General features: G+C 71.9%; 53 protein-coding genes and 1 riboswitch (1 of these 54 only partly in view). Of the genes, 33 read left to right on the forward strand and 20 right to left on the reverse strand.

Going from position 1 to position 57,009, the window contains the following annotated elements; genetic code table 11:
- Positions 1-82: 82 nt before the first annotated feature.
- Positions 83-1,270 (reverse strand): quinolinate synthase NadA, encoded by a 1,188-nt coding sequence (gene nadA / locus ACZ53K_RS02130; RefSeq protein WP_468830850.1) that lies wholly within the window; start codon positions 1,268-1,270, stop codon positions 83-85.
- A 294-nt stretch (positions 1,271-1,564) separates the two neighbouring features.
- Here nadA and ACZ53K_RS02135 point away from each other — a divergent pair, with 294 nt between their 5' ends.
- The gene (locus ACZ53K_RS02135; protein WP_030593232.1) at positions 1,565-1,918 is read left to right on the forward strand and encodes a HesB/IscA family protein; all 354 of its coding nucleotides are present in this window, start codon (positions 1,565-1,567) and stop codon (positions 1,916-1,918) included.
- Positions 1,919-2,058: 140 nt separating this feature from the next.
- Here ACZ53K_RS02135 and ACZ53K_RS02140 read toward each other — a convergent pair whose 3' ends face one another.
- Together ACZ53K_RS02140 and ACZ53K_RS02145 are read right to left on the reverse strand one after the other, a co-directional pair.
- The gene (locus ACZ53K_RS02140) at positions 2,059-3,597 is read right to left on the reverse strand and encodes a hypothetical protein (RefSeq protein WP_468830854.1); all 1,539 of its coding nucleotides are present in this window, start codon (positions 3,595-3,597) and stop codon (positions 2,059-2,061) included.
- A gap of 121 nt (positions 3,598-3,718) precedes the next feature.
- Positions 3,719-3,967 (reverse strand): hypothetical protein, encoded by a 249-nt coding sequence (locus ACZ53K_RS02145; RefSeq protein ID WP_468830857.1) that lies wholly within the window; start codon positions 3,965-3,967, stop codon positions 3,719-3,721.
- A gap of 141 nt (positions 3,968-4,108) precedes the next feature.
- On the opposite strand from ACZ53K_RS02145, the gene ACZ53K_RS02150 reads away from it, so the two are divergent.
- Positions 4,109-5,083 carry a carbohydrate kinase family protein gene (locus ACZ53K_RS02150; protein WP_468830860.1) on the forward strand — a complete coding sequence of 325 codons (975 nt, stop codon included), beginning with the start codon at positions 4,109-4,111 and terminating at the stop codon, positions 5,081-5,083.
- Positions 5,084-5,175: 92 nt separating this feature from the next.
- Here the strand turns inward: ACZ53K_RS02150 and ACZ53K_RS02155 are convergent, their stop codons facing one another.
- On the reverse strand, positions 5,176-6,564 hold the full coding sequence (locus ACZ53K_RS02155) for an aminotransferase class V-fold PLP-dependent enzyme (protein ID WP_468830863.1): 1,389 nt from the start codon (positions 6,562-6,564) through the stop codon (positions 5,176-5,178).
- Positions 6,565-6,843: 279 nt separating this feature from the next.
- On the opposite strand from ACZ53K_RS02155, the gene ctaC reads away from it, so the two are divergent.
- From ctaC to ACZ53K_RS02175, 4 genes are all read left to right on the forward strand, one after another.
- The gene (gene ctaC / locus ACZ53K_RS02160; protein WP_468830866.1) at positions 6,844-7,806 is read left to right on the forward strand and encodes an aa3-type cytochrome oxidase subunit II; all 963 of its coding nucleotides are present in this window, start codon (positions 6,844-6,846) and stop codon (positions 7,804-7,806) included.
- Complete coding sequence (gene ctaD, locus ACZ53K_RS02165; RefSeq protein WP_468830869.1) at positions 7,803-9,533, forward strand: aa3-type cytochrome oxidase subunit I; 1,731 nt, start codon at positions 7,803-7,805, stop codon at positions 9,531-9,533. Before ctaC ends, ctaD begins: the two co-directional genes overlap by 4 nt.
- Positions 9,530-9,928, forward strand: coding sequence for a cytochrome c oxidase subunit 4 (locus ACZ53K_RS02170; protein ID WP_030593216.1), 399 nt, complete (start codon positions 9,530-9,532; stop codon positions 9,926-9,928). The genes ctaD and ACZ53K_RS02170 overlap by 4 nt, the downstream gene beginning before the upstream one ends.
- A 108-nt stretch (positions 9,929-10,036) precedes the next feature.
- The gene (locus ACZ53K_RS02175) at positions 10,037-11,311 is read left to right on the forward strand and encodes a L,D-transpeptidase (protein ID WP_468830872.1); all 1,275 of its coding nucleotides are present in this window, start codon (positions 10,037-10,039) and stop codon (positions 11,309-11,311) included.
- 31 nt (positions 11,312-11,342) lie between these two features.
- Here ACZ53K_RS02175 and ACZ53K_RS02180 read toward each other — a convergent pair whose 3' ends face one another.
- Positions 11,343-11,744: a hypothetical protein gene (locus ACZ53K_RS02180; RefSeq protein ID WP_468830875.1), complete on the reverse strand. Its 402-nt coding sequence runs from the start codon at positions 11,742-11,744 to the stop codon at positions 11,343-11,345.
- Between the two features lie 298 nt (positions 11,745-12,042).
- On the opposite strand from ACZ53K_RS02180, the gene ctaE reads away from it, so the two are divergent.
- From ctaE to ACZ53K_RS02210, 6 genes are all read left to right on the forward strand, one after another.
- Positions 12,043-12,663 carry an aa3-type cytochrome oxidase subunit III gene (ctaE, locus tag ACZ53K_RS02185; RefSeq protein ID WP_030020850.1) on the forward strand — a complete coding sequence of 207 codons (621 nt, stop codon included), beginning with the start codon at positions 12,043-12,045 and terminating at the stop codon, positions 12,661-12,663.
- Positions 12,664-12,742: 79 nt separating this feature from the next.
- Positions 12,743-13,552 (forward strand): cytochrome bc1 complex diheme cytochrome c subunit, encoded by an 810-nt coding sequence (gene qcrC / locus ACZ53K_RS02190; protein WP_468830878.1) that lies wholly within the window; start codon positions 12,743-12,745, stop codon positions 13,550-13,552.
- Entirely contained in the window at positions 13,549-14,613 is a 1,065-nt protein-coding gene (gene qcrA, locus ACZ53K_RS02195; protein ID WP_468830881.1) for a cytochrome bc1 complex Rieske iron-sulfur subunit, read from the forward strand. Before qcrC ends, qcrA begins: the two co-directional genes overlap by 4 nt.
- Complete coding sequence (gene qcrB / locus ACZ53K_RS02200) at positions 14,610-16,247, forward strand: cytochrome bc1 complex cytochrome b subunit (protein ID WP_468830884.1); 1,638 nt, start codon at positions 14,610-14,612, stop codon at positions 16,245-16,247. Before qcrA ends, qcrB begins: the two co-directional genes overlap by 4 nt.
- A gap of 146 nt (positions 16,248-16,393) precedes the next feature.
- A complete protein-coding gene (gene trpD / locus ACZ53K_RS02205) occupies positions 16,394-17,458 on the forward strand; it encodes an anthranilate phosphoribosyltransferase (RefSeq protein ID WP_468830887.1) in 1,065 nt (354 codons plus the stop codon).
- An 84-nt stretch (positions 17,459-17,542) separates the two neighbouring features.
- Positions 17,543-17,660: riboswitch (SAM riboswitch) on the forward strand.
- A gap of 172 nt (positions 17,661-17,832) precedes the next feature.
- The gene (locus ACZ53K_RS02210) at positions 17,833-19,212 is read left to right on the forward strand and encodes an aminotransferase class V-fold PLP-dependent enzyme (RefSeq protein WP_468830890.1); all 1,380 of its coding nucleotides are present in this window, start codon (positions 17,833-17,835) and stop codon (positions 19,210-19,212) included.
- A 79-nt stretch (positions 19,213-19,291) separates the two neighbouring features.
- Here ACZ53K_RS02210 and ACZ53K_RS02215 read toward each other — a convergent pair whose 3' ends face one another.
- Both ACZ53K_RS02215 and ACZ53K_RS02220 read right to left on the reverse strand, forming a co-directional pair.
- Positions 19,292-19,573 (reverse strand): Lrp/AsnC family transcriptional regulator, encoded by a 282-nt coding sequence (locus ACZ53K_RS02215; protein WP_468830893.1) that lies wholly within the window; start codon positions 19,571-19,573, stop codon positions 19,292-19,294.
- Positions 19,570-20,289: a rhomboid family intramembrane serine protease gene (locus ACZ53K_RS02220; RefSeq protein ID WP_468831873.1), complete on the reverse strand. Its 720-nt coding sequence runs from the start codon at positions 20,287-20,289 to the stop codon at positions 19,570-19,572. Before ACZ53K_RS02220 ends, ACZ53K_RS02215 begins: the two co-directional genes overlap by 4 nt.
- Positions 20,290-20,561: 272 nt before the next feature.
- On the opposite strand from ACZ53K_RS02220, the gene ACZ53K_RS02225 reads away from it, so the two are divergent.
- From ACZ53K_RS02225 to ACZ53K_RS02245, 5 genes are all read left to right on the forward strand, one after another.
- On the forward strand, positions 20,562-20,801 hold the full coding sequence (locus tag ACZ53K_RS02225) for a hypothetical protein (RefSeq protein WP_468830896.1): 240 nt from the start codon (positions 20,562-20,564) through the stop codon (positions 20,799-20,801).
- 34 nt (positions 20,802-20,835) lie between these two features.
- A complete protein-coding gene (locus tag ACZ53K_RS02230; protein WP_468830899.1) occupies positions 20,836-22,209 on the forward strand; it encodes an NYN domain-containing protein in 1,374 nt (457 codons plus the stop codon).
- Between the two features lie 419 nt (positions 22,210-22,628).
- On the forward strand, positions 22,629-23,663 hold the full coding sequence (locus ACZ53K_RS02235; protein WP_468830901.1) for a C40 family peptidase: 1,035 nt from the start codon (positions 22,629-22,631) through the stop codon (positions 23,661-23,663).
- 264 nt (positions 23,664-23,927) lie between these two features.
- Positions 23,928-24,956, forward strand: a complete 1,029-nt coding sequence (locus tag ACZ53K_RS02240; RefSeq protein ID WP_468830904.1) for a C40 family peptidase — start codon at positions 23,928-23,930, stop codon at positions 24,954-24,956.
- Positions 24,957-24,996: 40 nt separating this feature from the next.
- Positions 24,997-26,292, forward strand: coding sequence for a hypothetical protein (locus ACZ53K_RS02245; RefSeq protein WP_468830907.1), 1,296 nt, complete (start codon positions 24,997-24,999; stop codon positions 26,290-26,292).
- On the opposite strand, the gene ACZ53K_RS02250 is transcribed toward ACZ53K_RS02245, so the two are convergent.
- Positions 26,231-27,490 (reverse strand): glycosyltransferase 87 family protein, encoded by a 1,260-nt coding sequence (locus ACZ53K_RS02250; protein WP_468830910.1) that lies wholly within the window; start codon positions 27,488-27,490, stop codon positions 26,231-26,233. The genes ACZ53K_RS02245 and ACZ53K_RS02250 overlap by 62 nt on opposite strands.
- Before the next feature lie 138 nt (positions 27,491-27,628).
- Between ACZ53K_RS02250 and ACZ53K_RS02255 the strand changes: the two genes are divergently transcribed.
- Complete coding sequence (locus ACZ53K_RS02255; protein WP_468830913.1) at positions 27,629-28,771, forward strand: glycosyltransferase family 4 protein; 1,143 nt, start codon at positions 27,629-27,631, stop codon at positions 28,769-28,771.
- Between the two features lie 80 nt (positions 28,772-28,851).
- On the opposite strand, the gene ACZ53K_RS02260 is transcribed toward ACZ53K_RS02255, so the two are convergent.
- On the reverse strand, positions 28,852-30,648 hold the full coding sequence (locus ACZ53K_RS02260) for an AMP-dependent synthetase/ligase (protein WP_468830916.1): 1,797 nt from the start codon (positions 30,646-30,648) through the stop codon (positions 28,852-28,854).
- Positions 30,649-30,968: 320 nt separating this feature from the next.
- Between ACZ53K_RS02260 and ACZ53K_RS02265 the strand changes: the two genes are divergently transcribed.
- The 6 genes from ACZ53K_RS02265 (at position 30,969) to ACZ53K_RS02290 (ending at position 36,059) form a co-directional block, all read left to right on the forward strand.
- Positions 30,969-31,733: a metallophosphoesterase family protein gene (locus tag ACZ53K_RS02265; protein ID WP_468831877.1), complete on the forward strand. Its 765-nt coding sequence runs from the start codon at positions 30,969-30,971 to the stop codon at positions 31,731-31,733.
- Positions 31,734-31,883: 150 nt separating this feature from the next.
- Positions 31,884-32,357 (forward strand): SRPBCC family protein, encoded by a 474-nt coding sequence (locus ACZ53K_RS02270; RefSeq protein WP_468830919.1) that lies wholly within the window; start codon positions 31,884-31,886, stop codon positions 32,355-32,357.
- 2 nt (positions 32,358-32,359) lie between these two features.
- Positions 32,360-33,565 carry an ArsA family ATPase gene (locus ACZ53K_RS02275; RefSeq protein ID WP_468830922.1) on the forward strand — a complete coding sequence of 402 codons (1,206 nt, stop codon included), beginning with the start codon at positions 32,360-32,362 and terminating at the stop codon, positions 33,563-33,565.
- A 107-nt stretch (positions 33,566-33,672) separates the two neighbouring features.
- The gene (locus ACZ53K_RS02280; RefSeq protein WP_468830925.1) at positions 33,673-34,221 is read left to right on the forward strand and encodes a DUF5304 domain-containing protein; all 549 of its coding nucleotides are present in this window, start codon (positions 33,673-33,675) and stop codon (positions 34,219-34,221) included.
- Between the two features lie 89 nt (positions 34,222-34,310).
- The gene (locus ACZ53K_RS02285; protein ID WP_468830927.1) at positions 34,311-35,252 is read left to right on the forward strand and encodes an ROK family glucokinase; all 942 of its coding nucleotides are present in this window, start codon (positions 34,311-34,313) and stop codon (positions 35,250-35,252) included.
- 6 nt (positions 35,253-35,258) lie between these two features.
- A complete protein-coding gene (locus ACZ53K_RS02290) occupies positions 35,259-36,059 on the forward strand; it encodes an endonuclease/exonuclease/phosphatase family protein (protein ID WP_468830930.1) in 801 nt (266 codons plus the stop codon).
- Positions 36,060-36,119: 60 nt separating this feature from the next.
- On the opposite strand, the gene ACZ53K_RS02295 is transcribed toward ACZ53K_RS02290, so the two are convergent.
- The 3 genes from ACZ53K_RS02295 to ACZ53K_RS02305 form a co-directional block, all read right to left on the reverse strand.
- The gene (locus ACZ53K_RS02295) at positions 36,120-37,349 is read right to left on the reverse strand and encodes an SGNH/GDSL hydrolase family protein (RefSeq protein ID WP_468830933.1); all 1,230 of its coding nucleotides are present in this window, start codon (positions 37,347-37,349) and stop codon (positions 36,120-36,122) included.
- Between the two features lie 197 nt (positions 37,350-37,546).
- On the reverse strand, positions 37,547-38,326 hold the full coding sequence (locus ACZ53K_RS02300; protein WP_468830935.1) for a hypothetical protein: 780 nt from the start codon (positions 38,324-38,326) through the stop codon (positions 37,547-37,549).
- Positions 38,313-39,110 carry an alpha/beta hydrolase gene (locus ACZ53K_RS02305; protein ID WP_468830938.1) on the reverse strand — a complete coding sequence of 266 codons (798 nt, stop codon included), beginning with the start codon at positions 39,108-39,110 and terminating at the stop codon, positions 38,313-38,315. Before ACZ53K_RS02305 ends, ACZ53K_RS02300 begins: the two co-directional genes overlap by 14 nt.
- Before the next feature lie 187 nt (positions 39,111-39,297).
- Here ACZ53K_RS02305 and ACZ53K_RS02310 point away from each other — a divergent pair, with 187 nt between their 5' ends.
- From ACZ53K_RS02310 to ACZ53K_RS02330, 5 genes are all read left to right on the forward strand, one after another.
- Positions 39,298-40,065, forward strand: a complete 768-nt coding sequence (locus ACZ53K_RS02310; protein ID WP_468830941.1) for a lysophospholipid acyltransferase family protein — start codon at positions 39,298-39,300, stop codon at positions 40,063-40,065.
- 28 nt (positions 40,066-40,093) lie between these two features.
- Positions 40,094-41,407: a MacS family sensor histidine kinase gene (gene macS, locus ACZ53K_RS02315; RefSeq protein ID WP_468830944.1), complete on the forward strand. Its 1,314-nt coding sequence runs from the start codon at positions 40,094-40,096 to the stop codon at positions 41,405-41,407.
- 23 nt (positions 41,408-41,430) lie between these two features.
- Entirely contained in the window at positions 41,431-42,075 is a 645-nt protein-coding gene (locus tag ACZ53K_RS02320) for a response regulator (protein WP_468831879.1), read from the forward strand.
- Between the two features lie 231 nt (positions 42,076-42,306).
- Positions 42,307-43,335, forward strand: a complete 1,029-nt coding sequence (locus tag ACZ53K_RS02325) for a 6-phosphofructokinase (protein ID WP_468830947.1) — start codon at positions 42,307-42,309, stop codon at positions 43,333-43,335.
- A 254-nt stretch (positions 43,336-43,589) separates the two neighbouring features.
- Positions 43,590-44,606, forward strand: a complete 1,017-nt coding sequence (locus tag ACZ53K_RS02330; RefSeq protein WP_468830950.1) for a 2-hydroxyacid dehydrogenase — start codon at positions 43,590-43,592, stop codon at positions 44,604-44,606.
- On the opposite strand, the gene ACZ53K_RS02335 is transcribed toward ACZ53K_RS02330, so the two are convergent.
- Both ACZ53K_RS02335 and ACZ53K_RS02340 read right to left on the reverse strand, forming a co-directional pair.
- Positions 44,572-46,497, reverse strand: coding sequence for an anthranilate synthase family protein (locus ACZ53K_RS02335; protein ID WP_468830953.1), 1,926 nt, complete (start codon positions 46,495-46,497; stop codon positions 44,572-44,574). The two genes, ACZ53K_RS02330 and ACZ53K_RS02335, sit on opposite strands and share 35 nt — an antisense overlap.
- A gap of 166 nt (positions 46,498-46,663) precedes the next feature.
- Positions 46,664-47,515: an alpha/beta fold hydrolase gene (locus ACZ53K_RS02340; RefSeq protein WP_468830956.1), complete on the reverse strand. Its 852-nt coding sequence runs from the start codon at positions 47,513-47,515 to the stop codon at positions 46,664-46,666.
- Between the two features lie 139 nt (positions 47,516-47,654).
- Between ACZ53K_RS02340 and ACZ53K_RS02345 the strand changes: the two genes are divergently transcribed.
- The 3 genes from ACZ53K_RS02345 (at position 47,655) to ACZ53K_RS02355 (ending at position 50,936) form a co-directional block, all read left to right on the forward strand.
- Entirely contained in the window at positions 47,655-49,037 is a 1,383-nt protein-coding gene (locus tag ACZ53K_RS02345) for an aminotransferase-like domain-containing protein (protein ID WP_468830959.1), read from the forward strand.
- Between the two features lie 93 nt (positions 49,038-49,130).
- A complete protein-coding gene (locus ACZ53K_RS02350) occupies positions 49,131-50,480 on the forward strand; it encodes a class II 3-deoxy-7-phosphoheptulonate synthase (protein ID WP_468830962.1) in 1,350 nt (449 codons plus the stop codon).
- 144 nt (positions 50,481-50,624) lie between these two features.
- Entirely contained in the window at positions 50,625-50,936 is a 312-nt protein-coding gene (locus ACZ53K_RS02355; RefSeq protein ID WP_468830965.1) for a (2Fe-2S)-binding protein, read from the forward strand.
- Between the two features lie 94 nt (positions 50,937-51,030).
- Here the strand turns inward: ACZ53K_RS02355 and bfr are convergent, their stop codons facing one another.
- Positions 51,031-51,510, reverse strand: a complete 480-nt coding sequence (bfr, locus tag ACZ53K_RS02360; protein ID WP_468830968.1) for a bacterioferritin — start codon at positions 51,508-51,510, stop codon at positions 51,031-51,033.
- A gap of 155 nt (positions 51,511-51,665) precedes the next feature.
- On the opposite strand from bfr, the gene ACZ53K_RS02365 reads away from it, so the two are divergent.
- On the forward strand, positions 51,666-52,289 hold the full coding sequence (locus ACZ53K_RS02365; protein WP_468830971.1) for a sulfite oxidase-like oxidoreductase: 624 nt from the start codon (positions 51,666-51,668) through the stop codon (positions 52,287-52,289).
- Positions 52,290-52,329: 40 nt separating this feature from the next.
- On the opposite strand, the gene ACZ53K_RS02370 is transcribed toward ACZ53K_RS02365, so the two are convergent.
- The 5 genes from ACZ53K_RS02370 to thiO all read right to left on the reverse strand — a co-directional run.
- Complete coding sequence (locus ACZ53K_RS02370; RefSeq protein WP_468830974.1) at positions 52,330-53,235, reverse strand: deoxyribonuclease IV; 906 nt, start codon at positions 53,233-53,235, stop codon at positions 52,330-52,332.
- 146 nt (positions 53,236-53,381) lie between these two features.
- The gene (pknB, locus tag ACZ53K_RS02375; RefSeq protein WP_468830976.1) at positions 53,382-55,370 is read right to left on the reverse strand and encodes a Stk1 family PASTA domain-containing Ser/Thr kinase; all 1,989 of its coding nucleotides are present in this window, start codon (positions 55,368-55,370) and stop codon (positions 53,382-53,384) included.
- A gap of 201 nt (positions 55,371-55,571) precedes the next feature.
- Positions 55,572-56,366 carry a thiazole synthase gene (locus ACZ53K_RS02380; RefSeq protein ID WP_468830979.1) on the reverse strand — a complete coding sequence of 265 codons (795 nt, stop codon included), beginning with the start codon at positions 56,364-56,366 and terminating at the stop codon, positions 55,572-55,574.
- A 10-nt stretch (positions 56,367-56,376) separates the two neighbouring features.
- Entirely contained in the window at positions 56,377-56,595 is a 219-nt protein-coding gene (gene thiS / locus ACZ53K_RS02385) for a sulfur carrier protein ThiS (RefSeq protein ID WP_468830982.1), read from the reverse strand.
- Positions 56,592-57,009, reverse strand: partial view of a glycine oxidase ThiO gene (gene thiO, locus ACZ53K_RS02390; protein WP_468830985.1) — the end only. It continues 914 nt past the right edge of the window; only the last 418 of its 1,332 coding nucleotides appear in the window; the start codon falls outside the window, past its right edge; it ends in the stop codon at positions 56,592-56,594. The genes thiS and thiO overlap by 4 nt, the downstream gene beginning before the upstream one ends.

A 57,009-nucleotide genomic window follows, 5' to 3' on the forward strand; every position in this document is an offset into this window, starting at 1 on the left:
CAAGTCGGCGGAGGCCGAGCGGCGGCTGGCCGCCCTCCCCGACGTCCTGTACGTCGCCGTGGGGCTGCGCGCCCAAGGCGCCCTACGGCAGCGCCAGCATCCGCTCCAGCGCCAGCTTCGCGAAGCTCTCCGTCTCGCGGTCGACCTGGATGCGGTTGACGAGCTTGCCCTCGGCGAGGGACTCCAGGGTCCAGACCAGGTGCGGGAGGTCGATGCGGTTCATGGTGGAGCAGAAGCAGACCGTCTTGTCGAGGAAGACGATCTCCTTGTCCTCGGTGGCGAAACGGTTGGCCAGGCGGCGGACGAGGTTCAGTTCGGTGCCGATGGCCCACTTGGAGCCGGGCGGGGCGGCTTCCAGGGCCTTGATGATGTATTCGGTGGAGCCTACGTAGTCGGCGGCGGCGACGACCTCGTGCTTGCACTCGGGGTGTACGAGGACGTTCACGCCGGGTATGCGGGCCCGTACGTCCTCGACGGATTCGAGGGAGAACCGGCCGTGCACGGAGCAGTGGCCGCGCCACAGGATCATCTTGGCGGCGCGGAGCTGCTCGGCGGTCAGGCCGCCGTTCGGCTTGTGGGGGTTGTAGAGGACGCAGTCGTCCAGGGACATGCCCATGTCGCGTACGGCGGTGTTGCGGCCCAGGTGCTGGTCGGGCAGGAACAGGACCTTCTCGCCCTGTTCGAAGGCCCAGTCCAGCGCGCGCTTGGCGTTGGAGGAGGTGCAGATCGTGCCGCCGTGCTTGCCGGTGAAGGCCTTGATGTCGGCGGAGGAGTTCATGTACGAGACGGGGACGACCTGCTCGGCCACGCCGGCCTCGGTGAGCACGTCCCAGCACTCCGCGACCTGCTCGGCCGTCGCCATGTCGGCCATGGAGCAGCCGGCGGCCAGGTCGGGCAGGACGACCTGCTGGTCGTCGGAGGTGAGGATGTCGGCGGACTCGGCCATGAAGTGCACACCGCAGAAGACGATGTACTCGGCGTCCGGCCGGGCGGCCGCGTCCCGTGCCAGCTTGAAAGAGTCGCCGGTCACGTCGGCGAACTCGATGACCTCGTCGCGCTGGTAGTGGTGCCCGAGGACGAAGACCTTGTCGCCGAGCTTCGCCTTGGCGGCGCGGGCCCGCTCGACGAGTCCGGGGTCGGACGGGGCCGGCAGGTCGCCGGGGCAGTCCACGCCGCGCTCGCTCTTGGGGTCGGCCTCGCGGCCGAGAAGGAGCAGCGCGAGCGGGGACGGCTGGACGTCCAGGGGCTGGGCGGTGGTCACGGCACGCACCCTCTCTTGTCGTCGTGAGCGCGGCGGGGCCGCACCCGGGGGAGCCGGTGACGACAGCACCGGGACCCTTTTCGTCTGTTTGACGCTATCTATCATAACCGCTTCACGTCACTTTGACGATGGGCATCGTGTCGATGTGACGCATCCCCGTCCCCGGGCCACCCGCGACCCGCCCGTGGTGTGCGAGCATGAAAGACGAAAGAACGAGAACACGTCGCGCCAGCCGGAATGAATTCCGGGCCCCGTCGGTTGCAGCCGAGGGCAAGCGGTCCGTACAACCCGGGAGAGATCTAGATGAGCGTTCAGGACGAGACCACCGTCGGCGACGGCATCATCCTGTCCGACGCGGCCGCGTCGAAGGTGAAGGCCCTGCTGGAGCAGGAAGGCCGCGACGACCTCGCGCTGCGGGTGGCCGTCCAGCCCGGCGGCTGCTCCGGACTGCGCTACCAGCTCTTCTTCGACGAGCGGTCGCTCGACGGCGATGTCGTCAAGGACTTCGACGGCGTCAAGGTCGTCACCGACCGGATGAGCGCCCCGTACCTGGGCGGCGCCTCCATCGACTTCGTCGACACCATCGAGAAGCAGGGCTTCACGATCGACAACCCGAACGCCACGGGCTCCTGCGCCTGTGGTGACTCCTTCAACTGATCCGAAGCCGGCGGAGCCGGCCGGAGCAGGAGAGCGTACGACGGCGGCGCCCCCTTTCGCAGGGGGCGCCGCCGTTGTCGTTCCTGCACGCGCCGACGCCGTGCAAGATCACGTTATTTATTCCACAAAACTATACGACGCTACTTCGCCGCCGGAACCTCCTTGCCGGTGGCCGCGTCGACCACCTCCCGCCCGGCCAGCGGCTTCTCCAGCGGCACCGTCTGCGTGAACTGCTTCGCCATCTTCACGCAGATCTGGTTCGGCTTCTTCTCCTTGCCGATGACCTCGGCCTTGACGCTCTTGCCGGTCTGTTCGGCGGTCGCCGAGTACGTGCTGCACACGCCGCCCCAGAAGCGCAGCGTGAGCGACTTGCCGTCCGCGCTGACCTCGTACGACTCCAGGTTCATCGCCCCGGCCTTGCCCGACGGCTTGCCGCTGTTGGGGGGCTGGGCGGGGTCGGGCGAGGTGCTGCCGTCACCGTTCTTGACGTACTTCGGGTCGACGGCGGGGTGGGTGACCGTGCCGCCGCCGGTCCGCTGGACGGTGTAGAGCCACGAGGGCACCAGCGCCTGGCGGCCGTTGACGTACTGGGCCGAGAGGCCGAAGACCGCGCCGGTCACGTCGGCGGGCTTGCGCGCGGCGGCGCTGCCCGCGCACGGCTCGACGCCGGCGGTGTCGGTGCCCTGCTTCTGCTGCGGCTCGGCCGTCGCGCAGCCGCCGATGCCGGAGTTCGCGCCGCCGTGCGCGGCGTTGAGGCGCTCCAGCGTCTTCTCGGCGCTCTGTACCGGGTACGTGTCGCCCTTGACGGGCTGCGCCAACTGGCCACTGCCGCCGACGACCTGGCCGTCCGAGCCGATCTGGATGTCGCTCTGCCAGCCGTACGTGGGCAGGCCGCCGAGCACCGGGTTGGCGCTGACGGTCCGTACCGCGCCGGACAGGCCGCTCGCGTCGAGCTTGGCGTTCTTCTGGCCGAGCGCCTCCAGCACCGGCTGCGCCGCCTGCTTCGCCTTCTCCGGGGAGACGGCGTCCTGCTCGGCGGTGTCGTTCTGGGTGCCCCCCGGGGTGGAGGGGCAGCCGGGGCCGCTCGCCTGCGAGCCGCTGCCGCTGTCCTTCGGCGCGGTCTCCGCGCAGCCGGTCCCGCCGGGCGTGCCGTACTGCGAGTACGTCCATGCGCCGGAGCCGCCCTTGGCCACCTGGAGGACGGGGCTGCGCGCGTCCCGCGTCAGGCCGCCCACCTTCCAGGAGTTGCCGTCCGAGCGGACCTTGCCGGGCAGGTCCAGGGCCTTCGCCAGCCGGGCCACCGCCTCCTGGGAGACTTCGCCGCGCGGCTGGTAGACGGGCGCCGAGGAGGGCCCTGCGGGCAGCTTGCCCGTCGCCCGGTAGCCCGCGCCCTGCGGGTTCGGCTCGCCGGGCGCGATTCCGCTGCGCGAGCCCGTCTCCTTGGCGTACCCCTCCAGGGCGAGCGGCGGCGGGCCGCCCTCCGGACGGGCGCCGGTGCCGCTCTCCCCGCTGCTGGAGGCGCTGGAGGCCCAGTACGCCGCGCCGCCGCCGGCCAGCAGCACCGCCGCGGCCACCGAGGCCGCGATCAGCGGGCTGCGCCGGCGCCGGGCGGTCGTCTCCTGGGTGTCGTCGCCGGAATTCTCCCCGCCGGCCGCGGGGGGCGTGTCCTCGGTGCTCACCGCATCGCTCCTTCGGCTCCGCTGAACAACTGACGTGTCCTCCTCCGTGGGGAGGACGCCGGTTGGACGGAGCCGGTGCGTCCGCGGTTCCCTCGGCCCGGGGCCGGGCCCGGGGTGCCGCTCAGTCGCCGTACTCGGACATGCCCCTGACCAGCGCCGCGGAGGCCGCGGGGACGCTGATGCCGTGCAGTTCGCGGGCGGGCGGCGGGGGTGCCTGCGCGTCGCTGCGCCAGTGTGGCGTCATCCGCGCGCAGTCCCCCAGCAGCTGGGCCATGGATTCCGGCTCGGCGGCGTGGCCGGAGGCGGAACGGGAGGCGGCGGCGCGAACGGCGGCCGAACGGGGTGTGACGCCCTTCACATGCTTGGTCATACGGGCACCGTACGCATCCCGCGCCTCGCGAAGAAAGCCCTACTATTGGGTAGTTTCGGCTGGTGGGCGGAGATCAGGACACCCGGTACCGTTGACCAACGTCCGCCTCGTCCTTCCGCCTTCCGCAGGAGCAGACCCGTCGTGCGTATCGCAGTCACCGGCTCCATCGCCACCGACCACCTGATGACCTTCCCCGGCCGTTTCGCCGACCAACTGGTCGCCGATCAGCTGCACACGGTCTCCCTCTCCTTCCTGGTCGACGAACTCGACGTCCGGCGCGGGGGCGTGGGCGCCAACATCTGCTTCGGCATGGGACAGCTCGGCACCGGGCCGATCCTGGTCGGCGCCGCCGGCAACGACTTCGACGAGTACCGCGCCTGGCTCGACCGGCACGGTGTGGACACCCGCTCGGTCCGCATCTCCGAGGTCAAGCACACCGCCCGCTTCGTGTGCACCACCGACGCCGACCACAACCAGATCGGCTCCTTCTACACCGGCGCGATGAGCGAGGCGCGGCTGATCGAGCTGCACACCGTCGCCGAGCGCGTCGGCGGCCTGGACCTGGTGCTGATCGGCGCGGACGACCCGGAGGCGATGGTCCGCCACACCGAGGAGTGCCGCACCCGCGGCATCCCCTTCGCGGCCGACTTCTCGCAGCAGATCGCCCGGATGGACGGCGAGGGCATCCGCACCCTGATGGACGGCGCGGCGTACCTCTTCTCCAACGAGTACGAGAAGGGCCTGATCGAGAACAAGACCGGCTGGACCTCCGAGGAGATCCTGGCCAAGGTCGGCACCCGGGTGACGACGCTGGGTGCCGAAGGCGTCCGCATCGAGCGGGCCGGCGAGCCGGACATCGTCGTGGGCACCGCCGAGGAGAAGGCCAAGGCCGACCCGACCGGCGTCGGCGACGCGTTCCGCGCCGGTTTCCTGTCCGGTCTCGCCTGGGGCGTCGGCCTGGAGCGCGCCGCGCAGGTCGGCTGCATGCTGGCGACGCTGGTCATCGAGACCGTCGGCACCCAGGAGTACGAGCTGCACCGCAGCCACTTCATGGACCGCTTCACCAAGGCGTACGGGCACGACGCCGCTGCCGACATCCGGGCGCATCTGGCCTGATCCGGTCCCTGTGGTGCGGCGGCCCGTCGGACATCCTCCAGGGGCGCCGCACCCGGCCGGACGAGCCGTACCGGCCGAGCGAGCCGTACGGGTCACACGAGGCGCCGCACCACGTACGCGGTGCCGCGCTCGGCCGCCCGCTCGCCCACGTACTCCTGGCCCCGCATCCCGCACCACGCGGGAATGTCCAGCCGCGCCGCCTCGTCGTCCGCCAGGACGGTCAGCGTGGCGCCCACCGGCACGTCGCCGATCACCTTCGCCAGTTCGATGACGGGCACCGGGCAGCGCTTGCCCAGGGCGTCCACGACGTGTTCCGCGGCGGGGGAGGGGGCGGTTTCCGGCCGCGCGGCAGCGGGTGCGCCGAGCTGTTCCCGTACGGAGCGGACCGCTCCCGGGAGCATGTCCAGGAAGCGTTCGACGTCGGCCTCGGCGGTGCCCGGCGGCAGCGACACCCGGACATTGCCCTCCGACAGCACGCCCATCGCCCGCAGCACATGGCTCGGCGTCAGGGTGCCGGAGGTGCAGGACGACCCGGAGGACACGGAGAAGCCCGCCCGGTCCAGTGCGTGCAGCAGGGTCTCTCCGTCGACATAGAGACACGAGAAGGTGACCAGGTGGGGGAGCCGGCGCTCGGGGTCGCCGACGACCTCGGTGTCCGGCACCGCCTCGGCCACCCGCGTACGGATACGGTCGACCAGCTCCCGCAGCCGCGCCGCCTCGGCCGCCGCCTCCGCCCGTACGGCGCGCAGCGAGGCCGCCGCCGCGACCACGGCGGGCAGATTCCCGAAGCCCGGCACCCTGCCGGACTCCCGCTCGTCCTGCGGCCCCTGCGGCGCGAACCGGGTGCCCTTGCGGACGGCCAGCAGCCCCACGCCGGGCGGACCGCCCCACTTGTGCGCGCTGGCCGTCAGCAGCGACCAGGCGCCGCCGGCCGGGCCCCAGGGGAGCGACTGGGCGGCGTCCACCAGCAGCGGTACGCCCGCCTCCCGGCAGGCCGCGGCGGCCTCCTCCACCGGCTGCTCGGTACCCACCTCGTGATTGGCGGACTGCAGGGCCGCCAGCGCGGTGTCCGGGCGCAGCGCGGCGGCGAGGTCAGCGGCGGCCACCCGGCCCGTACGGTCCACGCCGATCTCGGACACCGTGCCGCCCGCCGCCTCGTGGACCGCGGCGGCGTGCAGTACGGAGGAGTGCTCCACCGCGGAGTGGACCAGATGGCGGCCGACACGCCGACGCGCGGCAAGCGTGCCGGACATGGCCGAATGCACCGCCTGCGTCCCCGAAGGAGTGAAAACGAGCTCGTCGGGTCGACAGCCGACGGCTTCTGCCGCGGCCTCCCGCGCGGCGTCCAGCAGCAGCCGGGCGCGGCGGCCCTCCCGGTAGGGGCGGGCCGGATCGGCCCAGCCCTCGTCGAGCGAGGCGAGCAGGGCTTCCCGGGCGACCGGGTGCAGCGGAACGGCCGAGGCGGCATCGAAGTAGGACACGCCCCAGACGCTAGCGCTTCGTACGCCTGTCCGGGCGCGGCGTCAGATGACCGCCGGAGCCCGGCATTCCGGGGCTCGGGGGGCATCCCCCGGATGCCGCAGCCACCCCTTCGGGGAGCGGTGCGGCGCGTTGGGCACCCTCCCCGCGCGACCCCAAATAGCGTCCAGTAGGGTTTGGTCCGCATAAACATCCAAACCCCTGCCCGTGCCAGGGCCGGCGACCGACCAGCGAGACGGCCGCAGCCGGTCTCGCGGGCGAGACTCTCGGGAAGGCGCTACGTGAGTCCCAACGGCTCCGACCGCTCGTCGCGGCGCCCGATGCGGCGGAAGCTGCCGCAGGTGCTGGCTGCGGGACTGGTCCTGGCAACCTCGACCGGTTGCACATACAAGGACTTTCCCAACCTCGGCATGCCCAATCCGGCTACTGAAGAGGCGCCGCGGATCCTCTCCCTTTGGCAGGGCTCCTGGGCCGCCGCCCTTGCAGTGGGCGTGCTGGTGTGGGGCCTGATCATCTGGAGCTGGATCTTCCACCGCCGCAGCCGGACCAAGGTGGAGGTCCCCGCACAGACGCGGTACAACATGCCCATCGAGGCGTTGTACACCATTGTTCCGTTCATCATCATCGCGGTGCTCTTCTACTTCACCGCGCGCGATGAGAGCGAACTCCTCAAGACTTCCAAGAAGCCCGACCACGTCATCAACGTGGTGGGCTATCAGTGGAGCTGGGCGTTCAACTACCTGGAGAACGTGGACGGCAAGGCCGACACCACGAACATCGACTCCAAGGAACTCTCCGCGATCCCGGACAAGTGGAAGAAGAACGTCCCCGCAGGCGCCGACGGCGTGTACGACGAGGGCGTTCCGGGCACGCGGAACCCGCAGACCGGCAACCCGGGTCCGACCCTGTGGCTGCCCAAGGGCGAGACGGTCCAGTTCGTCCTGACGTCGCGTGATGTCATCCACTCGTTCTGGGTGGTGCCGTTCCTGATGAAGCAGGACGTGATCCCCGGCCACACCAACGTCTTCGAGGTGACTCCGAACAAGGAGGGCACCTTCATGGGCAAGTGCGCCGAGCTCTGCGGCGTCGACCACTCCCGGATGCTCTTCAACGTCAAGGTCGTCTCCCCCGAGAAGTACCGGGAGCACCTGAAGGACCTGGCGAAGAAGGGCCAGACCGGTTACCTGCCGTCGGGCATCAAGCAGACGGATCACGCCAGGAACGCGGAGACCAACAACAAGTGAGCATCCTCAACGAACCTCAGGGTGCCGCCGCCGCAACGGCTCCGGCAGCACCGCCCGCACGAAAGAAGTCTCCCGGCTCCGTCGTGGTGAGCTGGCTGACGACCACTGACCACAAGACCATCGGTACGCTCTACCTGGTCACCTCGTTCGCGTTCTTCTGCATCGGCGGCCTGATGGCCCTGCTGATGCGCGCGGAGCTCGCTCGTCCCGGCACGCAGATCATGTCGAACGAGCAGTTCAACCAGGCGTTCACGATGCACGGCACGATCATGCTGCTGATGTTCGCGACGCCGCTGTTCTCCGGCTTCGCGAACTGGATCATGCCGCTGCAGATCGGCGCGCCCGACGTGGCGTTCCCGCGGCTGAACATGTTCGCGTACTGGCTGTACCTCTTCGGCTCGCTGATCGCGGTGGCCGGCTTCCTCACCCCGCAGGGTGCGGCGGACTTCGGCTGGTTCGCCTACTCGCCGCTGTCGGACGCGGTGCGTTCGCCGGGCGTGGGCGCGGACATGTGGATCATGGGTCTGGCCTTCTCCGGCTTCGGCACGATCCTCGGTTCGGTCAACTTCATCACCACGATCATCTGCATGCGTGCCCCCGGCATGACGATGTTCCGGATGCCGATCTTCACCTGGAACGTCCTGCTGACCGGTGTGCTGGTCCTGCTGGCCTTCCCGGTCCTGGCCGCCGCGCTGTTCGCCCTGGAGGCGGACCGTAAATTCGGGGCGCATGTATTCGATGCGGCCAATGGCGGGGCATTGCTCTGGCAGCACCTCTTCTGGTTCTTCGGGCACCCCGAGGTGTACATCATCGCGCTGCCGTTCTTCGGTATCATTTCCGAGGTCATTCCGGTCTTCTCCCGGAAGCCGATGTTCGGTTACATCGGTCTGATCGCGGCGACGATTTCGATCGCGGGCCTTTCGGTCACCGTCTGGGCGCACCACATGTACGTGACGGGCGGGGTACTCCTACCGTTCTTCTCGTTCATGACATTCCTCATCGCGGTACCGACCGGTGTGAAGTTCTTCAACTGGCTCGGCACGATGTGGAAGGGCTCGCTGTCCTTCGAGACACCGATGCTGTGGGCGGTCGGCTTCCTGATCACCTTCACCTTCGGCGGTCTGACCGGCGTGATCCTGGCGTCGCCGCCGATGGACTTCCACGTCTCGGACTCGTACTTCGTGGTGGCGCACTTCCACTACGTCATCTTCGGCACGGTCGTCTTCGCGATGTTCGCCGGCTTCCACTTCTGGTGGCCCAAGTTCACCGGCAAGATGCTCGACGAGCGGCTCGGCAAGATCACGTTCTGGACGCTGTTCGTCGGCTTCCACGGCACCTTCCTCGTCCAGCACTGGCTGGGCGCCGAGGGCATGCCGCGGCGCTACGCGGACTACCTGAACGCGGACGGCTTCACCACGCTGAACACGATCTCGACGATCGCCTCGTTCCTGCTCGGCCTGTCGATGCTGCCGTTCATGTACAACGTCTGGAAGACGGCCAAGTACGGCAAGAAGGTCGAGGTCGACGACCCGTGGGGCTACGGCCGCTCGCTGGAGTGGGCGACCTCCTGCCCGCCGCCGCGGCACAACTTCCTCACGCTGCCGCGCATCCGGTCCGAATCCCCGGCGTTCGACCTGCACCACCCTGAGATCGCCGCGATGGAGGCCATCGAGAACGAGGGCCAGAAGGACACGGCGCTGTTCGGCGGCAAGGAGGTCGGCAAGTGAAGATCCAGGGCAAGATGTTCATCTGGCTCTCCGTCTTCGTCCTCGCCATGGCGATCGTCTATGGCGTCTGGTCGAAGGAGCCGGCGGGCACCACCGCGCTGTTCCTCGCCTTCGGCCTGTGCATCATGATCGGCTACTACCTGGCCTTCACGGCTCGCCGGGTGGACGCCGGAGCACAGGACAACGACGAGGCCGAGGTCTCCGACGACGCCGGTGAGCTGGGCTTCTTCAGCCCGCACAGCTGGCAGCCGCTGTCCCTGGGCGTCGGCGGCGCGCTCGCCTTCCTGGGCGTGGTCTTCGGCTGGTGGCTGCTCTACTTCTCGGCCCCGGTCATCCTGATCGGCCTGTTCGGCTGGGTCTTCGAGTACTACCGAGGCGAGAACCGCACGCAGTAGGCGGCTCCCGTACACCGGGCGGGCCCGGACACCTCACCAGGTGTCCGGGCCCGCCCGTTTGCAGTCCTCCAGCGCGCCGCGGCCGGGGGATTTTCATACTTTGGGGTCATGAGTCACAGACCACGACACCGGACGGCGCTCGGCTGCGCCTTCCTGCTGGCGCCCCTGGCGGCAGGCGCCACCGCCTGCGGCGGTTCGTCGTCGGACCCGCTCTCGGCAGCGCCGTACGACGCGGCCGGACAGATCTCCGCCAACGCGCCCGGCGGCGGCGCGAAGGCGGACCCGGACAAGCCGCTGGAGGTCTCCACCACCGGTGACGAGGCCCGCATCACGGATGTGACCGCCACCGACGCCTCCGGCCGCTACATCAGGGGCGAACTGACCGCCGACGGCAGGCAGTGGCGCACCACCGTCCCGCTGGCCGCCGGCACCCGCTACACCGTGCGGGTGAGCACCGAGGACGAGGACGGCGCGCCGGGCCGCAAGATCCTCCAGATCGACACCAAGGACACCGGCGACCGGCTGAACGTCAAGCTCGGTCCCGAGAACGGCACGTACGGGGTCGGCCAGCCCGTGACGGCGGCGCTGAGCAAGCCCGTCAAGGACCCCAAGGCGCGCGCGATCGTGGAGGGCGCCCTCAAGGTCCGCTCCACCCCGCGGGTCGAGGGCTCCTGGCACTGGGTCGACAGCAAGACGCTGCACTTCCGCCCGCGCGAGTACTGGCCCACGCACGCCGATATCGAGGTCCGCAGCAACCTGGAGGGCCTGAAGGTCACCGGCGGGCTGTACGGAGGCCCCGCGAAGCCCGTGAAGCTCCGTACGGGCGACCGGGTGGAGGCCGTCACGGACGCCGCGGCGCACACCATGACGGTCACCCGCAACGGCGAGGAGATCAACACCATCCCCGTCACCACCGGCAAGCCCGGCTACTCCACCCGCAACGGCACCAAGGTCATCCTGGGCAAGGAGGGTTTCGTCCGGATGCGGGGGGAGAGCATCGGCATCCCGTCGAGCAGTACGGACTCCTACGACCTGCCGGTCTACTGGGCCACCCGGGTGACCTGGAGCGGCGAATACGTGCACGCGGCGCCCTGGTCCGTGGGATCGCAGGGCGCCGACAACGTCAGCCACGGCTGCACCGGCATGTCCACCGGCAACGCCAAGTGGTTCTTCGACACCGTGCGGGTCGGCGATCTCGTCAAGGTCGTCAACAGCGGCGGCGAGACCATGACGCCCTTCGACAACGGCTTCGGCGACTGGAACATGCCGTGGAAGCAGTGGCGCGCGGGCAGCGCGCTGGACAAGAACAAGCCCAGCACCACAGGCGAGCAGGACCAGCGGCCGGGACCCGAGAATGCCGCCCGGCTGCGCCCGCAGGTCTGAAGACCCCTCAGGAGGGCCTTCAGGAGGCCGCTCAGGCCCCCGTGAGGAGCCTGCGGCGCAGCAGCCCGGCCAGGGCGTCCGTGAAGGCCACCGGGTCCACAGGGTGCGTCACAGCGGCGTCCGCGCGGCTCCACGTCGCCAGCCACGCGTCCTGCGGGCGGCCGATGAGCAGCAGCACCGGCGGGCAGTGGAAGATCTCGTCCTTGATCTGCCGGCACACGCCCATGCCGCCCGCGGGCGCCGTCTCGCCGTCCAGCACACACACGTCGATCCCGCCCTGCTCCAGCGCCTCCAGGACGGCGGGCAGCGTCGCGCACTCCAGGAACTCCACCGGCGGCACGTCGGCGGCCGGCCGGCGGCCCGTCGCCAGCCGTACCTGCTCGCGGGTGTCGGCGTTGTCGCTGTAGACCAGCACCGTGGCAGTCGCCTGCATCGTTCCTCCACGCATCTCGGCGGTACGGCTTCGGGCGGAAACCCACCCGGCCAGCGCCGGGAGGTGCCTCCAGCGCGGATGCTACTGCCCGTACGGCGGCACGCAGGAGGGTTCGACGAGATCCACGATCTGGCCGACGGCCCGTCAGGACTGGTCACAGCGGGGGTACGGGGCCGTACGGCGGGTCCCGGGTCCTCCCTTCGGGCGACTGCCGCAGTGGGCCGTACGAGCAGGGCATACGCCCTTGACACACCGAACGGCACCCCCCGGAGTGAGGGCGGGATAAGCGACCGACATAATGTCGGTCGTGGCGACAGCAACGACAGTAGAAACCGGGCACGCGCACCCGTCGGTCAATCGGCCGAACCTCACCAGCGTCGGAACCATCATCTGGCTGAGTTCCGAGCTGATGTTCTTCGCGGCCCTCTTCGCGATGTACTTCACCCTCCGATCGGTGACCGGGACCGAGTATTGGAAGGAATCCGCCGATGCGCTGAATCTTCCGTTCTCCGCGACGAACACGACGATCCTGGTGCTCAGCTCCCTGACCTGCCAGCTCGGTGTGTTCGCCGCCGAGCGTGGCGATGTCAAGAAGCTCCGGACCTGGTTCGTGATCACCTTCATCATGGGTGCGATCTTCATCGGCGGTCAGGTCTTCGAGTACACCGATCTGGTCAAGGAAGAGGGCCTCTCGCTCTCGTCCGGCCCGTACGGCTCGGTGTTCTACCTGACCACCGGCTTCCACGGACTGCACGTGACAGGCGGACTCATCGCCTTCCTGCTGGTCCTGGGCAGGACGTACGCGGCCAAGAGGTTCACCCACGAACAGGCCACCGCGGCCATCGTCGTGTCCTACTACTGGCACTTCGTCGATGTCGTCTGGATCGGCCTCTTCGCCACGATCTACCTGATCCGCTGACCGGTCCCGTACCGGAACCGCGCATCAGACAGACATAGCCAAAGCATCGACGCAGAAGATCCTGACACCGGGGTAATCCGTGAAAAAGCTCTCCGCACGACGGCGCCATCCGCTGGCGGCGCTCGTCGTCCTACTCTTCGCGCTGGCGGTCACTGGGGGGCTGTACGCCGCGTTCGCGCCTGCGGACAAGGCTCAGGCCGATGACACCGCCCAGTCTCTTGCCATCAAGGAGGGCAAGAAGCTCTTCGCCGTCGGCTGCGCCAGCTGCCACGGCACCGGCGGTCAGGGCACCTCCGACGGCCCGAGCCTGGTCGGCGTGGGCGCCGCCGCCGTCGACTTCCAGGTCGCTACCGGCCGGATGCCGGCGCAGCAGCCCGGCGCCCAGGTGCCGCGGAAGAAGAACATCTACAGCCAGGCCGAGATCGACCAGCTCGCGGCGTACGTCGCGTCGCTGGGTGCCGGTCCCAGCGTGCCGGGCAAGGACCAGTACAGCAAGGACGGCGCGGACATCGCCAAGGGCGGTGAGCTGTTCCGTACGAACTGCGCGCAGTGCCACAACTTCACCGGTAAGGGCGGCGCCCTGACCAACGGCAAGTTCGCACCGACGCTCGAAGGCGTGGACCCGAAGCACATCTACGAGGCCATGGAAACCGGCCCGCAGAACATGCCTTCCTTCGGTGACGGTTCGCTGTCCCCGCAGAACAAGAAGGACATCGTGTCCTACCTCGGCGCCGTCAACAGCGACGACACCCCCAGCCCCGGTGGTCTGGGCCTGGGCGGTCTCGGCCCGGTCAGTGAGGGCCTCTTCGGTTGGATCGCCGGCCTGGGCGCGCTGATCGCGGTCGCCATCTGGGTCGCAGCCCGGACTACGAAGGCCAAGAAGTCATGAGTGAGACTGGACGACACGAAGACGTGCCAGAAAAGAACCTCCCCGGTGAGCGGGACACGGCTCACGGCGGCGTGGTCGAGACGGCGGACAACCCGTTCGCCGACCCGGGGCTGCCGCCCCACGAGCCCCGCATCCAGGACATCGACGAGCGGGCCGCCAAGCGCTCCGAGCGCGCGGTCGCCTTCCTCTTCACCCTGTCGATGCTCGCGACGGTCGGCTTCATCGCCTCCTACGTGATCTTCCCGGTCGACGAGATCACCTACATCTGGCCGTTCGGCCACGTCAGCGCGCTGAACTTCTGGCTCGGCCTGACGCTCGGTGTGGCGCTCTTCTGCATCGGCGCCGGCGCGGTCCACTGGGCCCGCACGCTGATGTCGGACGAGGAGGTCGCCGACGACCGGCACCCGATCGAGGCGGCCCCCGAGGTCAAGGCCAAGGTCATGGAGGACTTCCGCGCAGGCGCGAAGGAATCCGCGATCGGCCGCCGCAAGCTGGTCCGCAACACCATGTTCGGCGCGCTGGCCCTGGTGCCGCTCTCCGGTGTGGTGCTGCTGCGCGACCTCGGTCCGCTGCCGGAGAAGAAGCTCCGGACGACCGGCTGGAAGAAGGGCATCCGCCTGGTCAACCAGTCGACCAACCTCCCGCTGCGTCCCGAGGACATCGCGGTCGGTTCGCTGACCTTCGCCAAGCCCGAGGGCCTGGAGGAGGACGACCACGACTTCAACCAGAAGATCGCCAAGGACGCCCTGATGCTCGTGCGGATCCAGCCGCAGAACATCAAGGACAAGCAGGAACTGGACTGGTCGCACGAGGGCATCGTCGCCTACTCGAAGATCTGCACCCACGTGGGCTGCCCGATCAGCCTCTACGAGCAGCAGACGCACCACGTGCTGTGCCCCTGCCACCAGTCGACCTTTGACCTGGCCGACGGCGGACGCGTCATCTTCGGCCCTGCCGGACACGCCCTGCCGCAGCTGCACATCACGGTGAAGGACGGCTTCCTCGAAGCCGTAAGCGACTTCGCGGAGCCCGTCGGCCCGAGCTTCTGGGAGCGCGGATGAGTAACGAGACGAGCGCGACCACCACGCGCCGCGGCCAGGCGCCGCGGGGCGAGCGGATCGCCGACTGGGCGGACGGCCGGCTGGGCATCTACAGCCTCGCCAAGTCCAACATGCGCAAGATCTTCCCGGACCACTGGTCCTTCATGCTGGGCGAGATCTGCCTCTACAGCTTCATCATCATCATCCTGACCGGCGTCTACCTGACGCTGTTCTTCCACCCGAGCATGGCCGAGGTGACGTACCACGGCTCGTACGTGCCCATGCACGGGATCCGGATGACGCAGGCGTTCGAGTCGACGCTGGACATCAGCTTCGACGTGCGCGGCGGTCTGCTCATCCGGCAGATCCACCACTGGGCGGCCCTGGTCTTCCTGGGCGGCATGATGGTGCACATGATGCGGGTGTTCTTCACCGGCGCCTTCCGCAAGCCGCGCGAGGTCAACTGGCTGTTCGGCTTCCTGCTGCTGGTGCTCGGCATGTTCACCGGCTTCACCGGCTACTCGCTGCCGGACGACCTGCTCTCCGGCACCGGCGTCCGGTTCATCGAGGGTGTCATCCTGGCGATGCCGCTCATCGGCTCGTACCTGCAGATGTTCATCTTCGGCGGGGAGTTCCCGGGGCACGACATCATCCCGAGGTTCTTCACGGTGCACGTCCTGCTGCTGCCCGGCATCATGCTGGGTCTGCTGGTGGCGCACCTGATCCTGGTCTTCTACCACAAGCACACGCAGTTCCCGGGTGCCGGCAAGACCAACAAGAACGTCGTCGGCATGCCGCTGCTGCCGGTCTACATGGCCAAGGCCGGAGGCTTCTTCTTCCTGGTCTTCGGCGTGATCTCGGTGATCGCGGCGGTCGCCAGCATCAACCCGGTGTGGGCCATCGGCCCGTACCGGCCCGACCAGGTGTCCACCGGCGCCCAGCCCGACTGGTACATGGGCTTCGCCGAGGGTCTGGTCCGTGTGATGCCCGGCTGGGAGTGGGACATCTGGGGCCACACCATCAACTTCGGTGTGCTGATCCCGATCCTCATCTTCCCGCTGGTGCTGGTCGCGATCGCGGTCTACCCGTTCGTCGAGTCCTGGGTCACCGGTGACAAGCGCGAGCACCACATCCTGGACCGCCCGCGCAACGCCCCGACCCGTACCGGCTTCGGTGTGGCCTGGCTGACCGCCTACCTCATCATGCTGATCGGCGGCGGCAACGACCTGTGGGCCACCCACTTCCACCTGTCGCTGAACTCGCTGACCTGGTTCGTCCGGATCGGCTTCTTCGTCGGGCCGGTCGTCGCCTTCATCGTCACCAAGCGGATCTGCCTGGGCCTGCAGCGCCGGGACCGCGACAAGGTGCTGCACGGACGTGAGTCCGGCATCATCAAGCGGCTGCCGCACGGTGAGTTCATCGAGGTGCACGAGCCGCTCAACCAGGAGCAGCTGCACACGCTCACCCAGCACGAGCAGCCCAAGCCGTTCGAGATCGGCCCGGAGGTCGACGAGAACGGTGTCGAGCGGAAGGTCAAGCGGACGACCAAGCTCCGCGCCAAGCTCTCCAAGGGCTACTACGGCGAGGACAACGTCATCCCGAAGCCGACCGCCGAGGAGTACAAGGAGATCACCAGCGGCCACGGCCACCACTGATCCCCGCCGTGTGACGCACGGCAGTACCACCGCGTAAGTACGCCACCCAGAGGGCCCCTTCCAGTCACTGGACGGGGCCCTTCGGCATGGCACGGGGCCGGATAGGGTTTCGGCACCAGCAGGAGACGAATCCAGGAGTGTGGACCATGAACGTTGCGACCCCGAATGGCGGCGACAGCGTGGCGGCCCGCACCTGGCCGGGTGTGCTGGAAGCCCTCCTCCAGGGCCGTGACCTGGGCGCCGACGACACCGCCTGGGCGATGGACCGGATCATGCGCGGCGAGGCCACCGACGCGCAGATCGCCGGGTTCGCGGTCGCGCTGCGGGCCAAGGGCGAGACCGTCGCGGAGATCTCCGGCCTGGTACGGGCCATGTACGCGCACGCCAACCTCATCGAGGTGCCGGGCCCGAGCGTGGACATCGTCGGCACCGGCGGCGACGGCGCCAAGACCGTCAACATCTCCACCATGTCCTCGATCGTGGTGGCCGGCACCGGCGCGAAGGTCGTCAAGCACGGCAACCGCGCCGCCTCGTCCGCCAGCGGCGCGTCCGACGTGCTGGAGAAGCTGGGCGTGAACCTGGACCTCACCCCGCGCCGGGTCGTCGAGGTTGCCGAGGAGGCCGGGATCACCTTCTGCTTCGCGGTCAAGTTCCACCCGTCGCTGCGGCACGTGGCCCCCGCCCGGCGCGAACTGGGCATCCGTACGACGTTCAACGTACTGGGCCCGCTGACCAACCCGGCGAAGGTACGCGCCCAGGCCACCGGCGTCGCCGACGCGCGGATGGCGCCGATCCTGGCCGGCGTGCTCGCCGAACGCGGCTCCAGTGCACTGGTCTTCCGGGGCGACGACGGGCTGGACGAGCTGACCACCACGGCCACGTCGAAGGTCTGGGTCGTACGGGACGGCGGCGTACGCGAGGAGACCTTCGACCCGCGGGACGTCGGCATCGCCCTGGTGCCGGTCGAGGCGCTGCGCGGCGCCGACGCCTCGTACAACGCGGACGTGGCACGCCGCCTGCTGGGCGGCGAGCCCGGCCCGGTGCGGGACGCGGTGCTGCTCAACTCGGCGGCGGCCCTGGTGGCCCTGGAGCCGACGGCGGCGCCGCTGACCGAGCAGATCGCCGCGGGCATCGCCAAGGCCGCCGAAGCCATCGACTCGGGAGCGGCCCGCCGGGCGCTGGAGCGGTGGGTGGCGGCCAGCAACGCCTGAGACGGCCGTGGTGTGACGCAAGGCTCGGTCCGGCATACGGACCGGGCCTTGCGTGCTTCCGATCGTGTGGCATGATTCTGCCCAGGTCACGAGTGACAGCGACTACGGCCCCGGCCCGCTGTCCGGCAACCCTCCGTCCGTGGCGGGGTGCCCCGGGTGATGACCAGGTCGCAGGCAGCGAGGTCTGCGGCAAGCGCGGATCCCTCGTGCCAGGGATCCTGGTCCTTGAGGGAGATCTCCCGTGTTGCAGCGAATGCGTTAGGGCCGTCCGGCCCCGTTTTCCGCACCCCTTTTTCCTTTCACCGCTGTCGGCCGGCCCCGCTTTCGCGTGCGCGCCCCGCAGCGAAGTCGCCCTGCCTCCACGGGAGTTCGCCATGCCTGTTTCCGCTGCCGCCACCACCGATGCCGCCGTCTGCACCCCGCTGCCCGTGCTGGGCCGGGACGTGCTGGTCCCGCTCGTCACGGGCGGTGAGGTCGAGTACGCCGCGCTGGACATCGCCGCCAGCGCCCCGGCGCTCCAGCGCGTCTGGGACGACGTGGCCGCGTACGCCCCGTACTACGGCAGCGTGCACCGCGGGGCGGGCTACCTCTCGCAGCTGTCCACCGACCTGTTCGAGAACAGCCGGGCGGCGGTGGCTGACTTCCTCGGCTGCCGGGAGGCCGACCAGGTGGTCTTCACCCGCTCCACCACCGACTCGCTGAACCTGCTGGCCGCCGTGCTGCCCGCACACACCCGGGTGTTCGTCTTCGAGACCGAGCACCACGCCTCGCTGCTGCCCTGGGAACAGCGCGCGGACGCCGAGGTGACGTACCTGGACGCGCCCCGCACCCCGCAGCAGGCGGTGGACACGCTGGAGCGGGCGCTGGCGGAGCGCGAGCCGTACAAGAACGCTCTGGTCTGCGTGACGGGTGCTTCCAATGTGACCGGTGAGCTGTGGCCCGTACGGGAGCTGGCCGCCGCGGCACACGCGCACGGCGCGCGGATCGTCCTCGACGCCGCGCAGCTCGCGCCGCACCACCCGGTCGACATCGCCGAGCTGGACGTGGACTGGGTCGCCTTCTCCGGCCACAAGCTGTACGCGCCCTTCGGGGCCGGTGTGCTGGCCGGGCGCGCAGACTGGCTCCAGGACGCGGAGCCGTATCTGGCGGGCGGCGGCGCCAGCCGCACGGTCGCGCGCCGCGCCGACGGCGGGGTGGACGTCGACTGGCACACCACCGCGGCCCGCCACGAGGCCGGCTCGCCCAACGTCATCGGCGTCTACGCCATCGCCGCCGCCTGCAAGGCACTCACCGAGGCGGGCTTCGAGAACCTGGTGGCCCGGGAGCAGCAGCTCGTCGAGCGGGTGCGGGCGGGCCTCGCCGAGGTGCCCGAGGTGACCGTGCTCTCGCTGTTCGGCGACGACGCGCCGCGGGTGGGCGTGCTGTCCTTCGTCGTCCGGGGCTGGAACAGCTCGCACTTCGCGGCGGCGCTCTCCGCGGAGTACGGCATCGGCGTGCGCGACGGGCTGTTCTGCGCGCATCCCCTCGTACGGACCCTGCTCGGCGCCGAGTCCCAGGCCCCGGGGGAGTGCGGGGCGCCCGAAGGGGCACCGGGTGAGCAGAGCCTGAACGCCATCCGGGTGAGCTTCGGGGCCGGTACGCCCGACGAGCACGTGGACCGCTTCGTCCGGGCCGTCAAGGAACTGGTGACGCAGGGCGCGCGGTGGAGCTACCGCACCGAGGACGGGCGCTGCGTGCCGGACACCGCGGCGTAGCCCTGCTGGTCCGCCCGCGTCGCGGCGCTCCGCTGTCCGGGCGCCGCGGCGCGGGTTTCGTGTGCGGTGGCGGTCCGGGTCAGGCGTCCAGGCCGATCGCGAAGGCCGCCTCCAGGTCGTGCTGGGAGTACGTGCGGAACGCGATGTGCGTCTCGGTGGAGGCGACGCCCGGGACCTTGCTGATCCGGCCGGGGATGACGTCGGCCAGGTCGTCGTGGTTGGCCACCCGCACCATGGCGATCAGGTCGTGCGCACCGGTGACCGAGTAGACCTCGCTCACGCCCTCCAGCGCGGCGATCTTCTCCGCGATCTCCGGGATCTGGTCCACGCTGGTCTTGATGAGCACGATCGAAGTGATCACGGTTGGCTCTCTCCCTCGGCCGCCTGCTGCTTCGCCGTTCCGGCTGACCCCACACTACCGGGGGACGCGGCGGCGACCTCGGGCGGACAGGGGCTCGGCCGGTATCGCACCCAGGCGTACAGGAAGCCCACCGCGAAGCCGATGACGTGGGCGAGGTAGGCCACGCCCGGGGTGGCGGGGGCGCGCTGCGCGGCGATCCACTGGAGGACGAACCAGAACAGCAGCACGATCCACGCCGGGAAGCGCAGCGGCAGGAAGAAGAGGAACGGGTAGATGCTGGTGACGCGAGCCTTGGGGAAGAGGTACAGGAACGCGCCCAGCACTCCGGAGATCGCCCCGGAGGCGCCGACCAGGGTCTGTCCCGAGGAGGCGTGCGCGGCCGCGTAGCCCAGCAGCGCCAGGTAGCCGGTCACGAGGTAGAAGAGGGCGAAGGGCAGGCGTCCCATACGGATCTCGGCCATGCCCCCGAAGACGTACAGGAAGAGGACGTTGCCCAGCAGGTGCAGCCAGCTGCCGTGCGCGAACAGGGCGGTCAGCGGGGTGAGCAGAGCGCGCGGCGAGCCGCTCCACAGGTCGCGCGGGATGACGCCCCAGCGTTCGAAGTACGCGGTCTGTGCCTGGACGACGGCGTCGCCGGTGCCGTATATGCCGTTGAGGCCGGAGGCGGGCCCGACGACGAAGACCACGCAGCACAGGGCGATCAGGACGTTCGTCATGCGGGAGAACACGGTCAGCACCGAGCGGGCGCGGGGCGACCGGGGGAACAGGGGCGGGGCCGTCATGAAGTGATCATGGCGTAATGCGGGCAATCAGGACAGAGTGCCTCGCCGCGTCCCGCCTCCCGGGCGGGGCCGCGCCGTAAGGGCGTCAGGCCGTAGGGTAACGGGCAGTACCCGCGTACTTCCGCAGTCCGACGGCGCACCGCGGGAAGCCCCCGAACGACCGCACGAGCCCCGCTCGCCCGAGCGTGACGAAAGAGGACCACACCATGGCTGTTCCCCTGCCGACGGACGGGACCCGGTGGCGCTGCACCCTGTGCGGCAACCTGACGCGCTTCGACGTGACCCGCCGCTCCGAGGCCGTGGAGTACCTCCACCTCGACCTCGCCGGGGAGCCGAAGGTGGAGGAACGCGAGGTGCTTAGTGAGAGCATCGAGTCCGTGCGCTGCCGCTGGTGCAACGCGGTCGACCAGATCGAGCTGGTCGACCGGCCGGACGCCGGCGCCTGAGTCGAGCGCCTGAGATCGGAGCGATGCAGCAGTGGTGGAGCGTCCAGAAGGGCCTGCGGGGGCGGGGCACGATGCCGAGGCCGGTACGGCCGAGGCGGACGAGGTGCTCGACCGTCCGCTGCCCGAGGGCGTGCGGCGCCGCGTCGTGGCGCTCACCGCGGAGTCCTTCGGCGGCCTGACGGTCGCCGAACTTCCGCCGCCACTGCGACAGTACGCGCGGTTCACCCCCAGCCGCCGGGCCAAGTTCGCGGGCAACGCGATGGCCGCGGCGCTGGAGAACGACGCGGTCTTCCGCCAGCGGATCGCCGGCCGGCTGCGCGAGGCACAGCCGGAACTGGCCGAGGCGCTGGACAGCGGCACCCCGCCCGCCGCCGCCGACCCGCTCGATGTCGCGGCGGCGGCCTATGTGCTGCGCCCCGAAGGCTGGGTCAAGCTGGTCGCCGCAGCCGGCGAGGAGGCGCAGCGCGCCCGCGCGGAACAGGCCGGCGAGGAGGCCGAACGCGAGCTGGCCGCGCTGCGCGAGGAGCTGACGCAGGCGCGCGCGCAGGCCCGCGCCGAGGCCGACCGCACCCGCGGCGACCTGGACGCGCTGCGCAAGGAGAACGAGTCGTTGCAGCGCAAGCTGCGGAGCGCGCTCAGTGACGTCAAGCGGGGCGAGGCGGCGGTGCGCAAGGCCGCGGCCGAGACGGAGTCCGTACGGGCCGCGGCGGCGCAGGAGAAGACCGCCGCCGACAGTGAGGCGCGCCGCCTCAAGGCCCGTATCGCGGAGGCCGAGGCGTCGCTGGAGGCCAGCCGCCGGGCCACGCGCGAGGGCCGCAGCGTCGAGGACATGCGGCTGCGGCTGCTGCTGGACACCGTCCTGGACGCCGCTCAGGGGCTGCGCCGGGAGCTGGCGCTGCCGCCCGCCGACACCCACCCGGCGGACACCGTCGACGCGGTGGCTCCGGGCAAGATGACGCCCAAGGACATCGCCACGCGCGCGCTGTCGGAGACCGATCCCGCTCTGCTGGACCAGCTGCTGGCGCTGCCGCAGGCCCATCTGGTGGTGGACGGGTACAACGTCACCAAGACCGGTTATCCGACGATGCCGTTGGACAAGCAGCGGCTGCGGCTGCTGGGCGGCCTCGCGGTGCTGGCCGCCCAGACCGGCGCGGAGATGACGTGTGTCTTCGACGGTGCGGAGCTGGCCGCGCCGGTGCTGCTCGCGCCGCCGCGCGGAGTCCGTGTCTTGTTCAGCAAGCCGGGTGTGACGGCCGATGAGCTGATCCGCCAGCTCGTGCGGGCCGAGCCGCCCGGCCGTCCGGTGGTGGTGGTCTCCACGGACCGCGAGGTGGCCGATGGTGTGGCCAAGGCGGGGGCGCGGCCGGTCGCATCGGCCCTGCTGCTCAAGCGACTTGCCCGTACCTGAGTCGTACGTTCTGTCCGTACGACTTGTCCGGAACGCACATCCCGGTGGGATCTGCGGGACTTATCCTTCTCGTGCGGCCGTGGGGGGATCCGCGGCCGGTGTGACGCGCGGGCCGGGGGTAAAGGTGTACCCATCAACGAGGTGGGTCATGCCTGCCGTCCGTGTCTGAGTGTCAAGTGACCATTACTGCCTGTGTGATGTTGGTAAAGGATGAGGAGCATCCAGCAGTTTTTTCCGTTGAGGATTTGAAGCGATCACAACTCGGTTACTAAGGTCAGGCCTCAACCCTTCATGCAGTTGATCATCCACCCGGGATGAACAGTGAAGGAACCGCCGAATCCGCGGTGTTCACGCGCGGAGCCGGGGTCCCGTACCCCCCACGCCCGGTAGGCGGCTGAAGGAAGAAGGAGCTCGCCTCCGTGGCGTCCCACCGTCGTCCCAAGCAGCCGAGCCGCACGCGCGTGACCGTCCTCACCGCGACCGCCGCGGCTGCCGTCGCCCTCTCGTCCCAGGCCGCCCACGCCGACCCGAAGCCGAAGAAGGAAGACGTCAAGTCCGAGGTCGACAAGCTCTACGAGCAGGCGGAGCAGGCCACCGAGAAGTACAACGGGGCCAAGGAGGACCAGGAGAAGCTCCAGAAGGAGGTCGACTCCCTCCAGGACAAGGTCGCCCGCGGCCAGGGCGAGCTGAACCAGCTCCGCAAGGGCCTCGGCGCCGTCGCCTCCGGCCAGTACCGCAGCGGCAGCATCGACCCGTCCGTGCAGCTCTTCCTCTCCGGTGACCCGGACACCTACCTCGACAAGGCCGCCACCCTCGACCAGTTGAGCGGCAAGCAGGCCGAGCAGCTCAAGACCATCGCGGACAAGCAGCGCCAGCTCGCGCAGGAGCGCTCGGAGGCCGCCGGCAAGATCAAGGACCTCTCGGCCACCCGCCAGGCACTGGGTGACAAGAAGGACGAGATCAAGGGCAAGCTCGCCAAGGCCCAGGAACTCCTCAACACGCTGACCGCCCAGGAGAAGCAGGCGCTGCAGCAGGAGGAGGACAAGAAGAACCGCTCCAGCCGCGGCAACGAGCGCCCCGACCTCGGCAACGACGTCCCCGCCTCGCAGCGCGGCGCCGCGGCCCTGTCCGCCGCCGCCTCCAAGATCGGCTCGCCCTACGTGTGGGGCGCCACCGGCCCCTCCTCGTTCGACTGCTCGGGCCTGACCTCCTGGGCGTACCAGCAGGCCGGCCAGGGCCTGCCGCGCACCTCGCAGGCGCAGGCCAACGCCGGTACCCGGATCGGCTCGCAGAGCGCGCTCAAGCCGGGCGACCTGGTGCTCTTCTACGGCGACCTGCACCACATCGGCCTGTACGCGGGCAACGGCCAGGTGCTGCACGCGCCGAAGCCGGGCGCGTCCGTGCGCTACGAGTCGATCAACAACATGCCCTTCCAGTTCGGCGTCCGCGTCTGACGTACGGCGGCCGGTTCCCGTGCTGACGGGACCCGGCCGGGTCATGCCGCCCGATCGGGCGAATTGCGGTGTCCGCCGCTGACTTCCCGCCCCGCCGGTGACCTGCACAGTCACCGGCGGGGCGGCTTTTTCCCTACCGGCGGCGGCCGTTGCGGGTCTTTGGCCGCGGGGCACCGGCGCCGTTACTGTCTGCCCTCGCAGCCGCCGGTCTGCGTCCGCCCGCCCCGGGCGGCAGGGGCTGCACGGAAGGGAGTGCGGCCTCACGTGGCGTCCCACCGCCGTGTCTCACAGTCCGGCCTGGCCGGTGCGACCAGGGCCACCGTCCTGTCCGCCGCCGCGGTCACCGCCGCCGCGGCCCTGTCCGCGGGAGCGGCCGGCGCCGCGCCGGGCCCGGCGCCCGCCGAGGTCACCTCGCGCGTCGACGCCCTCTACGAGCAGGCCGAGAAGGCCACCGAGGAATTCAACGGCGCGAACGAACGGGCGCGCAAACTGCGGACCGAAGTGGCCGCCCTCCAGGACCGGGTGGCCCGCGGTCAGGGGCAGGTCAACCGGCTGCGCGGCCGGCTCGGTGCCGTCGCCTCCGCCCAGTACCGCTCCGGCGGCCTGGACCCGGCCCTGAAGCTGATCCTGTCCGAGGACCCGGCGGACTACCTCGACAAGGCCGCCGCCCTGGACCGCGTCCACGGCAGCCAGGCCGGGGAACTGCGCGAACTCCAGGGCGCCCAGCGCGGCCTGGAACAGCAGCGCCGGGAGGCGACCGGGAAGCTGACGGACCTGGAGGCGAGCCGGCAGGACGTCGCTCGCCACAAGAAGGACGTCGAGAACAAACTGGCCTCGGCGCGGCGCCTGCTGAACTCGCTGACCGGCGCCGACCGGGCGGCCTACGACCGGGCGAACCGCGGAGTCGGACGGTCGCTGCCCGACCTGTCCGGGGCGTCCCCGTCCTCCGGCCGCGCCGGGACCGCCGTCCAGGCGGTGCGCGCGGCGATCGGCTCCCCGTACTCCTGGGGACAGTCGGGACCCGCTTCCTTCGACTGCTCCGGGCTGATGCAGTGGGCCTACGCGCGCGCCGGAGTCTCCATCCCGCGCACCTCGCAAGCCCAGCGCGGCGCGGGGCAGCATGTTCAGGTCAGCCAGGCCAGGCCGGGGGACCTCGTCATCTACCGGGACGACGCCAGTCATGTCGGTATGTATGTGGGCAACGGACAGGTGGTGCACGCGCCGTATCCGGGTGCGAGGGTGCGCTCGGACCCCGTCGGCATGATGCCGATCTCGTCCGTAACCCGACCCTGACCGCTGTCCGTACCGAAGGACGGTGCATACGATCAGCCACGTGGCAGGTCGACAGGCGCGGTATCGGATGACCCGGGGAATCAGGACGGCGCTCTGCGCGGCCCTGCCGCTGGCGCTGCTGCCGCTCCTCACCGGCTGCGACGATCCGGCCGGCGCGCAGGACGCCCCGCCGGAGCTCCGGCGGATGCTGGACCAGCGCGCCGCCGCCGTACGCGACCGGGACGCCGGTGCCTTCCTCGCCACGGTCGACCCGCTCGCCGCCGGATACCGCGCCCAGCAGCGGAAGGTGTTCGCCAACCTCGCGCAGGTGCCGCTGGCCGCCTGGTCGTACGAGCTGGTGCGGACCGACGCGTTCGGGCTGCCTGCGGTGGCCGGGGCGGCCGGGCGCCGGGTGGCCGCGGAGGTGCGGCTGCGCTACCGGCTCACCGGGTACGACACCGCGCCGGTCACCTCCGTCCAGTACCTGACGCTCACCGACCGCGGCGGCCGGTGGCGGATCAGCTCCGACTCGGACGGCGCCGGGAACGGGCGGCGCAGCGCGCGCCAGCTGTGGGACCAGGGGCCGGTCCAGGTCGTCAAGGGACGCCACAGCCTGGTCCTCGGGGTCGGCCGCGGCACCGCGGCGCTGCGCGAACTGGCGGAGCGCACGGACGACGCCGTGCCAGCCGTCGGCAAGGCGTGGACCGGCAAGTGGGCCGGCCGGGTGGTCGTCGAGGCGCCGCAGTCGCTGGACCGGATGGCGGAGCTGCTGAACGCCACCGACCCCGCCGGGTACCGGGGCATAGCGGCCGTCACGACCGGCGCGTCGGGTGCGGCGCCGTCGGCACCCGCCGACCGGGTCGTCGTCAACCCGGAGGCGTACGGCGAACTGTCCGCCGCCGGCCGCCAGATCGTGCTGACGCACGAGGCCACCCATGTCGCGACGCGCACGGCTACCACGTCCGCCACCCCGCTCTGGCTCTCCGAGGGCTTCGCCGACTGGGCCGCCTACCGCGGCGGTGGCCGCCCGGCCGCGGCCACCGCCCCCGAGCTCGCCCACGCCATCGCCAAGGGCACCCCGCCGGCCCGCCTCCCGGCCGACGGCGACTTCGGCTTCAGCCGCAGCGCGCGGCAGCTGGCGAGCGCGTACGAGGGCGGCTGGCTGGCCTGCCGCATGATCGCCGACAACTGGGGCGAGAAGAAGCTCGGCGCGTTCTACCGGGCGGCGGGCCGGGGCGGCGAGGAGAGCGCGGGCCGGGCGATGCGGGACCAGCTGGGGATGAGCCCGGCGGACTTCACCCGGCGGTGGCGGTCGTACGTGGCCGAGCAACTGCGGAGGCCCGCCGCGGCCCGGTGACCGTCGAGCGCCACAGCCGGCGGCAGGCGGTCAGCGAGGCGGCCACCAGCAGGCCGTTGCGTACGGCCAGCAGCACGACACCGCGCCCCTCACTGGCCACCACGTCCGCGAACCAGACGGGGAACTCCAGGAGCGTCGCGCCGGTCGCCAGCAGGACCAGGACGGCCGGCCGGCCCATCCGGCTCGCCCGCAGGGTCATGCTCACGGCAGCCGTGCCGACCAGCCAGAGCATGTACTGCGGGCTGATGACCCGGCTGGTGGTGACGGAGAGCAGGACGGCGGTGAAGGCGGCGTCGGCGAGCGTGGCGGACGTGAACCTCCGGGCCCGCAGCCGCCACAGCAGCAGCCAGCCGAAGGCCGCCACGGTCAGGACCAGCGCCAGCGAGCTGACCAGGGGCACGTACGGGCCGACGAACTCCACGGAACCGTAGTTCAGCAGCACCTGGCCGTCCCAGCCGAACTGCCGGGCCAGATGGAAGACGAGCCCGCCGAGCGACTCCACTTCCGTACCGCGGTCGCGCTGGAAGGTGAGGAAGGCCAGCCCGCCGGGCGCCCAGATGGCGAAGAGCGCCGTGACCGCCAGCGCGCCGGCCGCCGCCGCGCCCCACAACTCCCGCGCGCGGCGGCCGCGCAGCGGAGCTCCGGCCAGCAGCAGCACCGGCCACACCTTCAGGAGCGCACCGAACGCGATCAGGCCGCCGGAGACGCGCGGGTGCCGGGCGGCGGCGAAGAGCGCGGCGACGGCCACCGCCGTGACCATCAGGTCGTACCGGGCGTACGCGGTCGGGCCGAGCAGGGCGACCCCCGCGGTCCAGACCCAGACACCGGCGGGACGTTTGCCCGGCCGCCGGCCCGCGTACAGGAGCAGCGCGAAGGTGACCGCGTCGGCGGCGCAGGCCAGCAGGAAGAACGCCGAGGCGTAGTCCAGGAAGGGCAGCAGCCCGGGGGAGAGGACGGCGAGCGCGGCGGCCGGCGGGTACTGCCATGTCACGTCGTCCTGCGGGAAGGCGCCGGACTTCAGGACCTCGGACCAGCCGTGGTAGATCCCCGAGATGTCACTGGTCACGTCCGGGCCGGGCAGCACCAGCACCTTGAACACGCACAGCAGGAGCACCGCCCGGGTCGCGGCCCACGCCGCCACCGGCAGTGCCAGGGTGCGCACCGCGTCCCCCGGGGGCCGGCTGCTGGGCCTGCTCATCGCCACCTCGTCCCGTCGTCCGCGGCCGTCCGGACCCGTACACGCGGACGAGGCCGTGTCACGACCGTAGACGAGTCGCGCCCGCGCCGGGGCGGCCCCCGCCGCGCGTGTCCGGCGACCCGGTACTGTGCCAGGGCAATGGACAAGACGCTGATCGTCACGAACGACTTCCCGCCCCGCCCCGGCGGCATCCAGGCCTTTCTGCACAGCATGGCCCTGCGCCTGGACCCGGACCGGGTCGTGGTCTACGCCTCCACCTGGAAGCGCGGCAGAGAAGGCGTCGCGGCCACCGCCCGCTTCGACGCCGAGCAGCCCTTCCCGGTCGTACGGGACCCTGCGACGATGCTGCTGCCGACCCCCCGGGTGACCCGGACGGCCGCCGGCCTGCTGCGCCGGCACGGCTGCTCCTCGGTGTGGTTCGGGGCCGCGGCGCCGCTCGGCCTGATGGCGCCGGCGCTGCGCCGCGCGGGCGCCCGCCGGATCGTGGCCACCACGCACGGCCACGAGGCGGGCTGGGCCCAGCTGCCCGCCTCCCGTCAACTGCTGCGGCGGATCGGCGAGGGCACCGACACGATCACCTATCTCGGTGAGTACACCCGCTCGCGGATCGCCGCCGCACTGACGCCGGCCGCCGCCGGGCGGATGACGCAACTGCCGCCCGGCGTGGACGAGAAGACCTTCCACCCCGGCTCCGGCGGCGACGAGGTACGGGCCCGCCTCGGGCTCGCCGGGCGGCCGGTCGTCGTCTGCGTCTCCCGGCTGGTGCCGCGCAAGGGCCAGGACACCCTGATCGAGGCGATGCCGCGCATCCTGGCCGACGTGCCGGACGCGGTACTGCTGATCGTCGGCGGCGGCCCGTACGAGAAGCAGCTGCACGCGCTCGCCGACGAGAAGGGCGTCGCGCACGCGGTGCGCTTCACCGGGTCCGTGCCGTGGGAGGAACTGCCCGCCCACTACGGCGCGGGTGACGTCTTCGCGATGCCGTGCCGCACCCGGCGCGGCGGGCTGGACGTCGAGGGCCTGGGCATCGTCTACCTGGAGGCGTCCGCCACCGGACTGCCGGTCGTCGCGGGCGACTCGGGCGGCGCGCCGGACGCCGTGCTGGACGGCGAGACGGGCCACGTCGTCCCGGGCGGCTCCCCGACGGTCGCCGCCGAACGCATCGTCGCGCTGCTCAAGGACCCCGCCGCCCGCCGCCGCATGGGCGAGCGCGGCCGCGCCTGGGTGGAGGAGAAGTGGCGCTGGGACCTGCTGGCGGAACGGCTCAAGGAACTCCTGTAGGAGAGCCTGCCGCACAGCGGTGCGCGAACGCCGGGCGGGCCGGAAGGAATCCGGCCCGCCCGGCGTCGTGACACGGACTCTTACGGGCGGTAGATCGCCTCGATCTCCTCGGCGAAGTCCTTCGCCACCACGTTGCGCTTGAGCTTCAGCGACGGCGTGACATGGCCGGACTCCTCGGTGAACTGCGTCGGCAGGATGCGGAACTTGCGCACCGACTCGGCCTTGGAGACGGCCGCGTTGCCGTCGTCCACCGCCCGCTGCACCGCGGCCAGCAGCTCCGGGTCCTTGCTCAGCTCGGTGACGCTCTGCCCGGCCGGGCGGCCGTTCTCCGCCGCCCAGCGCGGCAGGAACTCCTCGTCGAGGGTGACCAGCGCGCCGACGAAGGGCCGGCCGTCGCCGACGACCATGCACTCGGCGATCAGCGCGTGCGCCCGGATCCGGTCCTCGATGACGGCCGGAGCGACGTTTTTTCCGCCCGCCGTCACCAGGATCTCCTTCTTGCGGCCGGTGATCGCGAGGTAGCCGTCCTCGTCGAGGGTGCCGATGTCACCGGTGTGGAACCAGCCGTCGGAGAGCGCTTCCTTGGTCGCCGGCTCGTTGTTCCAGTACTCGGTGAACAGGTGCTCGCCGTGCAGCAGCACCTCGCCGTCGTCCGCGATGCGCACCACCGAGCCGGGCAGCGGCTGGCCGACCGTACCGATCTTCTGCCGGTCCCACGGGTTGAACGCGGTGGCCGCGCAGGACTCCGTCAGGCCGTAACCCTCCAGGGCCGTGAAGCCGATGCCCCGGTAGAAGTGCCCCAGGCGCTCGCCCAGCGGCGCGCCGCCGGAGATGGCGTGGGTGGCCCGGCCGCCGAGCACGGCGCGCAGCTTGCCGAAGACCAGCTTGTCGAAGAGCTTGTGCTTGAGCCGCAGGCCGAGGGCGGGCCCGGCCTGGGTGTCCAGCGCGCGGCTGTAGGCGATGGCGGTGTCGGCGGCCCGGTCGAAGATCTTGCCCTTGCCCTCGGCCTGCGCCTTGGCCCGCGCCGAGTTGTAGACCTTCTCGAAGACCCGGGGGACACCGAGGATCAGCGTGGGGCGGAAGGACGCGAGGTCGTCGGTGAGGTTCTTGATGTCCGGGGCGTGGCCGAGCTTGATGGGGGCCATGACCGAGGCCACCTGCACCAGCCGTCCGAAGACGTGCGCCACCGGGAGGAAGAGCAGCACCGAGGAGTGGCCGGTGCGGAAGAGCGGCTTGAGGCGCTCGACGACGTTGCCGCACTCGGCGAAGAAGCTGCGGTGGGTGAGCACACAGCCCTTGGGCCGGCCGGTGGTGCCGGAGGTGTACACGATGGTGGCGGGGGAGTCGGCGTCGGCGATGGCGCTGCGCTCGTCCACCTCCGCGTCGGTGACGCCCGCGCCGGCCGCGCGCAGCCGGGCGATCGCGTCCCGCTCGATCTGCCAGATGTTCTCCAGCGCGGGCAGCCGGTCCCGTACGGACTCGACGGCGGCCTCCATCGCGGGGCTCTCCACCAGGCAGGCCACCGCGCCGGAGTCGCCGAGGATCCACTGCACCTGCTCGGCGGAGCTGGTCTCGTAGACGGGGACGGTGACCGCGCCGGCGCTCCAGATGGCGAAGTCCAGCAGCGTCCACTCGTAGCGGGTGCGCGACATCAGGCCGATCCGGTCGCCGGGCCGGATGCCGGCGGCCATCAGGCCCTTGGCGGCGGCCCGTACCTCGGCGAGGAAGACGGTGGCCGTCACGTCCTGCCACCGGCCGCCTACCTTGCGGCCCATGACGGCGACATCAGGGTGCTGCGCGGCATTGCGGCGGATCAGATCCGTCAGGTTGCCGTCCGCTGGGACCTCGTACAGGGCCGGAAGGCTGAACTCGCGCAAGACTGCTGCTCCTCATCGGCGCCGGCCTCACGACGCTGTGTGCCGGCCGGCTGCGGTCCATGATCAGGCAGGGGGGGGTGGACTGCCCGGACGTTACCCACCGGTATTGCTTTTGGGATAGGGGGGTACGCCCAGATGTTCGATGCGTCACAGCGGTGTGACACGCGCCTGGACACGCCTGGGGACTGCTCCGCGCAGAGTAGACCAGGCTTTCGGTGACCGGGAAGTAACCGCAGGTGGGGCCCCTCTCCCGGCGGTACGCCCGACCCGCCTCCCGGCCGTGGGCCAAGGGATCTAGGGTGACCGTCATGCGAGTGCATGTGGTCAGCGACGTACACGGCAACGGACGGGACCTCGCCACGGCGGGCGACGGGGCCGACGCCCTGGTCTGCCTGGGCGACCTGGTCCTCTTCCTGGACTACGCCGATCACTCGCGCGGCATCTTCCCCGACCTCTTCGGCGTCGAGAACGCCCACCGGCTGGTCGAGCTGCGCACCGCCCGCCGCTTCGAGGAGGCCCGCGCGCTGGGCCGGCGGCTGTGGGGCGACATCGAGCGGGCCGGCGGCGACCGGCCGGCCGTGATCGAGGAGGCCGTCCGCCGGCAGTACGCCGAACTGTTCGCCGCCTTCCCGGAGCCGACGTACGCCACCTACGGCAACGTGGACATCCCCCGCCTCTGGCCGGAGTACGCCAAGCCCGGCACCACCGTCCTGGACGGCGAGCGGGTGGAGATCGGCGGCCGGGTCTTCGGGTTCGTCGGCGGCGGACTGACGACGCCCATGCGGACCCCGTACGAGATCAGCGACGAGGAGTACGCCGCCAAGGTCGAGGCCGTCGGCGAGGTGGACGTGCTGTGCACCCACATCCCGCCGGACGTCCCGGAGCTCTGCTACGACGTCGTCGCCCGCCGCTTCGAACGCGGCAGCGCCGCCCTCCTGGACGCGATCCGCCGCACCCGCCCCCGCTACGCGCTCTTCGGGCACGTGCATCAGCCGCTGGCCCGGCGGGTACGCGTGGGCGCCACCGAGTGCGTCAACGTGGGGCACTTCAACGCGACGGGAACGCCGTACGTCCTGGAGTGGTGACGGACTTCCGGGCCGGTCCCGGGCCCGATACCGGGGCCGACCGGATCGGCCGGGGAGCCGGTCCGGGGCTCTTTCGCCGCGCGGTAGCCTTCAGCAGCAGGGATACGCGTCTGGCGGACCGGCACGAATCGGCATGGAGGAGTCACGGCGATGGCCGAACACACCAGCTCTAGCATCACGATCGAGGCGGCACCCGCCGAGGTGATGGGAGTGATCGCCGACTTTGACCGCTATCCGGACTGGACCGGCGAGGTCAAGGAAGCCGAGATCCTCAGCAAGGACGACCAGGGCCGTGCCGAGCAGGTCCGCCTGCTGCTGGACGCCGGTGCGATCAAGGACGACCACACCCTCGCCTACACCTGGACCAGCGAGCACGTGGTCAGCTGGTCGCTGGTGAAGTCCCAGATGCTGCGCACCCTCGACGGCTCCTACCGGCTGGTGCCGCTGGCCGGCGGCGCGCACACCGAAGTGACGTATCAGCTGACCGTCGACGTCAAGATCCCGATGCTCGGCATGATCAAGCGCAAGGCGGAGAAGGTCATCATCGACCGCGCGCTGGACGGGCTGAAGAAGCGCGTCGAGAGCGGCCCCGCGGCCCCCGCCGGCGAGGCCAAGAGCCTCTGACCATGCGCACCGTCCTCGTCACCGGTCCCGGCGGCGCCGGCCGCACCACGCTCGCCGCCGCCACCGCGCTGGCCGGTGCCCGGCGCGGTGGGCGCGTCCTGCTGCTCACCGCCCGCGGCGGCGCGGCGGAACGCACGCTGGGCACCCGCCTCGGCCGCCCCGGCGACGGCCCGGTGCCCGTCGCACCCGGCCTGCACGCCCGGTGCGTCGACGCCGGCGACCACTTCCGCCGCGAAGCGCTCGCCTTCCAGGAGCGCGCGGGAGCCGCCCTCGACCTCTTGGGCGCCGCACCCCTGGACGAGGACGAACTGACCGAACTGCCGGGCGCGGAGGCGTTCGCCCTGCTCCACGAGCTGCGCGCGGCCCACGAGACGGCCGGGCCCGACGGCCCGGACACGGTCGTCGTCGACATGCCGCCCGCCGCCGACACCGTCGCCCTGCTCGCCCTGCCCGAACAGGCCCGCCGCTACCTTCGCCGCCTGCTGCCGCCCGAGCGGCAGGCCGCCCGTGCGCTGCGGCCGGTGCTGGCACAGCTGGCGGGCGTGCAGATGCCCACGCAGAAGCTGTACGAGGCCGCGGAGCGCTGGGAGCACGAACTCGCCGCCGTACAGCGGATCATCGACGACCCCGGCACGACCGTACGGATCGTCACCGACGCGGGCCCGGCCGCCGTCGCGGACCTGCGGGAGGTGCGCTCGGGCCTGGCCCTGTACGGGCACCGCACCGACGCCGTCGTCGCCAACCGGCTGCTGCCCACCGAGTCGGCCGACCCGTTCCTGGCCGCGCTCTCCGGACAGCAGCAGAGCGCGCTCAAGGCACTGCGCGAGGAGTTCCCCGAGGCACCGGTCATCGAGGTGCCGCACCTGGGCCGCGACCCCGAGGGCACGGAAGAGCTGGACGCGCTGATCCGCGGCACGGTCGGGGAACCGGCCGCCCCCGGGGACGCCGACGACACCTGGACCGTCGAGGACCGGCTCGCCTCGGACGGCATCCTGGTGTGGCGGGTGCCGTTGCCGGGCGCCGAACGCGACGGGCTCGGGCTGCTGCGGCGCGGTGACGAGGTCGTCGTCACGGCCGGCCGCTACCGGCGGATACGCACCCTGCCCTCCGCGCTGCGCCGCTGTTCGGTCTCCGGCGCCGGGCTGCGGGACGGCGCGCTGCACATCCGCTTCACCCCCGATCCCGATCTCTGGCCCCGCGGTCACTGAACGGCACACCGCCGTTCGGGTAACGTCGGAAGAAGCAGCACCGTCTTCGAACCGCCGCACACGCGGCGGGTCCAGATCCGCCTCGCCGCCGCAGGAGTGAGTCCGCCATGAGCGATGCCACCGAGCGCCCCGCCGACCGTACGGACCGGTTCGACGCCGATGCCTGGGAAACGGCCTGCGCCGAGGACCTGGCGGCCGAGAAGGCCCGCCGCCGCGCGCAGTACGGCCCGCCGCCGGGCAGCGCCGCCGAGGAACTGCGCCGCCTCGCGGAGGCCGTCACCGACAAGCTGGCCGGCATCCAGCTGCCGGGCGCGCTCGCCGGAATGGCCGCGCAGGGCGCCGTACAGCAGCTCTTCCGGCAGGCCAAGGCCGTCGTCGAGCCGGTCGTCGAGCGCAATCCGGAGGTCTTCGACCACCTCGCCGCCGCCGGGTCCGAGCTGATGGCCGCCTACCGCTCGGCCGTCGAGAACAGCGAGCGCCGCTGGACCCGCGAGGCCGCCGGCGAGTCCGCGCCGGCCGACGCGCGGGAGGCCGCCGGTCCGGACACCGGCCGCGACACCACCGACATCCGGGACCACCGCGACAAGCGTGATGACCAGGGCTCCCGCCGGGACGACGAAGGACCGGCCGGCACCGAGCGGATCGACCTCGACTGACCCGCCCCTTACAGCCGGAGGGCACGGGCGCCGCCCCCCACTCCGGTACGGTTGTACGCGGCGGGGTACGACCAATAACTGAGGGACACATGGGACTCACCATCGGCGTCGACATCGGCGGCACGAAGATCGCGGCCGGCGTGGTCGACGAAGAGGGCACGATCCTCGAAACGTGCAAGGTGCCGACCCCGCAGGCCACCGACGCGCTGACGGAGGCCATCGCCGACGCGGTCCGCGCCGTCGGCGCCGGCCACCAGGTCGAGGCCGTCGGCATCGGCGCCGCCGGCTATGTGGACGAGAAGCGGGCCACCGTCCTGTTCGCGCCCAACATCGACTGGCGCCACGAGCCGCTGAAGGACCGCGTCGAACAGCGCGTCGGCCTGCCCGTCGTCGTCGAGAACGACGCCAACGCGGCGGCCTGGGGCGAGTACCGCTTCGGCGCCGGCCAGGGCCACAGCGACGTCATCTGCATCACCCTGGGCACCGGCCTGGGCGGCGGCATCATCATCGGCAACAAGCTGCGCCGCGGCCGGTTCGGCGTCGCCGCCGAGTTCGGCCACATCCGCGTCGTACCGGACGGCCTGCTGTGCGGCTGCGGCAGCCAGGGCTGCTGGGAGCAGTACGCCTCCGGCCGCGCCCTGCTGCGCTACGCCCGCCAGCGCGCCTTCGCCACCCCCGAGAACGCCGAGGTGCTGCTCTCCATGGGCGACGGCAGCTCCGAGGGCATCGAGGGCCGGCACATCAGCGAGGCCGCCCGCCAGGGCGACCCGGTCGCCATCGACTCCTTCCGCGAACTGGCCCGCTGGGCCGGCGCGGGCCTGGCCGACCTGGCCTCGCTGTTCGACCCGTCCGCCTTCATCGTCGGCGGCGGCGTCTCGGACGAGGGCGAACTGGTCCTCGACCCGATCCGCAAGTCCTTCCGCCGCTGGCTGGTGGGCAACCAGTGGCGGCCGCACGCCCAGGTGCTCGCCGCCCAGCTCGGCGGCAAGGCCGGACTGGTCGGCGCCGCCGACCTGGCCCGCCAGGGCTGACCCGCGGTGCCGGCCGCGCTGCCCGCCTCCCGAACCGAGCCGGGCTCCGCTTCCGAAGACTTCGCATCGAGCGGAGGCGGAGCGAAGCGGAGCGGCTCGGCCGTGCTCCGTGTGCTCAGCTACAACGTCCGCTCCCTGCGCGACGACCGCGCGGCGCTGGCCCGGGTGATCCGGGCCTGCGCCCCGGACATCGTGTTCGTGCAGGAGGCGCCGCGGTTCTTCCGCTGGCGCAAGAGCGTGGCCAAGCTGTGCCGGGCCACGGACCTGGTGCATGTGACGGGCGGTGCCACCGCCGCCGGCCCGATGATCCTCTCCTCGCTGCGCGCCCACGTGGAGCGCACCGAGGACATCCTGCTGCCCCGCACCCCCGGCCTGCACCAGCGCGGTTTCGCGACCGCGGTGGTACGGATCGGGGGCGCCCGGATCGGCCTGCTCAGCTGTCACCTCAGCCTGCAGGCCGACGAACGATACGGCCAGGCGGGCCTGCTGCTGGAGCGGCTGCGCGCGCTGGACACTCCGTACGCCGTCGCGGCAGGTGACCTGAACGACCGGCCGGACGGGCGCGCCTTCCGGCGGCTGGCGGACTCGCTCACCGACGCCTGGACGGCGGCGCCGTGGGGCGGGGAGTTCACCTCCACGCCCCACGACCCGCACCAGCGCATCGACGCCGTCTTCACGACCGGCGGCGTCGAGGTGCTGGGCTGCGGCGTACCGCGCGACCTGCCGGGCCTGAGCCACGGCGATCTGCTCGCCGCCACCGACCACCTGCCGGTGCTGGCGGCCCTCCGGGTGCCGGCTGCCACGTAGGTCGCGCCCTGAGAAGCCGCGTAGGCCGGGCTTTGAGAACCGGCCAGGGCCCGGCGGCGCTCAGGACAGCTTCATGTTCGGTTCGCCGCGCCCGTTGCGGCCGGTACCGCCGCCGGTGCAGGTGAGCCGGCTCTTGGGGGCCTTGTCGCTGTTCACCGAGGTGTACGCCTGCCGCAGGCAGTTCCGCAGGGCCAGCTGACCCCAGTGGTTCGGGTGCAGCGCCTCCTGCACCTGGAACGGCGGCAGCACCGCGGTGACCGTGCGCACCCAGCTGATCCACTCGGTCTTGTCGGTCGCCCCCGGGTCCGTCCACCTGCTCACCGTGCCGCGCACCGGCTCGACCAGCCCGACGCCGCGCTCGCACAGGCGGTGCCCGTCGAAGGCGTGTGTGATGTCGAGGAAGCGGACGTTGTCCAGGCCGCTCTTGTCGATGCCCCGCTCCACGGCCCGGCCGACGGTCGGCAGCACACTGTCCACTGCCCAGTCGGCGTCCCGGTCGTTGAACGCGCAGCCGCCCATCGTCTGGCGCGCGCCCAGCGCCGCCGGGTAGCGGAAGTCGCGGCCGTGCGGGATGGGGGCCGGGTAGTTCTGCACGACCACGTCGTACTCGTCGGTGTCGTGACCGGCCCGCAGCATCGCCTGCTTGACGTTGCGCAGCCCGCCCGCGATGTCGTCCGCCCGCCGCTCCACCGCCTGGTCGGTGAATCTGGCGCGGTTGGCCGCGTCCTGGCTGCACGACTTCGGCAGCGGGCTCAGGTACGCCAGGACACAGGACGTGATCACGTCGCCGAAGCCGAAGTCGTTGCCGCCGACCGAGACGGCGACCATCCGCACCGGGTGGTCGCGGGCGTACTCCTCCAGCTGCTTGGCCTGCCCCGGCACGCCCGCCGCGTCCGAGAAGTCCAGGCCCGGCTTGGCGACGCCCTTCGAGGAGCGGAAGGAGTCGGTACGGGCGCCGGAGCAGGCCAGGTTTTCGCTCGCGGTGCCGGGCAGCCCGAGGTGGATCTCGGCGGAGCGCGAGCGGTGGCACTTGGCGATCCGCTCGGCGGTGCGGTTCGCGTTGTCGAAGTACGCGGTCGGGCCGAGCGCGTCGACGCGGGGGAAGTTGGCCGGATTGGCGTTGGTGTTGCCGGCCCAGCGCCCGGCCTCGCCGGAGATGTAGGAGTCGCCGAGGGAGACCACCGCGCCCGGGCCCGGGGCGGCCTGCCGCTGCTGCGGCGAGCCGGCCGCTGCGGGGGAGGTGGCCAGCAGGCCGGTCACCGCGGCGACGGTCGCGGCGGCCGCGGCCACCCGGGTACGACGACGTGGACGTGAACATGGCGACGAGAGCGGATGGCGCACGGGGGTCCTCCCGGGAACACGGCCGGATACTCGGCGTGATCCTTCCCGTTCGCAGCGTCAACGCCGGTCAGGACACCTGGCGCGGGAGGGTGAATCCCCGGGCGTGCGGGGGACGGCGGCCCGGCCGCGGGCGGCGGCCGGTGCGGTCATACGACCGCGCCGCCGCCCGGCAGTTCCTCGTCGTCCTCGTCGTCGTGCTTCATCCGGGCCACGAGCGTGGCGAAGCCGCCCAGGAAACCGCCGATGCCCAGCAGCGTGATCCACCAGGTGACGGGCTGCTGCAACAGCACCATCAGCACCAGCAGCAGCGGCCCGCCGAGGACCGCGAGCCAGGCGAACTTGGCGGTCACGTCGGCACTGGGCAGCGGAGGCGGCTCGGGCGGCACGAAGTGCCCCTCGTCCGACCCGTCGAGGTCGTCGTCGGACGCCTCGGCCGCCGACCAGTCGCGCGGGCCGACGCCGGGCGCGAAGACCACGAAGCTGCCCACGCCGTTCCCGCCGGGCCGGTCCGGGGAGCCGGGGGAGGGCTCGCTGCGCGGCCGCTCCTCGACGGTCAGGCCGCCGTCGTCCCGGTCGGTGCGGTCGGTGCGGTCGGTGCGGTCGGTGCGGTCAGTGGGGTCCGTGCGGTCCGTGCGGTCCGTACGATCCGTGCCGTCCGTGCGGTCCGGCCGTCCCTGGCCGGTCTTCTCCGGGGGCTTGCCGTCGGCCCGCTGCCCGCCGGCCCCGCCCGCGTCCGTACGGGACGAGCCCGCGTCCGTACGGGCGGGACCCGTACCGTCGCCGCCGGCCGTCTTCATGCCCGTACTGGAGACAGGCCCGTCCTCGTCCGGGAAGTCGGGTGCCTTGCCGTACCCGGCCACGATCTCGGCCCAGGCGGCTTCCTCGTCCAGCGGATCGCGGGGATCGCGGGGGCTACGCTCCTCCACCGGAAGCCCTCTCCTCACTCTCCACACCCGCGCGCACGCTCGGCGCCAGTCGGGCGATGAAGTCGTAGGTTTCCTCGAAGATCCGCTCGGCGTCGTGGTCGAGCGTGGCGACGTGATAGCTGCGCTCCAGCAGCGTCTGCCGTACGTCCTTGGAGGACACCCGGCTCAGCACGCGCTCGGAGTCGGCCGGCGGCACGACGTGGTCCTGCGGGCTGGTCAGCACCAGCAACGGCTGGGTGACCTTGGGCAGTTCGGCGTCGACGAGCTGGAAGAAGCGGCGCAGTGAGTGCGCGGCGTGCAGCGGCACCCGGTCGTAGCCCAGCTCGTGGGACCCGGGCTTGGCGATGTCGTCGGCCAGGCCCTTGGTCGTACGGACCACGTGCCGCAGCACCGGCAGCAGCGGGGCGGCGGCGTCGTGCACCTTGTTGCCCGGGTTGACCAGCACCAGGCCGCTGATGGCGGCGCCGTGCCGCTCGGCCAGCCGCAGCGCCAGCGCGCCGCCCATCGACAGGCCGCACACGAAGACCCGCTCGCACCGTTCGGACAGCGACCGCAGCTCGCGGTCGACCTCGGCGTACCAGTCCTGCCAGGTCGTGAGCTGCAGGTCCTGCCAGCGGGTGCCGTGTCCGGGCAGCAGCGGGAGCGAGACCGTCAGGCCGCGGTCGGCCAGATACCCGGCCCAGGGGCGTACGGACTGGGGGGAGCCGGTGAAACCGTGGCAGACGAGGACGCCGGTCCGGCCGCCGTCGCGGCGGAACGGCTCGGCTCCGGGAAGCAGCGGCACCGGGGGACTCCGATCGGTGAGGGGCCGGGCGGCAACGGGTTGCGCGGGTTACTGGAAGCCTACGCGGAGCGGCGCCGGGCGGATAGGTCCGGCGGTCCCCTCGGAACCCGCCGAGGAGAGGGGGGCGCCGGGGCAGGTTAAGGTCTTTGCGTCACACACAGGAGGCAGTGGGTTGATCTACGGCGCAATGAAGTTTTCCATCGGCGGATCGCTGAAGCTGGCTTTCCGTCCCTGGGTGGAGGGCCTGGAGAACATCCCCGCAACGGGACCCGCGATCCTGGCGAGCAACCATCTGTCCTTCTCGGACTCCTTCTTCCTGCCCGCGGTGCTCGACCGCAAGGTCACCTTCATCGCCAAGGCCGAGTACTTCACCTCGCCGGGCGTGAAGGGCAAGCTGACCGCCGCCTTCTTCAAGGGGGTCGGCCAGCTGCCCGTGGACCGCTCGGGCGCGCGCGGCGCGGGCGAGGCGGCGATCAAGAGCGGCATCGAGGTGCTGGAGCGCGGTGAGCTGTTCGGCATCTACCCGGAGGGCACCCGCTCGCCGGACGGCCGGCTCTACCGCGGCAAGCCCGGCGGCCTGGCCCGGGTGGCGCTGGCCACCGGCGCCCCGGTCATCCCCGTCGCGATGATCGACACGGAGAAGGTGCAGCCGCCGGGCAAGGTGATGCCGAAGATGATCCGGCCCGGCATCCGCATCGGCAAGCCGCTGGACTTCAGCCGGTACCACGGCATGGAGGGCGACCGCTTCATCCTGCGCTCGGTGACCGACGAGGTCATGTACGAGATCATGAAGCTGTCGGGCCAGGAGTACGTGGACATCTACGCGACCGCCGCCAAGCGGCAGATCGCGGACGCGGCCAAGAAGAAGGCCGAGGCGGAGAAGGCGGCCAAGGCCGCCAAGGCGCAGGCCGCGGCGGCCACGGAGCAGCAGGGCAAGACCGGCACCGAGGCGTAGACGCGCCCCGGCACAGGGTGGGGGCGAGATGGCAGAGGCAGAGATACGGCCCGTGGCCGGCGCGGCGGCGGGCAAGGGCCGGGGGCGGCCGCAGCGCGTGGTCCGGATGTCCGTGGAGCTCCCGCTGTGGCGGGCGCTGACCGGCTACCGCGTCATGACCCTGGTCTACGTCCTGGTCCTGTTCGCGTTTTCGTACGACCAGTACGAGCACCCCCTCGTCGCCGCCGCGTACATGACGGCGCTGACCGTGTGGATGGGCTTCACCTGGCGGCGTACGACCTCGGCGGAGCGCTGCACCCGGGCCTTCCTCATCGGCGACCTGTCCTTCGCGCTCGGCGGCATCCTGCTCACCCTCGTGGCGGACAGCCACGAGCGGATCATGGACGGCGCGGCGACCCTGCCCTCCATCTGGACGGCGGGCGCGGTGCTCGGCTTCGCGATCAAGGGCGGCTGGCGCTGGGCCGCGGTGGCCTCCGCGCTGGTCGCCGTCGTCAACCTGGTCGAGCGCCAGGAGCTCGCCCGCGACACCATCCACAACGTGGTGCTGGTGTGGGTGGCCAGCGTCGCCATCGGCTACGTGGTCGAGGTGGCCCGCGCCAGTGAGCGCACCCTCGCCCGCGCCCTCCAGATCGAGGCCGCCACCCGCGAGCGGGAGCGGCTGGCCCGCGACATCCACGACAGCGTGCTCCAGGTCCTGGCGATGGTGCAGCGGCGCGGCGCCGCGATCGGCGGCGAGGCGGCCGAGCTGGGCCGGATGGCGGGCGAGCAGGAGATCGCGCTGCGCACGCTGGTCTCCAGCGGGCTGGTGCCGCCGCCCCGCACGGCCGTATCCGGAGCCGTGGACGACCTGGTCCGCACCCCGGAGGAGGCGCTGGCCGCGCCGGTGCCGTGCGCCGAGGAGGGCCCCGACGCCGGGCCCTGCGACGTACGGGCCCTGCTGGCGCCGCACGCCGGGGCGCGCGTCACGTTCTCCGAGCCGGGGGCGCCCGTCGTGCTCCCGGCGGCCGCCGCCGCGGAGCTGGCGGCCGCTGTCAGTGCCGCGTTGGACAATGTCAGGGTGCACGCGGGTGCCGGGGCGCAGGCGTGGATCCTGGTGGAGGACGAGCCGGACGAGGTGGTCGTGACGGTGCGGGACGACGGTCCCGGCATCCCCGACGGGCGCCTCGCGGACGCCGAGCGCGAGGGCCGGCTGGGGGTGGCCCTGTCGATCCGCGGCCGGCTGCGGGACCTGGGCGGCAGCGCCGACTGGATCTCGGTCCCCGGCCAGGGCACGGAAGTGGAGCTGAAAGTCCCCAAGGGCGGCGCGCCCGAGGGCCGGAAACGGGGGAGGAGCACGGCGTGAGTGAGCCGCAGGGCGTGAAGGTGATGGTGGTCGACGACCACCCGATGTGGCGGGACGCGGTCGCCCGCGACCTGGCCGAGGCCGGTTTCGAGGTGGTGGCGACGGCCGGGGACGGGCCGCAGGCGGTGCGCCGCGCGCAGGCCGCGGCGCCCGACGTCCTGGTGCTGGACCTGAACCTGCCGGGCCTGCCCGGCGTGGAGGTCTGCCGGGAGCTGGTCGGCGCCAACCCCGCCCTGCGGGTGCTGGTGCTCTCCGCCAGCGGCGAGCACGCCGATGTGCTGGAGGCGGTCAAGTCCGGCGCGACGGGCTATCTGCTCAAGTCGGCCAGCACGGCGGAGCTGTTGGACGCGGTGCGCTGTACGGCGGCCGGTGACCCGGTGTTCACGCCGGGCCTGGCCGGGCTGGTGCTGGGGGAGTACCGCCGGCTGGCGACCGAGCCCGCCCCGGCCGCCGAGGACGAGCCGGGCGCGCCGCAGCTGACCGACCGGGAGACCGAGGTGCTGCGTCTGGTCGCCAAGGGTCTGTCGTACAAGCAGATCGCCGAGCGGCTGGTCATCTCGCACCGCACGGTCCAGAACCACGTGCAGAACACCCTGGGCAAGCTCCAGCTGCACAACCGCGTCGAACTGGTCCGGTATGCGATAGAACGCGGCCTGGACGAGGTCTGAGTCCCGGCCCTTCCCGCCCGGGTGTGCCGCGCGGGCTCCGGCCGTCGGCGCGCGATGCGCTCGTACGAGTGAACGCATCGCGTCAAGTCCCCGGCATTTCCGGGGAATTCGCTTTCCTCCCCATCCCTGGGTGACGTGCATCACCATTAGCGTGACCGGCGTCGGCACAGCACGGCCGCGCGCGGCCACCGGCGGGTGCGCGGCCCCTCACGGGATGAAGGTGAAGAAGCGATGCGGGTCGGAGTACTGACCGGCGGCGGTGACTGCCCCGGTCTCAACGCGGTCATCCGAGGCGTGGTGCGCAAGGGCGTCCAGGAGTACGGCTACGACTTCGTCGGCTTCCGGGACGGCTGGCGCGGTCCCTTGGAGGGCGACACGGTACCGCTCGACATTCCCGCCGTGCGCGGCATCCTGCCCCGCGGCGGCACGATCCTCGGCTCCTCGCGGACCAACCCGCTCCAGCAGGACGACGGCGTCCGCCGGATCAAGGACACCCTCGCCAAGGAGGAGGTCGAGGCGCTGATCACGATCGGCGGCGAGGACACCCTCGGCGTCGCCGCCCGGCTCTCCGGCGAGTACGGCGTGCCCTGCGTCGGCGTGCCCAAGACGATCGACAACGACCTGTCCGCCACCGACTACACCTTCGGTTTCGACACCGCCGTCGGCGTCGCCACCGAGGCCATCGACCGGCTGCACACCACCGCCGAATCGCACATGCGCGTCCTGGTCGTCGAGGTCATGGGCCGGCACGCGGGCTGGATCGCGCTGCACTCCGGCCTGGCGGGCGGCGCCAACGTCATCCTCATCCCCGAGCAGCGCTTCGACGTCGACCAGGTCTGCGCCTGGATCGAGTCCCGCTTCAAGGTCCGGTACGCGCCGATCGTGGTGGTCGCCGAGGGCGCCATGCCCAAGGACGGCCAGATGGTCCTCAAGGACGGGTCGAAGGACTCGTTCGGGCATGTGCGGCTGTCCGGCGTGGGCGAGTGGCTGGCCAAGGAGATCGAGGAGCGTACGGGCAAGGAGGCCCGGACGACGGTGCTCGGCCACACCCAGCGCGGCGGCACGCCCAGCGCCTTCGACCGCTGGCTGGCCACCCGCTTCGGGCTGCACGCGATCGACGCGGTGCGCGACGGGGACTACGGGACGATGGTCGCCCTGCGCGGCACGGACATCGTCCGGGTGCCGCTGGCGGAGGCGACCGCGAAGCTCAAGACCGTCGACCCGCGGCTGTACGCGGAGGTCGGGGTCTTCTTCGGCTGACCCGGTGGGCGGGGTGCGGCCGGACCGGCGGACGGCGGTCCCGCCGCACACCGCTGTGCGCGTCCGCATCCCGCCGTGCGCGCCCGTGCGCCGCTGGGTACGTCCGCACACCGTCGTACGCGCCCGATGTCGCCGTGCGCGCCGGGCGGGCGGCCGGGCCGCGCCCCGCGCCGTATATTCGGCCGTGTCACCGCATATGCCCCAAAGCGGGTGCCGGTGGCCGGACCGGAGAAACGGCAACGTCGGGAGACCCCGTGGAGATCATCGCGTTCGGCGTGCAGGCGGACGAGCGGCCGCTGCTGGTGAAGGCCTTCGCCGGCCGCCACCAGGTCCGCTGCCTCGACGTCTTCCTCAACCGCGACACCGCCCCGATCGCCGCGGGCTACGAGGTCGTCAGCGTCAGCGTCAACGCCGACCTGAACGCCGAGGTGATCCAGGAGCTGTCGGCGGGCGGCACGAAGATGATCGCCCAGCGCGCCACCGGCTACAACAACATCGACCTGGAGGCCGCGGCCGACCTGGGCCTGACCGTCGGCCGGGTCTCCGCCTACTCGCCGTACTCGGTCGCGGAGTTCGCCTGGGGCCTGGCGATGGCCGTCAACCGCCGGATCGTCCGGGCCGCCAACCGCACCCGCAACTTCGACTTCCGCCTCGACGGGCTGCTCGGCCGCGACCTGCACGGGCGTACCGCCGGCGTGCTCGGCACCGGCAAGATCGGCGAGGCGTTCACCCGGATCGCCCACGGCTTCGGGATGAACCTGCTGGGCTGGGACATCGCCGAGAACCCCCGCTGCACCGAACTGGGCATGACCTACGTCGGCCAGGACCGGCTGTTCGCCGAGTCGGACCTGATCAGCCTGCACGTGCCGCTGATGGAGTCCACCCGCCACCTCATCGACGCGGCCGCGCTGGCCGCCATGAAGGACGACGCGATCCTGGTCAACTCCAGCCGCGGCGGCCTCGTCGACACCGCGGCGCTCGTGGAGACCCTCAAGGCCGGCCGGCTCTCCGGCGTGGGCCTGGACGTCTACGAGGAGGAAGCCGGGCTCTTCTTCTTCGACAAGTCCCTGGAGGTCATCCACGACGACACCCTGGCCCGCCTGATGACCTTCGGGAACGTGCTGGTCACCTCGCACCAGGCGTACTTCACGGAGGACGCGGTCGGCCAGATCATCGACGCCACCGTCCGCAACGTCGAGGACTACCTGGCCGGCCGCACCAACGAGAACCTCCTCGTCACACCAGGACAGCGGCCAGCAGCTGTGCGGTGATCGCCGCCCCGTCCAGCGTCAGCACGGACTCCGGGTGGAACTGCACCCCCGCGAAGCCCGGACCGCGCAGCGCGTGCACCTCGCCGGAGTCCGCATCCCGGCTCAGCTCGACCCGGTGCATGGCCAGTTCGGCCACCGCCGCCTCGTCGCAGCGGGCCGTGAAGGTGTTGTAGAAGCCGACGGTCTCCGGGCGGCCGAAGAAGTCGATGCGCTCCTGCGCGCCCTGGAACGGCACCTCCTTGCGCACGGTCTCCAGGCCCAGCTCCGCGGCGATCAGCTCATGGCCCAGGCAGACACCGAGCAGGCCGTACCGGTGGTCGCGGACCAGCTCCGCGGTCAGCGCCCGCAGCAGCCGCATCTTCGGGTCGGCGGCGTCCGACGGGTCGCCGGGGCCGGGGCCGAGCACGACCGGCCCCTCGTGGGCCGCCGCGGCCGCCCGCAGCCCCGGCTCGTCGTACCGGCGCACGGTCACCGTCAGCCCCGAGGTGCGCAGCAGGTGCGCCAGCATCGCGGTGAAGGTGTCCTCGGCGTCGATCACCAGGGCGTGGCCGGACAGCGCGGCGGTCGGCGCGCTGCTCTGCATGCGCAGCCAGAAGGGCGCGAGGTCGGCGCGGCGGGCGTCGAGCGCGGCCCGTACCCGCGGGTCGTCGGCCAGCCGGGGCCGCCCGGCGTTCGCCTCCCCGCGCTCCGGCGCGGGGCGCGCGCCGAGCGCGGTCAGCACCCCGGCGGCCTTGGCGTGCGTCTCGGCGACCTCGGCGCGCGGTTCGGAGGCCCGTACGAGCGTGGCGCCGACCGCCACCCGCAGCCCGCCGTCCGCGCCGATGTCCGCCGTACGGATCAGGATCGGCGAGTCCAGCGTCTGCGCGCCGCCCGCGTCCCGCCCGATCAGTGCCAGCGCCCCGGCGTAGTAGCCGCGCCCGCCCACCTCGTGCCGCTCGATGACCCGGCAGGCGTTCTGCACCGGCGAGCCGACCACGGTCGCCGCGAACATCGTCTCCTTCAGCACCTCCCGCACATCGAGCGAGGAGCGCCCGCGCAGCTCGTACTCCGTGTGCGCGAGGTGCGCCATCTCCTTGAGGCGCGGCCCGACCACCACACCGCCCTTGTCGCCGACGGTGCACATCATCTTCAGCTCCTCGTCGACGACCATGGACAGCTCCTCCACCTCCTTGCGGTCGCCCAGGAACTCCAGCAGGTGCTCGGGGCTCGGCCCCTCGGCCGGGTAGCGGTAGGTGCCGCTGATCGGGTTCATCACGACCGTCCCGCCGGACATCCGTACGTGCACCTCGGGGCTGGCGCCGACCAGCGTGCGCACGCCCGGCCGGTGCACGACGTACGTCCAGTAGGCGCCGCGCTCGCCGGCCAGCAGCCGCCGGAACAGGGCCAGCGCGTCGGGCGCGCCGAAGCCGGGGATGTCGCCCTGGAACGTGCGCCGGATGACGAAGTTGGCGCCCTCGCCGGTGCCGATCTCGTCCCGCAGGACGCGCTCGACGATCCCGGCGTACGCGTCGTCGTCCACGTCGAAGGCGCCGCCCTGCACCGCCACCTCATGGGCGGGGAGTTCCGCCAGCACCTCGTCCAGCGGCAGCTCGTACGCCTCCTTTGGGCGCAGCACCGCCAGCGGTGTGCCGTCGTCGCGCACGTCGAAGCCGCGCTCGCGGATCTGCCGGAACGGCACCAGCGCCAGCGCGTCGGTGACCGCCGCGCCGCCCTCCGGTACGCCGTCGCCGAGCGGGATGCCATCCAGCCGCGGCACCTCGGTCACCTCGCCGACCAGCACCTCGACGGTGCCGGCGGCGGGCCGGCCGGGCGTACGGCGGTGCAGCAGGGCGAACGGCGGGCAGCCGGGGGTCAGCAGGCGTCGCAGGACGTCGGTGGTGGAGCGAGGCATGGCGGCGGTTCCTTCCGGGAGGGGAGGAACGGCCCGCACAACACGGAAGGCCGCCCCTCGGGCGGCCTTCGCGATGTCAGTGGGTACGCGCGATCAGTGGGCCGCCGGTTGAGCGGTCCACCACCAGTTCATGTTCATGGCCGGTTGCGCGTGCATGGGCGTCACCCTACCCGACGGCGGGCTGCCCGGGCGGTGGCGTGGACGGCACGGCGGGGAGCGTCCCGAGGAACGCGGTCAGCGCGGCGTTGAAGGCGTGCGGCTGTTCCAGGTTGGGCAGATGGGCGGCGTCCTCGATGACGGCCAGGCGCGCGTCCGGGATGCGGTCGCGCAGGAACTCGGCGTCGGCGACCGGGGTGTAGGTGTCGTCGCGGCCGACCAGGACGAGGGCCGGTACGGCGAGCCGGGCCAGCGAACCGGTGTAGTCGGGACGTTCCGCGCGGCCGCGCAGTGCGGCGGCAGCGCCCTCGGGCGGCGTGCCGAGCATCATGCGCCGTACGTGTTCCGCGGCGGCGGGCCGGGCGGCGATGGTGCGTGGCGAGACCATCTTGTCCAGGACCTCTTCCGTGTAGCCGCGCATTCCTTCGCGGAGCAGCCGGTCGGCCATGGCGTTGCGTGCCCGGTGCCCTTCGGGGGTCTCGGCGCGGGCGAAGGTGTCCGCGAGGACGAGGGCGCGCAGCCGCTCCGGGAAGCGGCGGGCGCATTCCATGGCGATCTGGCCGCCCATGGACAGACCGCCGAGGACGATCCGGTCCGGCACCGCCAGGTGGTCCAGGAGTGCGGCGAGGTCGGCCGCGAAGGTCTCCAGGCGGGTCGTGCCCGGTACGGCCCGGGAGGCGCCGTAGCCGCGCAGGTCCGGTACGAGGACGCGGTGTCCGGCGGCGGCCAGCGCGGCGGTCTGCGGGGCCCACATCGTGTGGTCGAAGGGGTGCCCATGGATCAGAAGAATCGTTTCTCCACCCGCGCCGCCGGTGTCCTCGTACGCGGTGGTGATGCCGTTGACGGCAGCTGTACGCAGCACAACTCGCCCCTGTTCGTCGGTGCTTTCGGCGGCCGGCCTGTTGACGGCTCGATGCTAGGGCGGGCATCATCTCAGTGCAATAAAAACATTGCACTCGGTGCAATGCGGAGTGCAGGACTCGCGACGGCCGGGAGGGCCCGTGGAGGACTACCAGCGCATCGCCGACGCCGTCGCCGCCGACATCGCCGCCGGCCGCCTGCGCCCCGGCGACCGCCTCGCCACCCAGCGCGCCTTCGCCCGCGCCCACGGCATCGCCAACTCCACCGCCACCCGCGTCTACCGCGAGCTGGCCCGCCGCGGACTGACCGTCGGCGAGGTCGGCCGCGGCACCTACGTACGCGCCGCCCAGCACGCCCCCGGACCCGCGCTCGCCGAACCCGCCGACCCCGCCCGCCGCACCCGCGTCAACCTCGAACTCAACTACCCCGAGGTCCCCGGACAGGCCGCCCTCCTCGCCCGCGGGCTGGAGCCCCTGCTCCGCCCCGACGTGCTGAGCGCCGCCCTGACCGTGACCCCCGCCACCGGCTCCGCGCCCGCCCGCGAGGCCTTCGCTGCCCTCCTCGGCCGCGCGGACCTGCGCCCCGACCCCGCGGGCCTGCTGTTCGCGGGCAACGGCCGGCAGGCCATCGCCGGGGCGCTCGCCGCGCTGGTGCCGCCCGGCGGGCGCCTCGGCGTCGAAGCGCTCACGTATCCGCTGGTCAAGTCCATCGCCGCCCGCCTCGGGGTCACCCTCGTACCGCTGGCCGCCGACGAGGACGGCCTGCACCCGGACGCCGTACGGGCGGCCCACCGCGGCACCCCGCTGCACGCCGTCTACCTCCAGCCGACGCTGCACAACCCGCTCGGCGTGACCATGCCCGCCGGGCGCCGCGCCGAGCTGGCCGAGACGCTGCGCGCACTGGACCTGTGGGCCGTCGAGGACGCCGTCTGGTCCTTCCTCCTCGACGACGGCCGGCAGGCCGGGCTCCCGCCGCTGGCCGCCCTGGCGCCCGAGCGCACGCTCCTGGTCGACAGTCTGTCCAAACGCCTGGCGCCCGGCCTGACCACCGGGTTCGTGCTGGCGCCGCCCGCGCACGCCGAACGGGTCGCCGCCGCCCTGCGCTCCGGCGGCTGGACGGCCGGCGCCTTCGCCCTGAACGCCACGGTCCGCTGGCTGCACGACGGCGTGGTCACGACGATCGTCGAGGCCAAGCGCCGGGACGCCGCCGACCGCCAGACACTGCTGCGCGAGCGCCTGGCCGGCTTCCGGGTACGGGCCGACCCGGCCTCCTATTTCGCCTGGTGGGAGCTGCCGCAGGGGTGGCGGGCCGAGACCTTCCTCGCGGCCGCCGCCCGGCGCGGCATCGCCGTCACCCCGGCCGCCGCGTTCGCCGTCGGCCCGGAGGGCACGCACAGCGCCGCGCCCGCCCCCAACGCCATCCGCGTCGCTCTCGCCGCGCCCGCCCCCGACGACCTGGCGTACGCGCTGGACACGCTGGCCGCCATCGCCCGCGGCACCCCGGAGGACTCCGTGCCGGACTGAGTCCCCTCTTCACGCGGGCCGTCGGAGTGGGACCTTCGTCTCACATCCCGGTCGGCGAGATGGACCCCCGTCCGGACCCCGTAAAGTTGACGCGTGACCGTGAACGCTGAAATCCATGCCGGTGGCAACACCTGGCGAGACCTGCCCGCGGCGCAGCAGCCTGAATGGCCGGACCAAGAGGCTCTGCGCGATGTGATCGCGGAGCTGGAGTCCTATCCGCCGCTCGTCTTCGCCGGCGAGTGCGACCAGCTGCGCGAGCGCCTGGGAGCGGTCGCCCGTGGTGAGGCGTTCCTGCTCCAGGGCGGCGACTGCGCGGAGGCGTTCGACGCCGTCTCGGCCGAGCACATCCGCAACAAGCTCAAGACCCTGCTCCAGATGGGCGCGGTCCTCACGTACGCCGGGTCGGTCCCGGTCGTCAAGGTCGGCCGGATCGCGGGCCAGTACAGCAAGCCGCGCTCCAAGCCCACCGAGACCCGCGGCGGCGTGACGCTGCCGACCTACCGCGGCGACTCCGTCAACGGCTTCGAGTTCACCGAGGCGGCCCGCATCCCGGACCCGCAGCGCCTCAAGCGGATGTACCACGCCTCCGCCGCGACGCTGAACCTCGTCCGGGCCTTCACCACCGGCGGCTACGCCGACCTGCGCCAGGTCCACGCCTGGAACCAGGACTTCGTGAAGTCCTCGCCGTCCGGGCAGCGCTACGAAGCGCTGGCGCGCGAGATCGACCGGGCGCTGAACTTCATGAACGCCTGCGGGGTGGACCCGGAGGAGTTCAAGACCGTCGAGTTCTACGCCTCCCACGAGGCGCTGGTCCTGGACTACGAGTCCGCGCTGACCCGGACCGACTCCCGTACCGGAAACCTCTACGACGTCTCGGGCCACATGGTCTGGATCGGTGAGCGCACCCGCCAACTGGACGGCGCGCACCTGGAGTTCGCCTCCCGTATCCGCAACCCGATCGGCGTCAAGCTGGGCCCGACGACGACCGCCGAAGATGCGCTCACGCTCATCGAGCGCCTCGACCCGGACCGCGAGCCGGGCCGGCTGACCTTCATCACCCGGATGGGCGCGGACAAGATCCGCGACAAGCTGCCCGAGCTGGTCGAGAAGGTCACCGCCACCGGCGCCCAGGTCGCCTGGATCTGCGACCCGATGCACGGCAACACCTTCGAGGCCGCCTCCGGGCACAAGACCCGGCGCTTCGACGATGTACTGGACGAGGTCAAGGGCTTCTTCGAGGTCCACAAGGGCCTCGGTACGCACCCGGGCGGCATCCACGTCGAGCTGACCGGCGACGATGTCACCGAGTGCGTGGGCGGCGGCGACGAGATCTTCGTCGACGACCTGCACCAGCGCTACGAGACCGCCTGCGACCCGCGGCTCAACCGCAGCCAGTCGCTGGACCTGGCGTTCCTGGTGGCGGAGATGTACCGCGACCAGTAGGCCGACGGGTCCGTGGGGCCGTACCGACACGCCGATGGGGCGCGGATCACAGGATTCGCGCCCCATCGCCGTTGTTACCGGACTTTCGTCCCGGGTAAGGTAAGGGTAACCTCACCGCGGAACAGGTCGACGGAGGTGACCCGCGTGTACGTCTGCTCATGCTTCGGCATCACGGAGCAGCAGGTCCGTGACCACGCGGACTCCGGTGCCTGCACCCCGCGCCAGATAGCCTCCGCCTGCAAGGCGGGCACCGACTGCGGCGGCTGCGTCCGCCGCATCCAGGCGCTGCTCGGCCGGGGCGCGTGCCCCCGGCGCGAACTGATCGACCAGGGCGCCCCCGAACCGCTCGGCACCGAGCCGTCCGAAGAGGCGGCCGCCGGAACGCGCGGACCGTACGACATCGCGCCCCACCCGGCACCCGACATGGCACCCGGCGCCCTGCCGGAAGCAGCCTGAAGCCACCCCGGGCACCGCGCGCCGATCAGAAGACGGCCCGGAGCGCTCTGCCGTACGGCCCGGCTGAAGGAACGGTTCGCTGGAGCGGACCGCCTCAGCCCTCCGGCTGCTCGATCACCTGGGCGAGATACAGCGCCTCACCGAGCTTCTCGATCAGATCCAGCTGGGTGTCCAGATAGTCGATGTGGTGTTCCTCGTCGGCCAGGATGCTCTCGAAGATGTTGGCCGAGGTGATGTCCCCCTTGGCCCGCATCAGCTCGATGCCCCGCTTGAGCCGGTCGATGGCCTCCACCTCGACCTGGCGGTCCGCCTGGAACATCTCGGTGACGGTCTGGCCCACCCGGACGTGGAAGAGCCGCTGATAGTTGGGCAGGCCGTCCAGGAAGAGAATGCGGTCCGTGAGGATTTCCGCGTGCTTCATCTCGTCGAACGACTCGTGCCGGGTGTACTTGGCCAGCTTGGTCCAGCCGAAATTCTCCTGCATCTTCGCGTGCAGGAAGTACTGATTGATGGCGGTCAGCTCGGCGGTCAGCTGCTCGTTGAGGAATTCGATGACCTCGGGGTCGCCCTGCATGACAGCGGGCTCCTTCCACGCGAGTACTGGCAGGTGCCGCGCATCCTTGCACCGTCGTGAGCTGGGCGTCCAGTAAGTGCACGCTTAGTACGAGTTGCCCGAATCGCTGCCTCCCTGGTCACCGGCACCCCTGATGGTCTGACACCATGGAGAGCATGGGTCAGCCCGAAAGCCGCGAAGCGGAACATCCTCAGCTGCCTCCGGGGCAGCGGCTGCAACGGGGCTGGCCGGTCACGCACTACGGCCCGGTGCCCAAGTTCCGGCCCGAGCGGTGGGAGTTCCGCGCGTTCGGTGCCACCACGGACGGCGGCAAGCACTGCTGGAACCACGAGGAATTCTCCGCACTGCCCCATACGACCGTCGTGGCCGACATGCACTGCGTCACGAAGTTCAGCATGCTCGGCGCCGAATGGGGCGGGGTTTCGACCCGTACGATTCTCGATCTCGCGCCGCCGGCCGGGGATGTCACCCATGTGATGGTGTGGGCCGAATACGGATTCAGTTCGAACCTCAAACTGGCCGACTTCGCCGACGCGAAATCACTGTTCGCCACCCACCGCTCCGGCGAACTGCTCACCGCCGAGCACGGCTTCCCGGTCCGCCTGATCGTCCCGCACCTGTACGCCTGGAAGGGCCCCAAGTGGGTGCGCGGCATCGAATACATGACGGCGGACCGCCGCGGCTTCTGGGAGGAGCGCGGCTACCACAACCTCGGTGACCCCTGGCGCGAACAGCGCTACTCCTACCAGGAGGAGCCGGGGGACGGCCCCGAGCTGTAGCGCGCGGGGCCGCCGGGACGGCCCGGTCCGGAGCGCTGCCTCAGACGGCCGGGCTCCGCAGCGCCTTCAGACGCGCCACGTCCGCCGCGTGCCCCTCCTTGCCGCCCGGGGTCTCGATCACCAGCGGTACGCCCAGCGTGGCCGGGTGCCGGAACAGTTCACCGAACGGGCCGGCCCCGATGTGCCCGGCGCCGATGTTCTCGTGCCGGTCCTTGTGGGCGCCGACGACGTCCTTGGAGTCGTTGGCGTGGATCAGTTTCAGCCGCCCCTCGCCCGCGACGTCGACCAGCTCGTCCAGCAGCGCCTTCATCCCGCCGGGCGCCGCCATGTCGTGCCCGGCCGCGAAGGCGTGGCAGGTGTCCAGGCAGATGCCCAGCTTCGGGTGCCGGTCCAGCGCGTCGAAGTACGGGCCCAGATCCTCCGCCAGCGCGCACAGCGACGCGCCCTGACCCGCCGTCGGCTCCAGCAGCAGCCACGGGTCGTCGTCGTGCGTCAGCTCCGCCAGCAGCGGGCGCACCCGTTCGCGTACCTGCGCCAGGGCCTCGGCGCGGGGCCGCCCGCCGGTCGCCGAGCCGGTGTGCACCACCACGCCGCGCGCGCCGATCGCCCGGCCCCGCTGCAGCGAGTGGCGCAGCGAGACCACGGACTTCTCGACCGTCTCCGGCGTGTGCGAGCCGAAATTGATCAGGTAGGGCGCGTGCACGAACACCGGGAGCGTCTCCCGCTCGCAGGCCTCCCGGAACGCTTCGTCCTGCTGCGGCGAGCCGGGCGGGGTCGCCCAGCCGCGCGGATTGGCGACGAAGACCTGGACGGCCTCGCCGCCGATGTCCCGGGCGTACGGGATGCCGACCTTGGCCAGACCGCCGGCCACCGGCACATGGCCGCCGACCGGGTTGCGCTCACGGGCGTGCTGCGGGGAGTCCTGCGGGGAAGGGGAGATGCTCACCCGTCAAGGGTGCCAGGTGCCGGGCGCCCGCTCCGGCGTGCGGGCGGGCATCCTTGCTCACAGCGCGCCCGGGAGGCGTGCGCGGGGCGCGCTCCCGGAGGCGTACCGGGCGCGCTCCCAGGGGTCCACGGGGCGCGCCCCGTGACTCACAGCGCGCTCTCCAGCCGGATCGTGATCTTGCTGCCCTTCGCCGCCTGCTCGCCGCCCGCGACCGACTGGCTCTCCACCTTGTCCCGTGGGAACAGGAACGGCTTCTTGACCTCGGCCTCGAAGCCCGCACCGGACAGCGCTTGCTTCGCGTCGGCGGCGCTCCGGCCCGTCACGTCCGGCACGGTGACCATCTCGGGGCCCTCGGAGAGGGTGAGGGTGACGGTGTCGCCCCGGCCCTGCTTGCTGCCCTGCCCCGGCGACTGCCGGGCGACCTTGCCCTTGTCGTGCGGGGAGTGCACCGTGCCGTCCGCGATCTTCACCTCGAAGCCCGCGCCGCGCAGGGTGGCCTCGGCGTCCGCCCGGTCCCGGCCGGTGACGTCCGGTACGTCGACCTCGGCGCCGCGGCTGACGGTGAGCGCGACGGCGGTGTCCGGGCGCCGTTTGCTGCCCGCCGCCGGGTCGGTGCCGATCACCGACCCCTTGGCGACCTCGTCGGAAAACTTCTTGTGCACCGTGCCGACCGTCAGCCCCAGGTCGCGCAGCCTGCGCTTGGCGTCGGCGACCGGCGTGCCCGCCAGGTCGGGCACCTGGACGATCTCCGGGCCCTTGGACAGGGTGATGGTGACCGTGCCCGTACCGCGGATGCGCTGACCGTTCTCCGGGGCCGTGGCCATGACGTGGCCGCGCTCCACGTTCGGGCTGAAGTCACGCTTGACCTGCACCTCCAGGCCCTCGGCGCGCAGCGTCCGCTCCGCCTTCTCCTGTGTCATGTCCAGCACGGCCGGGACGGTGGTGAACTGCCCGGAGTTGATGTACCAGACCCCCGCGCCCACCACCAGCACGAGCAGCACGGCGGCGACCACGGAAACGGTCTTGCGCCGGGCCCGCAGCAGTCCGGCCCACGCCCCGGACCGCGGCGCGGCGTCCGCCGGGCGCAGCCGGGTGGTCCGCTCGGCCGCCGACGCCGGGTCCGGCGGCGGGGTCTCCAGCCTGCTGGTGTGGTTCAGCGGCTCCTCCAGCGGCAGCGGCGGCTGTACGGCGATCCGCGGCAGCACGCTCGTACGGTCCTCGGAGCCGGCACCCGAGCCGTCCTCCGGCGCCTCGTTGGCCCGCGGCGGCACCGCGTCCAGCTGCGCGTCGGTCAGCTCGGACCGTACCGTGCGGGTCTGTGCGAGCAGCGTCACCGCGTCCTGGGGGCGCAGCTCGGGGCGGCGCGCGGTCGCCACGGCGACCAGGTCGTCCAGCTGCGGCGCCAGCTCGGGCGCGTACGTGGAAGGGGCCGGCACGTCCTCGTGCAGATGCTGGTAGAGCACCTGGGCCGCGCTGCCGCCGCTGTGCGGCTTGCCGCCGGTCAGCATCTCGAACAGCACGACACCGCACGCGTACACATCCGCGGGCGGACCGGCCGTACCGTCCTCGATCTGCTCGGGCGCCAGGTAGGAGACCGTGCCCAGGACGGAGCCGGTCGAGGCGGTGGTGTTCGTGCCCACGGTCCGTACGAGGCCGAAGTCGGCGACCTTGACCCGGCCGTCGTCGCCGATCAGCACGTTCTCCGGCTTCATGTCGCGGTGCACCAGCCCGGCCCGGTGGGCGGCGCCCAGCGCGGCCAGGATCGGCTCGGCGATGTCCAGCGCGGCCCGCGGCTGGAGGGCGCCGCGCTCCCGCAGCACGTCGCGCAGCGTGCACCCGGCGACGTACTCCATCGCCAGATACACATACGTACCGTCGGTGCCCTGGTCGTACACGCCCACCACGTTGGGGTGGTCGAGCCGGGCGGCGGACTTGGCCTCACGGATGAAGCGGTCGACGAACGCGGCGTCGGCCGCCAGTGACGGGTGCATCACCTTCAGGGCGAGCACCCGGTCCAGCCGGGTGTCCAAGGCCCGGTAGACCGTGGCCATGCCGCCGGCGGCGACGCGCGCCTGCACCTGGTAGCGGCCGTCGAGCAGTTGCCCGACCAGGGGGTCCTGAAGGGTCGTATCCACGGCAGACGAGTCTACGAGCCGCCGCGGCGGCACCGGACGCCCTGCCCGTGACCCACAGGCCATTGCATCCGAACAGTGACAGGAACGGGCTGCCGGACGGGCCGGGATAGGCGGGGATGTCCCTTTCGTGTGGGGCGGCGGGCGGCGGGTGGCACCCGGAAGCCGCCACCCGCCGTATCCCCTCCAGGGACACTCCCGTTCTCAGAAGGCGGGACGCTCCGGATCCAGCACGGCGACACCCTCCGTGGGCGAGGAGGCCGCCGCGTGATGGCGGCGCGGAATCCGCCCCGCCCGGAACGCCAGCCGGCCGCCCTCGGCCGCGTGCCGCATCGCCTCCGCCATCAGCACGGGCTCCTGCGCGCGGGTCACCGCCGACGCCAGCATCACCGCGGCGCAGCCCAGCTCCATGGCCAGGGCGACGTCGGAGGCGGTGCCCGCGCCCGCGTCCAGGATCACCGGGACCCCGGCCCGCTCGGTGATCAGCTGGAAGTTGTGCGGATTGCGGATGCCTAGCCCGGAGCCGATGGGGGAGCCCAGCGGCATGATCGCGGCACAGCCCACGTCCTCCAGCTTGCGGGCCAGCACCGGGTCGTCGTTGGTGTACGGCAGCACGGTGAAACCGTCGTCCACCAGGGCCTCGGCGGCGTCCAGCAGCTCGACCGGGTCCGGCAGCAGGGTGCGCTCGTCGGCGACCACCTCCAGCTTGACCCAGTCGGTGCCCAGCGCCTCACGGGCCAGCCGGGCGGTGAGCACGGCCTCGCCCGCGGTGAAGCAGCCCGCGGTGTTCGGCAGGACGCGGATGCCGTGCCGCTCCAGTACGGACAGCACCGAACCCTGCACGGTCGGGTCCAGGCGGCGCATGGCGACCGTCGTCAGCTCCGTCCCCGAGGCGAGCAGCGCCCGCTCCAGGATGTCGAGGCTGGGCGCCCCGCCGGTCCCCATGATCAGACGGGAGTCGAAGGTGGTGTCGGCGATGGTCAGGAGATCGTCGGCCATGGCGTACGGATCAGCCTCCCTGGACTGCGGTGAGGACCTCGACGCGGTCGCCGTCGCCGAGCGCGGTGGCGGGCCACTGGCCGCGCGGCACCACCGCCTCGTTGACGGCGGCGGCCACGCCGCGGGGAGCCGTGGTGAGCCCGGCGACGAGCCGGTCCAGGGTGAATCCGCCGGGGACCTCCCGGGGCTCGCCGTTCACGGAGACGGTGATGGGCGTGGTGACGGTCATACGGGCTGCTCCTGGGGGGCGGAGGCGGGCGCGGGGTCCTGCCGGGCACCGGAACCGGACGGCGGGAGGGGGCCGGCCGGGTCCGGAGCGAAGCGGTCCGGGGTGAACGCCCAGGCTTCCTCGGGCAGCGGGCCGCCGGTCAGCGCCGCCGCCATCACATCGCCCGTGACCGGCGTCAGCAGCACCCCGTTGCGGTGGTGGCCGGTCGCCACCAGCAGACCGGGCAGCGCGGTCGGGCCGAGCAGCGGCGCGTTGTCCGGAGAACCGGGACGCAGCCCGGCGCGGGTCTCGACCAAGGGCAGTTCGGTGATGCCGGGGACCAGCTCGTGAGCGTCCCGCAGCAGTTCGTACACCCCGCCCGCGGTGATCGTGGTGTCCCAGCCCAGTTCCTCGCTGGTCGCGCCGACGACCAGC

Source organism: Streptomyces sp. NPDC033221 (genome assembly GCF_055577005.1).

Excerpts from the sequence above, each read along its gene's own strand:
- ACZ53K_RS02135 (WP_030593232.1), top strand. The coding sequence starts at position 1,565 with ATGAGCGTTCAGGACGAGACCACCGTCGGCGACGGCATCATCCTGTCC.
- ACZ53K_RS02145 (WP_468830857.1), bottom strand. The coding sequence starts at position 3,967 with ATGACCAAGCATGTGAAGGGCGTCACACCCCGTTCGGCCGCCGTTCGC.
- ACZ53K_RS02175 (WP_468830872.1), top strand. The coding sequence starts at position 10,037 with ATGAGTCACAGACCACGACACCGGACGGCGCTCGGCTGCGCCTTCCTG.
- ACZ53K_RS02180 (WP_468830875.1), bottom strand. The coding sequence starts at position 11,744 with ATGCAGGCGACTGCCACGGTGCTGGTCTACAGCGACAACGCCGACACC.
- ctaE (WP_030020850.1), top strand. The coding sequence starts at position 12,043 with ATGTCGGTCGTGGCGACAGCAACGACAGTAGAAACCGGGCACGCGCAC.
- qcrA (WP_468830881.1), top strand. The coding sequence starts at position 13,549 with ATGAGTGAGACTGGACGACACGAAGACGTGCCAGAAAAGAACCTCCCC.
- qcrB (WP_468830884.1), top strand. The coding sequence starts at position 14,610 with ATGAGTAACGAGACGAGCGCGACCACCACGCGCCGCGGCCAGGCGCCG.
- trpD (WP_468830887.1), top strand. The coding sequence starts at position 16,394 with ATGAACGTTGCGACCCCGAATGGCGGCGACAGCGTGGCGGCCCGCACC.
- ACZ53K_RS02210 (WP_468830890.1), top strand. The coding sequence starts at position 17,833 with ATGCCTGTTTCCGCTGCCGCCACCACCGATGCCGCCGTCTGCACCCCG.
- ACZ53K_RS02220 (WP_468831873.1), bottom strand. The coding sequence starts at position 20,289 with ATGACGAACGTCCTGATCGCCCTGTGCTGCGTGGTCTTCGTCGTCGGG.
- ACZ53K_RS02225 (WP_468830896.1), top strand. The coding sequence starts at position 20,562 with ATGGCTGTTCCCCTGCCGACGGACGGGACCCGGTGGCGCTGCACCCTG.
- ACZ53K_RS02250 (WP_468830910.1), bottom strand. The coding sequence starts at position 27,490 with ATGAGCAGGCCCAGCAGCCGGCCCCCGGGGGACGCGGTGCGCACCCTG.
- ACZ53K_RS02255 (WP_468830913.1), top strand. The coding sequence starts at position 27,629 with ATGGACAAGACGCTGATCGTCACGAACGACTTCCCGCCCCGCCCCGGC.
- ACZ53K_RS02270 (WP_468830919.1), top strand. The coding sequence starts at position 31,884 with ATGGCCGAACACACCAGCTCTAGCATCACGATCGAGGCGGCACCCGCC.
- ACZ53K_RS02275 (WP_468830922.1), top strand. The coding sequence starts at position 32,360 with ATGCGCACCGTCCTCGTCACCGGTCCCGGCGGCGCCGGCCGCACCACG.
- ACZ53K_RS02280 (WP_468830925.1), top strand. The coding sequence starts at position 33,673 with ATGAGCGATGCCACCGAGCGCCCCGCCGACCGTACGGACCGGTTCGAC.
- ACZ53K_RS02285 (WP_468830927.1), top strand. The coding sequence starts at position 34,311 with ATGGGACTCACCATCGGCGTCGACATCGGCGGCACGAAGATCGCGGCC.
- ACZ53K_RS02310 (WP_468830941.1), top strand. The coding sequence starts at position 39,298 with ATGAAGTTTTCCATCGGCGGATCGCTGAAGCTGGCTTTCCGTCCCTGG.
- macS (WP_468830944.1), top strand. The coding sequence starts at position 40,094 with ATGGCAGAGGCAGAGATACGGCCCGTGGCCGGCGCGGCGGCGGGCAAG.
- ACZ53K_RS02320 (WP_468831879.1), top strand. The coding sequence starts at position 41,431 with ATGGTGGTCGACGACCACCCGATGTGGCGGGACGCGGTCGCCCGCGAC.
- ACZ53K_RS02325 (WP_468830947.1), top strand. The coding sequence starts at position 42,307 with ATGCGGGTCGGAGTACTGACCGGCGGCGGTGACTGCCCCGGTCTCAAC.
- ACZ53K_RS02335 (WP_468830953.1), bottom strand. The coding sequence starts at position 46,497 with ATGCCTCGCTCCACCACCGACGTCCTGCGACGCCTGCTGACCCCCGGC.
- bfr (WP_468830968.1), bottom strand. The coding sequence starts at position 51,510 with ATGCAGGGCGACCCCGAGGTCATCGAATTCCTCAACGAGCAGCTGACC.
- ACZ53K_RS02365 (WP_468830971.1), top strand. The coding sequence starts at position 51,666 with ATGGGTCAGCCCGAAAGCCGCGAAGCGGAACATCCTCAGCTGCCTCCG.
- ACZ53K_RS02380 (WP_468830979.1), bottom strand. The coding sequence starts at position 56,366 with ATGGCCGACGATCTCCTGACCATCGCCGACACCACCTTCGACTCCCGT.
- thiS (WP_468830982.1), bottom strand. The coding sequence starts at position 56,595 with ATGACCGTCACCACGCCCATCACCGTCTCCGTGAACGGCGAGCCCCGG.